47 protein-coding genes and 3 tRNA genes (1 of these 50 running past the window's edge) are annotated in these 57,671 nt (G+C 45.3%); 31 read left to right on the plus strand and 19 right to left on the minus strand.

Features of this window, described 5'->3' with window-relative positions; translation table 11 throughout:
• Nucleotides 1–35: 35 nt before the first annotated feature.
• The 3 genes from RHEIN_RS10650 to RHEIN_RS10660 all read right to left on the minus strand — a co-directional run bounded on the left by RHEIN_RS10650 (nt 36) and on the right by RHEIN_RS10660 (nt 4,996).
• The gene (locus RHEIN_RS10650) at nt 36–863 is read right to left on the minus strand and encodes a 5'-nucleotidase, lipoprotein e(P4) family (protein WP_008898981.1); all 828 of its coding nucleotides are present in this window, start codon (nt 861–863) and stop codon (nt 36–38) included.
• A gap of 55 nt (nt 864–918) precedes the next feature.
• The gene (locus RHEIN_RS10655; RefSeq protein ID WP_237704356.1) at nt 919–3,003 is read right to left on the minus strand and encodes a hypothetical protein; all 2,085 of its coding nucleotides are present in this window, start codon (nt 3,001–3,003) and stop codon (nt 919–921) included.
• Between the two features lie 364 nt (nt 3,004–3,367).
• Entirely contained in the window at nt 3,368–4,996 is a 1,629-nt protein-coding gene (locus RHEIN_RS10660; protein WP_040554999.1) for an electron transfer flavoprotein-ubiquinone oxidoreductase, read from the minus strand.
• 230 nt (nt 4,997–5,226) lie between these two features.
• On the opposite strand from RHEIN_RS10660, the gene RHEIN_RS10665 reads away from it, so the two are divergent.
• The 6 genes from RHEIN_RS10665 (at nt 5,227) to RHEIN_RS10690 (ending at nt 14,278) form a co-directional block, all read left to right on the plus strand.
• The gene (locus RHEIN_RS10665) at nt 5,227–5,976 is read left to right on the plus strand and encodes an electron transfer flavoprotein subunit beta/FixA family protein (protein ID WP_008898984.1); all 750 of its coding nucleotides are present in this window, start codon (nt 5,227–5,229) and stop codon (nt 5,974–5,976) included.
• On the plus strand, nt 5,976–6,902 hold the full coding sequence (locus tag RHEIN_RS10670) for an electron transfer flavoprotein subunit alpha/FixB family protein (RefSeq protein ID WP_008898985.1): 927 nt from the start codon (nt 5,976–5,978) through the stop codon (nt 6,900–6,902). The genes RHEIN_RS10665 and RHEIN_RS10670 overlap by 1 nt, the downstream gene beginning before the upstream one ends.
• Before the next feature lie 188 nt (nt 6,903–7,090).
• Nucleotides 7,091–7,510: a hypothetical protein gene (locus RHEIN_RS10675; protein WP_008898986.1), complete on the plus strand. Its 420-nt coding sequence runs from the start codon at nt 7,091–7,093 to the stop codon at nt 7,508–7,510.
• A gap of 31 nt (nt 7,511–7,541) precedes the next feature.
• Nucleotides 7,542–9,044, plus strand: a complete 1,503-nt coding sequence (locus RHEIN_RS10680; protein WP_008898987.1) for a DNA recombination protein RmuC — start codon at nt 7,542–7,544, stop codon at nt 9,042–9,044.
• 66 nt (nt 9,045–9,110) lie between these two features.
• On the plus strand, nt 9,111–10,295 hold the full coding sequence (locus RHEIN_RS10685) for a class I SAM-dependent methyltransferase (protein WP_008898988.1): 1,185 nt from the start codon (nt 9,111–9,113) through the stop codon (nt 10,293–10,295).
• A gap of 116 nt (nt 10,296–10,411) precedes the next feature.
• A complete protein-coding gene (locus tag RHEIN_RS10690; protein ID WP_083826299.1) occupies nt 10,412–14,278 on the plus strand; it encodes a two-component regulator propeller domain-containing protein in 3,867 nt (1,288 codons plus the stop codon).
• A 406-nt stretch (nt 14,279–14,684) separates the two neighbouring features.
• Here RHEIN_RS10690 and RHEIN_RS10695 read toward each other — a convergent pair.
• The 3 genes from RHEIN_RS10695 to RHEIN_RS10705 form a co-directional block, all read right to left on the minus strand.
• Nucleotides 14,685–14,761, minus strand: a tRNA-Met gene (locus tag RHEIN_RS10695).
• Between the two features lie 73 nt (nt 14,762–14,834).
• A tRNA-Met gene (locus RHEIN_RS10700) sits at nt 14,835–14,911 on the minus strand.
• A gap of 149 nt (nt 14,912–15,060) precedes the next feature.
• Nucleotides 15,061–15,137, minus strand: a tRNA-Met gene (locus RHEIN_RS10705).
• 241 nt (nt 15,138–15,378) lie between these two features.
• Here RHEIN_RS10705 and rlmKL point away from each other — a divergent pair.
• The 5 genes from rlmKL to rmf all read left to right on the plus strand — a co-directional run bounded on the left by rlmKL (nt 15,379) and on the right by rmf (nt 21,872).
• Nucleotides 15,379–17,511: a bifunctional 23S rRNA (guanine(2069)-N(7))-methyltransferase RlmK/23S rRNA (guanine(2445)-N(2))-methyltransferase RlmL gene (gene rlmKL / locus RHEIN_RS10710; protein ID WP_008898990.1), complete on the plus strand. Its 2,133-nt coding sequence runs from the start codon at nt 15,379–15,381 to the stop codon at nt 17,509–17,511.
• Between the two features lie 6 nt (nt 17,512–17,517).
• Nucleotides 17,518–17,757, plus strand: coding sequence for a glutaredoxin family protein (locus tag RHEIN_RS10715; RefSeq protein WP_008898991.1), 240 nt, complete (start codon nt 17,518–17,520; stop codon nt 17,755–17,757).
• Between the two features lie 3 nt (nt 17,758–17,760).
• Complete coding sequence (gene uup / locus RHEIN_RS10720) at nt 17,761–19,671, plus strand: ATP-binding cassette ATPase Uup (RefSeq protein ID WP_008898992.1); 1,911 nt, start codon at nt 17,761–17,763, stop codon at nt 19,669–19,671.
• A 12-nt stretch (nt 19,672–19,683) separates the two neighbouring features.
• Nucleotides 19,684–21,321: a DUF3466 family protein gene (locus tag RHEIN_RS10725; RefSeq protein WP_008898993.1), complete on the plus strand. Its 1,638-nt coding sequence runs from the start codon at nt 19,684–19,686 to the stop codon at nt 21,319–21,321.
• A 368-nt stretch (nt 21,322–21,689) separates the two neighbouring features.
• On the plus strand, nt 21,690–21,872 hold the full coding sequence (gene rmf / locus RHEIN_RS10730) for a ribosome modulation factor (protein WP_008898994.1): 183 nt from the start codon (nt 21,690–21,692) through the stop codon (nt 21,870–21,872).
• A gap of 68 nt (nt 21,873–21,940) precedes the next feature.
• On the opposite strand, the gene RHEIN_RS10735 is transcribed toward rmf, so the two are convergent.
• Nucleotides 21,941–24,358, minus strand: a complete 2,418-nt coding sequence (locus RHEIN_RS10735; RefSeq protein WP_008898995.1) for a TonB-dependent receptor domain-containing protein — start codon at nt 24,356–24,358, stop codon at nt 21,941–21,943.
• A gap of 178 nt (nt 24,359–24,536) precedes the next feature.
• Here RHEIN_RS10735 and RHEIN_RS10740 point away from each other — a divergent pair, with 178 nt between their 5' ends.
• The 5 genes from RHEIN_RS10740 to RHEIN_RS10760 all read left to right on the plus strand — a co-directional run bounded on the left by RHEIN_RS10740 (nt 24,537) and on the right by RHEIN_RS10760 (nt 28,118).
• Nucleotides 24,537–25,184 carry a LysE family translocator gene (locus tag RHEIN_RS10740; protein WP_008898996.1) on the plus strand — a complete coding sequence of 216 codons (648 nt, stop codon included), beginning with the start codon at nt 24,537–24,539 and terminating at the stop codon, nt 25,182–25,184.
• A gap of 35 nt (nt 25,185–25,219) precedes the next feature.
• A complete protein-coding gene (locus RHEIN_RS10745) occupies nt 25,220–25,756 on the plus strand; it encodes a YaeQ family protein (RefSeq protein WP_008898997.1) in 537 nt (178 codons plus the stop codon).
• Between the two features lie 97 nt (nt 25,757–25,853).
• Nucleotides 25,854–26,771, plus strand: coding sequence for an oxygen-dependent tRNA uridine(34) hydroxylase TrhO (trhO, locus tag RHEIN_RS10750; protein WP_008898998.1), 918 nt, complete (start codon nt 25,854–25,856; stop codon nt 26,769–26,771).
• Nucleotides 26,772–26,977: 206 nt separating this feature from the next.
• The gene (locus RHEIN_RS10755; RefSeq protein ID WP_008898999.1) at nt 26,978–27,517 is read left to right on the plus strand and encodes a cytochrome b; all 540 of its coding nucleotides are present in this window, start codon (nt 26,978–26,980) and stop codon (nt 27,515–27,517) included.
• Between the two features lie 25 nt (nt 27,518–27,542).
• On the plus strand, nt 27,543–28,118 hold the full coding sequence (locus tag RHEIN_RS10760; protein ID WP_008899000.1) for a YceI family protein: 576 nt from the start codon (nt 27,543–27,545) through the stop codon (nt 28,116–28,118).
• Nucleotides 28,119–28,166: 48 nt separating this feature from the next.
• Here the strand turns inward: RHEIN_RS10760 and yfaE are convergent, their stop codons facing one another.
• From yfaE to ubiG, 5 genes are all read right to left on the minus strand, one after another.
• Nucleotides 28,167–28,421, minus strand: a complete 255-nt coding sequence (gene yfaE, locus RHEIN_RS10765; protein WP_008899001.1) for a class I ribonucleotide reductase maintenance protein YfaE — start codon at nt 28,419–28,421, stop codon at nt 28,167–28,169.
• 15 nt (nt 28,422–28,436) lie between these two features.
• Nucleotides 28,437–29,567, minus strand: a complete 1,131-nt coding sequence (gene nrdB / locus RHEIN_RS10770; protein ID WP_008899002.1) for a class Ia ribonucleoside-diphosphate reductase subunit beta — start codon at nt 29,565–29,567, stop codon at nt 28,437–28,439.
• A gap of 63 nt (nt 29,568–29,630) precedes the next feature.
• Nucleotides 29,631–31,916 (minus strand): class 1a ribonucleoside-diphosphate reductase subunit alpha, encoded by a 2,286-nt coding sequence (gene nrdA / locus RHEIN_RS10775; RefSeq protein ID WP_008899003.1) that lies wholly within the window; start codon nt 31,914–31,916, stop codon nt 29,631–29,633.
• A 370-nt stretch (nt 31,917–32,286) separates the two neighbouring features.
• Nucleotides 32,287–32,964, minus strand: coding sequence for an HAD-IA family hydrolase (locus RHEIN_RS10780; RefSeq protein ID WP_008899004.1), 678 nt, complete (start codon nt 32,962–32,964; stop codon nt 32,287–32,289).
• Complete coding sequence (gene ubiG, locus RHEIN_RS10785; protein WP_008899005.1) at nt 32,961–33,671, minus strand: bifunctional 2-polyprenyl-6-hydroxyphenol methylase/3-demethylubiquinol 3-O-methyltransferase UbiG; 711 nt, start codon at nt 33,669–33,671, stop codon at nt 32,961–32,963. Before ubiG ends, RHEIN_RS10780 begins: the two co-directional genes overlap by 4 nt.
• Before the next feature lie 177 nt (nt 33,672–33,848).
• Here ubiG and gyrA point away from each other — a divergent pair, with 177 nt between their 5' ends.
• From gyrA to RHEIN_RS10835, 10 genes are all read left to right on the plus strand, one after another.
• Nucleotides 33,849–36,473 carry a DNA topoisomerase (ATP-hydrolyzing) subunit A gene (gene gyrA, locus RHEIN_RS10790; protein WP_008899006.1) on the plus strand — a complete coding sequence of 875 codons (2,625 nt, stop codon included), beginning with the start codon at nt 33,849–33,851 and terminating at the stop codon, nt 36,471–36,473.
• Between the two features lie 373 nt (nt 36,474–36,846).
• Entirely contained in the window at nt 36,847–37,926 is a 1,080-nt protein-coding gene (gene serC / locus RHEIN_RS10795; protein ID WP_008899007.1) for a 3-phosphoserine/phosphohydroxythreonine transaminase, read from the plus strand.
• Complete coding sequence (aroA, locus tag RHEIN_RS10800) at nt 37,926–39,212, plus strand: 3-phosphoshikimate 1-carboxyvinyltransferase (RefSeq protein ID WP_008899008.1); 1,287 nt, start codon at nt 37,926–37,928, stop codon at nt 39,210–39,212. Before serC ends, aroA begins: the two co-directional genes overlap by 1 nt.
• A 115-nt stretch (nt 39,213–39,327) precedes the next feature.
• Nucleotides 39,328–40,008, plus strand: coding sequence for a (d)CMP kinase (cmk, locus tag RHEIN_RS10805; protein ID WP_008899009.1), 681 nt, complete (start codon nt 39,328–39,330; stop codon nt 40,006–40,008).
• A gap of 101 nt (nt 40,009–40,109) precedes the next feature.
• Complete coding sequence (gene rpsA / locus RHEIN_RS10810; protein WP_008899010.1) at nt 40,110–41,786, plus strand: 30S ribosomal protein S1; 1,677 nt, start codon at nt 40,110–40,112, stop codon at nt 41,784–41,786.
• 69 nt (nt 41,787–41,855) lie between these two features.
• Entirely contained in the window at nt 41,856–42,140 is a 285-nt protein-coding gene (gene ihfB / locus RHEIN_RS10815) for an integration host factor subunit beta (protein WP_008899011.1), read from the plus strand.
• Nucleotides 42,141–42,175: 35 nt separating this feature from the next.
• Nucleotides 42,176–42,418, plus strand: a complete 243-nt coding sequence (locus tag RHEIN_RS10820; RefSeq protein ID WP_040555006.1) for a lipopolysaccharide assembly protein LapA domain-containing protein — start codon at nt 42,176–42,178, stop codon at nt 42,416–42,418.
• Between the two features lie 5 nt (nt 42,419–42,423).
• Nucleotides 42,424–43,554 (plus strand): tetratricopeptide repeat protein, encoded by a 1,131-nt coding sequence (locus tag RHEIN_RS10825; RefSeq protein ID WP_008899012.1) that lies wholly within the window; start codon nt 42,424–42,426, stop codon nt 43,552–43,554.
• A 21-nt stretch (nt 43,555–43,575) separates the two neighbouring features.
• A complete protein-coding gene (gene pyrF / locus RHEIN_RS10830) occupies nt 43,576–44,283 on the plus strand; it encodes an orotidine-5'-phosphate decarboxylase (RefSeq protein ID WP_008899013.1) in 708 nt (235 codons plus the stop codon).
• Nucleotides 44,284–44,310: 27 nt separating this feature from the next.
• On the plus strand, nt 44,311–46,023 hold the full coding sequence (locus RHEIN_RS10835; RefSeq protein ID WP_237704357.1) for a potassium/proton antiporter: 1,713 nt from the start codon (nt 44,311–44,313) through the stop codon (nt 46,021–46,023).
• 28 nt (nt 46,024–46,051) lie between these two features.
• Here the strand turns inward: RHEIN_RS10835 and RHEIN_RS10840 are convergent, their stop codons facing one another.
• The 5 genes from RHEIN_RS10840 to RHEIN_RS10860 all read right to left on the minus strand — a co-directional run bounded on the left by RHEIN_RS10840 (nt 46,052) and on the right by RHEIN_RS10860 (nt 50,669).
• A complete protein-coding gene (locus RHEIN_RS10840) occupies nt 46,052–46,588 on the minus strand; it encodes a hypothetical protein (RefSeq protein WP_008899015.1) in 537 nt (178 codons plus the stop codon).
• A gap of 268 nt (nt 46,589–46,856) precedes the next feature.
• Entirely contained in the window at nt 46,857–47,372 is a 516-nt protein-coding gene (locus RHEIN_RS10845; protein WP_040555009.1) for a hypothetical protein, read from the minus strand.
• A 318-nt stretch (nt 47,373–47,690) separates the two neighbouring features.
• Nucleotides 47,691–48,269, minus strand: a complete 579-nt coding sequence (locus tag RHEIN_RS10850) for a hypothetical protein (RefSeq protein ID WP_008899017.1) — start codon at nt 48,267–48,269, stop codon at nt 47,691–47,693.
• Between the two features lie 137 nt (nt 48,270–48,406).
• Nucleotides 48,407–50,095, minus strand: coding sequence for an NAD-dependent malic enzyme (locus tag RHEIN_RS10855; RefSeq protein WP_008899018.1), 1,689 nt, complete (start codon nt 50,093–50,095; stop codon nt 48,407–48,409).
• 145 nt (nt 50,096–50,240) lie between these two features.
• Nucleotides 50,241–50,669 carry an Lrp/AsnC family transcriptional regulator gene (locus RHEIN_RS10860; protein WP_008899019.1) on the minus strand — a complete coding sequence of 143 codons (429 nt, stop codon included), beginning with the start codon at nt 50,667–50,669 and terminating at the stop codon, nt 50,241–50,243.
• Between the two features lie 155 nt (nt 50,670–50,824).
• Here RHEIN_RS10860 and RHEIN_RS10865 point away from each other — a divergent pair, with 155 nt between their 5' ends.
• From RHEIN_RS10865 to RHEIN_RS10880, 4 genes are all read left to right on the plus strand, one after another.
• Nucleotides 50,825–52,030 carry an aspartate aminotransferase family protein gene (locus RHEIN_RS10865; RefSeq protein WP_008899020.1) on the plus strand — a complete coding sequence of 402 codons (1,206 nt, stop codon included), beginning with the start codon at nt 50,825–50,827 and terminating at the stop codon, nt 52,028–52,030.
• 69 nt (nt 52,031–52,099) lie between these two features.
• Nucleotides 52,100–53,131, plus strand: a complete 1,032-nt coding sequence (gene astA, locus RHEIN_RS10870) for an arginine N-succinyltransferase (RefSeq protein ID WP_008899021.1) — start codon at nt 52,100–52,102, stop codon at nt 53,129–53,131.
• A complete protein-coding gene (gene astD, locus RHEIN_RS10875) occupies nt 53,128–54,612 on the plus strand; it encodes a succinylglutamate-semialdehyde dehydrogenase (protein ID WP_008899022.1) in 1,485 nt (494 codons plus the stop codon). Before astA ends, astD begins: the two co-directional genes overlap by 4 nt.
• Nucleotides 54,613–54,696: 84 nt before the next feature.
• On the plus strand, nt 54,697–55,500 hold the full coding sequence (locus RHEIN_RS10880; RefSeq protein ID WP_008899023.1) for a DUF1338 domain-containing protein: 804 nt from the start codon (nt 54,697–54,699) through the stop codon (nt 55,498–55,500).
• A 30-nt stretch (nt 55,501–55,530) separates the two neighbouring features.
• On the opposite strand, the gene RHEIN_RS20425 is transcribed toward RHEIN_RS10880, so the two are convergent.
• Together RHEIN_RS20425 and RHEIN_RS10890 are read right to left on the minus strand one after the other, a co-directional pair.
• Nucleotides 55,531–56,085, minus strand: coding sequence for a dienelactone hydrolase family protein (locus RHEIN_RS20425; protein WP_008899024.1), 555 nt, complete (start codon nt 56,083–56,085; stop codon nt 55,531–55,533).
• Nucleotides 56,086–56,094: 9 nt separating this feature from the next.
• Complete coding sequence (locus RHEIN_RS10890) at nt 56,095–56,961, minus strand: MBL fold metallo-hydrolase (RefSeq protein ID WP_008899025.1); 867 nt, start codon at nt 56,959–56,961, stop codon at nt 56,095–56,097.
• A 205-nt stretch (nt 56,962–57,166) separates the two neighbouring features.
• Between RHEIN_RS10890 and RHEIN_RS10895 the strand changes: the two genes are divergently transcribed.
• A protein-coding gene (locus RHEIN_RS10895; RefSeq protein WP_008899026.1) for a methyl-accepting chemotaxis protein crosses the window boundary here: on the plus strand, nt 57,167–57,671 show its beginning. The gene runs 1,802 nt beyond the window's last position; the window shows 505 of its 2,307 coding nt (coding positions 1–505); the start codon lies at nt 57,167–57,169; the stop codon falls past the right edge of the window.

Below are 57,671 nucleotides of genomic sequence, written 5' to 3' on the forward strand. Positions count from 1 at the left end.
CCTGATGGCCCTTTTTTAAACTGAATGATAAGACACTACTTAGCAGCAGGTACAGACTGCAAATACTGACTGTTTGGCTGCTTTAAAATAGTCTGCCAGGACCCATAAGCTGGGTTGGCTAATACAAACCATTTTGTGCCCCAGTAGTCCTGGTAGGTATCTACCAATGTAGAACGTTGTTCTGGCGTGATGTTTTTCTTCACATCGGGCAGGAAATCGCCAAAATCATCGCCAATCGACATTAAGATACGAAAGTCTTTCGCAGCCAGCAGGCGGCGACTTTCTTTTTCGCTGCTCCAGAGTGGTTGTTCTGACTTTAACCAGATTTGTGAAGCATCAATTTTTTCTATACCTACAGCTTTCAAATTACGCAGCGTATCGGTTCTTTGCGGGCAACTATCATCAGAGCCTTCACGTTTTTCACATTCTCTGTTGCTGATATACAATACTCTGACGCCAGCGGCTTCAGCTTTGTTGACAAAAGATACCGCGCCCGGCACAGCTTTGGCTGAAGCCATAGCGACCCATTGGTCCCAACGTTTTGGATCAAAACCAGCGTTTAACAGCACACTTTGGGCTGCAACGGGGGAGTTATCCAAAATAGTCTCATCAATATCGACAATAATAGCGGGTGGCAGCTGTTGGTAATTTTCTTTCTGGTTCGTCAAAGCAGTCCAGCTTTTATCCGCTATCGCCAAAGGCAGCTGTAAAGTCGCAGCCTGATAGGTCTGGATAGCGCTGGCTTTAAATTCGGCTGAGCTTTGGTACCACAAGGTGGCATTCATATTGTCGTGAGTGTTGGCGTGTAAGGTAAAAGAGCACCACATAAAGCTGCCCAGCAGCAAGGAGTGAGAGAGTTTCATTAAGACTCCGTTATTAAAGATAAAAAAAAGCCCCCGCTAAGCGGAGGCTTGCGACTTAGTTTTTATCCGCGCCGGGCTCAGGTTTAGCACCTTTATCGGACAGGTTATTCAGTGAAATAACCTTAGTTTTACTGATCTTATGACGATAAATCTCACGCAGGTAGTGGATAGACTTTTTCACACTGTCGCGGGATAAACGAATGTCATTAATAGAGACGAACTTGTCTTTATTACGAATCAGCTCCCGGTATTTTTTCTCATACATAGGTTTGATGGCATACCAGTTGGTATCGAGAATTTTTGCCGGATTTTCAAACTCATGCAGCATATCGTCAAGCCGTTGTTCGTCAAAATGATCGTCACGGATAAAGTCCAGCATGGCTTTGTCCAGCGAGTCATTAAAACGATAATCGTCTTTGGCAAAACAACGTTTGATAAAAGACACGATCAAAGTCAGGAAGTCATCACTCAAACAAGGACTCTTAACAATCAAAGTGGTCAGCGAGATATTGGCTGAAGCGCCAATCACCAGCGCGTAACGCTTTAAGGTGGTGTTTGGGAACAGAGTATTTAAATGGCTTTTCAGACGATTTAAATCCATGTACGACAGCTTGTAGTCTTTTGGCAACGAAATAATAGACACCACAGACGAGCAGTTCTTGAAGAAATGCAGATCTTTTAAATCTTTTGGATCGTAACCACTTTTTACATAAGAAGCTAAAGCTTCGCGGTAACGGCCAGATTCGATAGGTAACAAACTGATGCCTTCGATAGCTTGCGTTACTTTATTAAAGTGGGGCAGGTCAATAGAGCGGAAAAACAGGTCATCGATATTCAGTCCACTGTTGCTGTTTTTATCAAACAACTTCAGTTTATCCACTGCAGCAGGAGTACTTGGGATCACAGACTCAGCATAAGCAACAGCCACAGGGCCTGCCAGACTCATAAATAAGTCGTTGGCATCTAAACGTATGGTTTCCCCAATGTCGATACCGGCACGGCGGAAGTAGTTTTCGTCGTAGTCTGTGGTCACAGCCTGAGCTGTTAAGATGTTAAAAATCTGCTGGGAAATATACTGGTTGGCATATTTCTCCATCGCATTGACGTCAATATGCTGAATTTCACCGTCATCGGTTTCTTCGGCGTAACGCATAATATCGTTAGAAATCAGCATCATTGCATTCCAGGGACGGATGCGGTGCATCACGCTGGATTCGGCGCTGTCTTCATTTTCCAGGTTGTACGAGAAATCCCATTCTTCAGCCAGATATTTACACAACAAACGGCCAGAGTTGATATGCAGAGCTTCTGACATTTCAACACCATGGTCTGTGATATTCGGCAGAATACAAATACCGCTGGTGAATATAGGTTCAAACACAAAAGAATGGCCAGCGTTGGCTTCGTTTTCCATTTCTGGTCTGGTATCGAAGGTTTTCGCCATATAAGCATATTGCTGAGCCAAACCAAACTCAGATGCCATACCTGAACCTGTACCGCCGCCAGCACTGAAAATATAGAAATACAGACGGGATTGGTTGGCTTTGATACCACAGGAGTCAATCAGGTAAGAGTGAATGAATTTCCAGTCCGGGTTGGAAAACTTCTGTGTGTCTTTGTTCAGAATGATTTTCGCTAAATACTGACCCAAAATAGGAGCGTTACCTGCACCACCAGCATGGACTTCAGATAAGTCCATAATTTTCATTTTATTATAGTCTTGCAGGAAATTGGATTTTTCACCTTTATGAGAGAAACGAATACGACCTTCAATATCTTTATCCAGGTCACCCAGCATCACCAGAGGCTCAATCAAAAACACTGGTTTCACCTGATGGGACTTATCCAGATTCAAGCCTTTTTTGATCCAGCGTACAGGGCGGTATTCGGTTTCTTTTTGCTGACGTTCTTCAATATTAAATTCGTTCATATAGAAGCTGCGGGCATTATAGACCAGAGAGGCCACGTCCAGAGCTATATTAGAGCCACACCGGCCTAAGCCAATTAAACAAACCGAAGGAAACTGTTGCTGTCTTCTGTTAACGTCTTCGCCGTCTGAGGCTGGAATTGGGAAAACACTATTTCGCAAGGCATCCAGATTGGACAGGATCCGACTCAGGTCGCGTTCAGTGAAATACATGTAGCGGCCAGAACCAAAATTCAGGTCTGCTTCAGTTTCAGTGGCGGAGAATGGACGCACTGTTAAATTTACATCGTCTTTACCAGCGCCGCTTTTTATCACTTTTGTACTCATGGATAACCTTCCAAGCTGTTTTTATTGTTCTGAGCTACTTTCGATCTGAGTCATAAACATAGACTTAGCTGTCTATTATTACAATTGGCATGAAGTACAGTACAGCAAAATTATCGAAGAGAATTGAACTTTTTGATAATCAGGAAAATAAAACTGAAAAATATCGCATTATTCACACAAGGGTATGAAATAAATGGGATCAGAAACTGTCGATTTTAGTTTTTTGCTTCTGATCCCATCCCCCTGACTTTTACATATTCGGATAATTTGGACCACCAGCACCTTCTGGCGTCACCCAGGTGATGTTCTGGCGTGGGTCTTTAATATCGCAGGTTTTACAGTGAATGCAGTTTTGCGCATTGATCTGTAATCGAGGCTGCTGGTTGTCCTGAACTATTTCGTAAACACCGGCAGGGCAATAACGCTGCGCTGGTTCGTCATACAAAGCTAAATTGACCTGAACAGGAATTGAATCATCGGCCAGTTTTAAATGGCAAGGCTGATCTTCTTCATGGTTAGTGTTGGATAAATACACAGAAGATAAACGGTCAAAGCTCAATTGATTGTCTGGTTTGGCGTACTGAATTTTTGGGACTTCACTGGCCGGTCTTAATGTCAGATGATCAAAAGTGTCATCTTTTAAAGTGAAGGGCAGTTTACCGGCGAAGATGTTCTGATCCAGGGTATTAAAAGCTCCGCCCCAGAACGAACCAAATTTATGCATGGCAGGGCCAAAGTTACGGCTTCTGAACAGCTCATCAAATAACCAGCTTTGCTCAAAATGTTCTGCAAATTCAGTTAAGTCTGCACCGGCTTTATCTTGCTGCAGTGCCCCGAAAATAGTTTCAGCGGCCAGCATGCCTGATTTCATCGCGGTGTGGTTGCCTTTGATTTTGGCAAAATTCAGCGTGCCAGCATCACAACCAACCAATACACCACCAGGGAAGGTCATTTTAGGCAAGCTGTTCAGGCCACCTTTAGCTATAGCACGGGCGCCATAAGACACACGTTTACCGCCTTGCAGATACTGTTTAATGACAGGGTGCTGTTTATAACGCTGAAACTCCTCAAAAGGGCTCAGGTGAGGGTTGCTGTAATTCAAATCAACAATAAGGCCAACCACAATTTGCTGGCTTTCGGCATGGTACAAATAACCGCCGCCGCTGGTCTCTTGTTGCAATGGCCAGCCAGCACTGTGAACCACTAAACCTTGCTGATGTTGCTCTGCCGGTACGTCCCAGATTTCTTTAAAACCCAGGGCGTAATGCTGAGGAGAGCGGCCTTTATCCAGTTCAAAACGGGAGATCAGCTCTTTACCTAAATGGCCACGGCAACCTTCAGCGAAGACGGTGTATTTACCACGAAGCTCCATGGCAGGCACGTAGCTGTCTTTATGACTGCCGTCATGAGCAACACCCATCTCGCCTGTAACCACACCTTTGACGATATCGTTTTCAATCAGCAGCTCTGCAGCGGTAAAACCAGGGAATATCTCAACACCAAGCTGTTCAGCCTGAGTGGCTAACCAGCGGCATAGATTACCAATAGACACAATGTAATTGCCTTCATTGTGCATGGTTTTTGGCACCAGAAAATTCGGCAGCTTTTGCGCATTTTTCTCATCTTTTAACAGATAAATATGGTCATGCGTAACCGAAGCTGTCACTGGCGCATTCATTTTTTGCCAGTCAGGGAATAATTCATTTAAAGCTCGGGGTTCAAACACAGCGCCGGATAAAATATGGGCGCCCACTTCAGAGCCTTTTTCAACAACACATAGACTTATTTCAGTGCCTGCTGTTTTGGCTTGTTGAGCTAAGCGGATAGCAGTCGACAAACCCGCAGGGCCTGCCCCAACTATTACTACATCAAATTCCATCGACTCACGTTCAACCACAACAACCTCAACTTATCCATCTTTTTGTCTGGCTTTTCGCCTTGTTCTGCTGATGGATGATTAACTTGACATAAAATTTATAACTTCTGCTGTTTGCTAGGGTATTTCAGGTTGACGTTAACGTCAACAGTAAGTAGATTGATGACCTGGAAAGAATCAGCTTTACCTTAACGTCAACTTAGTGCTGAGTATAGCGGCCGAATGGGGTTTTTATGAAGATTTTAGTACCGGTCAAACGGGTCATAGATTACAACGTCAAAGTACGGGTAAAGGCCGATCAAAGCGGTGTGGATTTAGCCAATGTGAAAATGGCACTCAATCCGTTTTGTGAAATTGCAGTGGAAGAAGCGGTACGTTTAAAAGAAGCAGGTATTGCCACTGAAGTAGTGGTGGTGTCTATTGGGCCTGCTGCAGTGCAGGAACAACTGCGAACTGCTTTAGCCTTAGGTGCTGATCGCGCGTTGCAGATTGAGACCGAATTGAGTTTAGATTCGCTGCAAGTAGCGAAATTATTAAGCAAAGTAGTGGCTGATGAGCAGCCGCAACTGGTGATTTTAGGTAAACAAGCCATAGACTCAGACAATAACCAGACAGGCCAGATGTTGGCTGCATTAACTGGTATGGGTCAGGGCACTTTTGCGTCAAAAGTAGTAGTGGCGGATGGCAAAGTAAAAGTCACCCGCGAAATAGACGGTGGTTTACAGCAAGTAGAGCTGAGCTTACCTGCTGTAGTTTCGACAGACTTGCGTTTAAACGAGCCACGCTATGCTTCATTGCCTAACATTATGAAGGCTAAGAAAAAGCCTTTGGATGTCAAAGCGGCAGACAGCTATGGTGTGAACTTAAGCTCTAACGTCACAACGCTGAAAGTCACAGCTCCGGCATCCCGTCAGGCTGGTGTCATTGTCAGTTCTGTGGATGAGTTAGTAGCCAAATTAAAACAAGAAGCGAAGGTGATCTGATGAGCATATTAGTGATAGCGGAACACAATAATCAGAGCCTGAAGGCGGATACTCATAAAGCAGTGAAAGCAGCCAGCCAGATTGGCGGTGATATTCATCTGTTAGTGGCTGGCTTTCATTCTGCTGCTGCGGCTGCTGAAGCTGCGACTTTACAAGGTGTGACTAAGGTATTGCATGCTGATGCGCCAGTGTACCAACATCAACTGGCAGAAAACATCAGCTTGCTGGTGACTGAACTGGCGAAGGATTACCAGCATGTAGTAGCCAGTGCGACCACCAACGGCAAAAACTTTTTACCACGTGTCGCAGCTTTATTAGACGTCGCACAAATTTCCGATGTGATTGCTATTGAAAGTGCCGATACTTTTGTTCGTCCTGTGTATGCAGGTAACGCTATTGCAACAGTAAAAAGCAGCGACGCTATTAAAGTGCTGACTGTGCGTTCTGCGGCTTTTGATGCGGTAGATACTGGCAATAACGCAACCATTGAAGCTATCAATCTAGCAAAAGATGCGGGTGTATCGGCTTTTGTCAGTGAAGAGCTGACGAAATCAGAGCGTCCTGAATTGACGGCAGCCAAAGTCATCATCTCTGGTGGTCGTGGTATGCAAAATGGTGAAAACTTTGCGCTGTTAAACGGCATTGCCGACAAGCTGAATGCGGCTATTGGTGCTTCTCGTGCTGCAGTGGATGCTGGTTTTGTACCTAACGATATGCAAGTAGGCCAGACAGGTAAAATTGTTGCGCCAGATTTGTATATAGCAGTGGGTATTTCTGGTGCTATCCAGCATTTAGCTGGTATGAAAGATTCCAAAGTGATAGTGGCCATCAATAAAGACCCTGAAGCGCCCATTTTCCAGGTGGCGGATTACGGTCTGGTAGGCGATTTATTCGCAATTCTGCCTGAGCTGGAAGCGAAAATTTAACCTCTATAATCTTTTGATCGGTTTAAAGGGGGCCAGCTTTGGCCCTCTTTACCCAAGTTAATAAATTGCTTACAAATTTCTTCAGTAACTCTCTTGTTCCCTTTGATTTGGATCTCTAAGATAGGCGGCTAATGCGCCGTTTCGGGCTTTTCGCCACTTGGGTGATCACGCTGTTCAGGAGATGAAAAATGAAAAAAACGTTAACTCTGGCTGTTTTAGTGTTGTCACTTACAGGCTGCGTTACTGTGCCAGCCACTACAGAAAATCTGGTCACCCAGCTTGATGGTCCTTTGGCACAGCTTCAGCTCGACACCCGCCAGTTGCAGTTAAGACTGGAACGGTTAACAGAAAACAAAGAATGCCAGCAAGACAATCAGTGTAAAGTCATAGGGGTTGGCGCTCGTCCTTGCGGTGGACCGGATCAATATCTGATTTACTCGACGCTGCATACAGATGAAAAAATGTTAAGCTACACCAACGATCGTTATCAAAAGCTAAAAAAGCAACAAAATGAAAAGCTTGGAATGATGTCGACTTGCCAGATGCTGATGCCGCCTGCGAGCTCCTGTGTCGCACAAAAGTGCAGTTTAGGGCAGCCAGCCAGCTGATTTTTGTTACCCCTATGATGTAGAGAGAACCATGACCACAGAAGCTTTGTTCGGTTTAACCAGCGTTTTAGCTGTGGTTTTGCTTTGTTGCGTCTGGGCTTTGATCCTATTCCGCAGCAAAGCGGTTCAATTGCAACACCAACTTGGGGTGCAACAAACCACAAATCAGCTTCAGACTCAGCAAAGCCAGCATGATCAGCAGCTGTTACAACAGACTCAACTGCAATTGCAGCAGGTTCAGGACGATTTTAAAGATCTAAGTTACCAGCAACAAAAGTATGCGGCCGAATTAGCCCGCAGCCAAAGCCAATATCAGCAGGTATCACAGCTCTGGACCGAGTTAAAGCAGCAACATCAGGCGCAGCAGCAGGATTATATGCAACTGCAGCGTGACCACAGTGCCTTACAAATCAGTTTAAAAGAAAAACAACAGCATTTTGTTGAGCAACAGGCGTTGTTGCAAAACAGCAAACAGCAGCTCAGTCTCGAATTTCAGCAGTTGGCCCAACAAATTTTTGAAGACAAGTCGGTGCGTTTCCAGGCCTCCAATCAGGAAGCATTAAACAGCTTACTGAATCCGTTCCGCCTACAATTAGATGCCTTTAAAAGTAAAGTGGAAGATATTCACCTCAAAGACAGTCAGCAGCAGGCTTTACTGAATCACGAGTTACAGCATTTAAAAATTTTGAATCAACAAATCACCGAAGAAGCGCATCAGTTGGCTGTGGCCCTAAAAGGCCAGAAAAAAACGCAAGGCAATTGGGGCGAACTGGTATTGGAAAATGTACTGGAACGTTCAGGCTTAAGAGCGGGGCAGGATTACCAGCGTGAATTTTCGGTGACCCAGGAAGATGGCTCTAAATTGCGACCTGATTTGGTGGTGTTTTTACCCCAGGGTAAACATTTGATTATCGACGCCAAAGTGTCTTTAAATGCCTACAGCCGTTATATCAACTCAGAGGATGATCTGGAACGTCAACTCGCGTTGCAGGAGCATGTTGCTGCCATGGCCGCTCGTATTAAAGAATTATCCGATCGTAATTATCACAAGTTACCTGGTCTGAATTCACCGGATTTGGTGTTTATGTTTGTGCCCATAGAGTCGGCCTTTGTCGAAGCCTTAAAAGCCGATGAAAGCTTATTCCAGCAAGCGCTGAATCAGAATGTCTTAGTGGCGACACCTACCACTTTATTGACCAGCCTCAATATTGTCAGGCAGTTATGGCGTTATGAAGAGCAACATAAACACACGGCAGAACTGGCGAAACGCGCTGATGCGGTCTTTAACAAATTACGCACCTTTCTGACGACCTTTTTAAGAGTCAAAGAGAGCTTAAACAGAGCCCAGGAAGCTTATGAAACGGCCGAAAGTCAGCTGTACAAGGGCAGAGCGAATCTGGTGAAACAGGTCAACGAGTTTAAAGATTTAACGCCTGCTATTCAGGCCGAGCTTCCCGAGTATTTTGTGGAGAAATCTCAGATTGAATTTGATGCTGAAACTCAGGCTGAGACAAAAACGCCCACTGCATCCTAAACAAGGCTGGAGTGGGTTTACCTCAAGGGTATATACTAACGGCCTTTTTGACTGCAGAGAATTTCAGTGAGTACTTCAGATTTCAGCGCCTTTATCCAACTCCTAAAACAAAAGCTTGAGAGCAACAGCTGGCAAAAACTGCTGCTAAGCGGTTATCAGGGTGAGGATACGACTCTGGTGCGGATTGAAGTACGGCCTGTCTCGCTGAAAAATGTCGCGCATTTAAGCTTTTTATACCGACATAAAACCCGTGATATCACTAAAAACTTTGTGCTCAGTGAAGGGCTTGAGCTGATCCAAAATCTTTTAGGCTCGGAGTTTAAAGCTGCCCATTTCACAGCTTCCGACAGCGAAACTCAATTGAGTGTCAGTAAAAAAGGCAAAGTGTTAAGCAGCACTAAGGTCATCAAACAAGCCGCAGCTAGCCCGGCAGCCTTAAAGCATGACAAAGAGAAGCAGCGCTTCCTGACGCTGGACCGGCCTTTTTTACAGCAACTTGGTGTCACAGACGCGCAGCATAAGCTGGTTCCTGCCATGTCGCGTAAATGGAAGCAGATTAATAAGTTTGTCGAAGTCTTTGACCGAGCCTTAGAGCAAACGACTTTAAAACAAAAACCTGCAGTGCATATTGCCGATTTTGGCTCTGGTAAAGCCTATCTGACTTTTGCTGTACATGATTACCTGACGCACCAGTTGGGGCTTGATGCCAAAGTGACTGGGGTTGAACTTCGCCAGGAACTGGTCGATTTATGCAATGCTGTCGCCTGTGATTTGAATTTACAGGGCATTGGTTTTGAGCAGGGGGATGTTAAACATTTTCAGGCCAAAGGCATAGATGTCATGATAGCCCTGCACGCCTGTGATATAGCCACAGATCACGCTATTCATATGGGCATTCGCACAGGTGCTTCGATGATTATGTGTTCGCCTTGTTGCCATAAACAGCTACGGCCACAACTGATCAGCCCCCCTTTGTTACAACCCATGCTGAAACACGGCATTCATTTAGGTGAACAGGCTGAAATGCTGACCGATAGCCTGCGCGCTTTGCTGCTGGAGGCTTATGGTTATGAAACTCAGGTGTTTGAATTCATATCCCTGGAGCACACCAGTAAAAATAAGATGATTCTGGCAGTAAAAAGCCAGAAACCAAAAAATCGCAAAGAGCTGCTTTCCCAGGTTCAACAGATCAAAAGCTTTTACGGCATACAGCAGCATTGCCTGGAAGAGTTGTTAATGCAGTCAGACTAGTTCAGCACATCAAGGCAAGGTTTTACTCTGGAACAGAGTTTAGGTTAACTCAGTACCAAGCCGTTTAAATCCATTGGCTTGCTCAAATTGTGAAAGCGGTAAATACTGAATAAACAATGCGATATAGCTGGGGAAAAACTGTGGTAAAAGGCCTTTGGTCCTTGTTGCTGGGGTTTGTATTGCTGATGGCCAATGTTGCCTGTGCATCTGAGCAGGTGCGTCAGGTCTACAGTAGGTTTATTTCACTGGAACAGAACCAGGCTCATATTTCCTCTACTGCATTGGCACAAGATCATGCCGGTCAAATCTGGCTTGGTACTCAGCATGGCCTCTATCGGCTGAATGGGTCTGAAGTGACCCTGTTCAGAGCTGATGCGACTGATCCTGATTCATTATCAGCAGACTGGATCAGCAGTTTATTGGTCGATCAACAAGGAACGCTGTGGATTGGCACCCGTTATGCGGGTGTGAACAAATTTAATCCATCGTCAGAAAGCTTTAGCAGGGTGCCATTACCAGCAACTATCAACAATGGCTCCAGTGAAATTTCAGTGCTGTATCAGGATCCAAAGCGCAAGCTTTGGGTTGGCAGCTACGGTGCTGGTTTATTTTTATTGGATCCACAACAACTAAGTCTGACAGCTCAAACTTTACCTGCTCATGTGGATGGTGTCTCCAGTATCCATATCAATGATTTATTGATGACAACAGACGGCGTTTTGTATTTGGCTTCAGGTGATGCACCTCTGCGGACTTTGTCCGGAACAGGAGGGGGCCTTATTGCCTGGGATCCGGAGCAAAATTCAGCTCGTGGCTGGCATAAAGTTAAGAACGGGCAAGCGGCCGGTTCTATTAATAGACTTTACCTGAAAAGTCCTCAACACCTGATGCTGGCCAGTTTTAGTGGCGGTTTGTTGCAGCTTGATCTTAGTTCTGGTGAGCTTTCGATCCCTGTGCAACCTACAACATTGCGACAGGCTCAGTTAACCGACATGCTCAAAGATGAAGCTGGCGGCTTATGGTTGGGTAGTTACAATGCAGGATTGTGGTATCAACAGGATAGGGGGAGTGATTGGCTGCAATTCCAGCATCAGGGCCAATTCAGTGGGGGCTTACCAGGTAACAGTATTTACGCGCTGATGCTGGATAAGCAAGGCACGGTCTGGACTGTTAATCAGCTGCGTGTTGCTGGTATCAGTCGCTTTGCCCGTCATATACGCACTTTACCCACAGCAACGGATCAGCCGCAACTGTTGCCCGCCAGCGATATATTAGGTATTGATGTGGTCAATGGCAGCACTGTCTGGCTGGCAAATCGACAAGGGGGATTATTAAAATTTGATCCTCAACAAGCCCAACTCGAAGCTATCCCTATGCCAGACGGTAACCCGGATTTCAGCGCACGACAGGTTCGATGGGCTCCGCAGTTGGACCTTGTCTGGACGGGCTCAGAGCTGGGGCTTTGGCAATTTAAACCCAAAACACAAGAGTGGCAACCTGTCCCTTTGCTTAGCGATACACAGACACAACCTGTGATTAAATCATTGTATCTGGATCGCGAACAGCAGCTGTGGGTTGGCACTCGGGGCCATGGTGTATTTATCGTCAGTGCCGATGGTCAGCAAATCACTCCACTGAACAGATACAGCACACCTGGTTTGCCAGTGGATGACATTAATCTGGTGTATCAGGACAGCTTTGGTCTGATCTGGATTGGCAGTGCCGATCAAGGTTTGTTTATTTATGACCAGCAGAATGGAAGGCTGCAACAATGGCAACAAAAGGATGCCAGCCAACATGGTCTGCAATTTAATGGCATTCAGTTGGTGGTCGAAGAAAATGAACATTTATGGATCCATGCAGGCAACTTACGTCATAGGGTATTGCGCTCTGAAAATACGCCGGCGCAGATTGAAGGCTTTAAACCTTATCTGACAGCAGCGGATGATGATGCAGAATTACGCTCGGCTCAGTTATTTCGCTTATTGTATCGTCAGCATTTTTTGCCGGAGCAGAAAAGTTACCTGAATCTGGATGAACGCCTTGGTGTGCAAAGCGTGACATGGATAGGTTCATGGGCTGAGCATCAGGGCTGGTTATTTCGTGGCGGTAAAGAAGGGCTGGATTTCTACCAGATCGATCAATTACCTCAGCAATGGCCTTTAAACAGCTTAAAACTGACCAGCCTGAGTTTATTCAACCAGATTGTGCCACCAGCCAGAGCTGAAACTCAGTCTTTGTTACCTGTGGTGTTATCCGCACTGGATCAACTGACGTTAGATTATCAGCAGGATATGTTCAGCCTGCATTTTTCTGTGCCTGAGTTTGTGCAGCCAGAAAAGCTGCGTTACCGTTATCAACTTAATGGCTTCGACCGGGATTGGATCCAGGCCAGCCAGCCTGTTGCTACATACACCCGCCTGCCTCCAGGCAGCTATGTCTGGCAAGCGGAAGCCAGTATGGGGGATGGCCCCTGGCAGACTCAAACCTCATTAGCTATTGAGGTATTACCACCATGGTGGATGACATGGTGGTTCAGAACTGCGCTGGTCGCTCTGGTCCTGTTTAGCAGCTTCTCCTGGTACCAGCAAAAAATGAAAAGGCAACTGGAAATGAGACGCCAGTTGGAGCTTCAGGTCAGCTTGCGTACAGAGGAACTGAGCCAAAAAACCAGTCAGTTACAAGAAAAACATCAGGCGTTAAGGCGTTCTTATCAGGACATTACGTTATTACAACAAATTAGCCGGGAGATCACGGCGTCGCTGGATTTGAAGCAGGTATTGACCCGCTGCCATTCGCATTTATCGCATATGCTGGATGCCCATGTGCTGCTCATCGGTATCTATCGCGAGACAGAACACAAACTCGACTTTGCTTTCTGGATGGAAAACAACCAACTGGCGCCCCGGTTTGATGTGGATTTGGCGCAGGCGAATACACCAGCTGTGATTTGTTTTAACAGTCAGCGTGAAATAATTATTCGGGAGGCTGCTGAATTTCTTATACATCTGCCTGAAATTCCCCGACCGCTCTACGGCGCTATGACCAAATCCGTCTTGTATTTTCCACTGACAGTCAGTGGCAAAGCTGTTGGTGTTTTTTCTGTGCAAAGCTTAGAAGATAACGCTTACTCTGATTCTCAGATTGAACTGCTACGCACTTTAGCCAGTTATGTCGCCATCTCAGTGGCCAATGCTGACTCCTTTGAGCAGTTGCAATTGACCCAGCAGCAATTGATCACTCAGGAAAAAATGGCCGGACTTGGCTCACTGGTCGCTGGCGTTGCTCATGAAATTAATACGCCCCTGGGTATTTGTGTTACTGCGTCCAGTCATTTACAAGCTGAGCTCGACACAGTTCAGCAAGCTGTTGATCAAAAAGTGCTACAGCAAAGCCAATTTCAGCGGTTCCTGCAGCATTTGCGTGAAGGTCTGAAAATTCTGCAGGTTAATACGGGCAGAGCAGCAGATTTGGTGCAGAGTTTTAAAAAAGTATCGGTGGATCAATCCAATGTCAGTCTGCGTGAATTTAATCTCGCTACTTATTTGCAGGATGTTTTGCTGACCTTAAAACCACAATTACATAAAGCAGGCTGTGTGCTTGACGCTCAGTGCGAACCCAATCTTGTGCTTTATACCGATCCCGGCGCAATAGCTCAGATTATTACCAATCTGGTGATGAATGCACTGATCCATGGTGTAAAAGACAGACCAGATCCCAGAATTCAACTCAGTTTTATTCAGGAGGGCCGAACCTTGTTGATGAAATTCAGTGACAACGGCAAAGGTTTGGATCAGCGAGCTTTGCAGCATCTGTTTGAACCTTTTTATACAACCAACCGCAATAACGGTGGCACAGGACTGGGAGCACATATTGTCTATAACCTGGTCACTGTCAGTTTAAAAGGTCATATCGAAGTGCAAAGCGAACCAGAGCAGGGGCTGCATTACAAAATTACTTTTCCGGTGCGAAGGGATAGTTAATGCTATGGATATAAAGAGCAACCCGACGAGCTACCAGGTTGTTCCATCTTTTAAACCCTAAATTTTTGATACAAAAAAACCGACTGAAAAGTCGGTCTTAAAGTTGGTTGCGGGAGCCCCGATCTTTGTGAAGAGCGAGCTGATGACCTTCGCCCGGGGTTATAAAGAGGAGACCGACGAGCTACCAGGTTGCTCCATCTTTTTAAGCCCCAAATTTTAGATACAAAAAACCAGCATTAAGCTGGCTTTAAAGTTGGTTGCGGGAGCCCTGATCTTTGTGAAGATCGAACCGACGACCTTCGCCCGGGGTTATAAAGAGGAGACCGACGAGATATCAGGCTGCTCCATTGCTTTAATCTCTGAATTTCAGACACAAAAAAACCGACTATGAAGTCGGTCTTAAAGTTGGTTGCGGGAGCCGGATTTGAACCGACGACCTTCGGGTTATGAGCCCGACGAGCTACCAGGCTGCTCCATCCCGCGTCAGTATCTTAACACCGAGCAGAGTGTGTTAAGTGGGGTACTACTTTTTTACATTACTTAAGAAAACTTAAGTTGGTTGCGGGAGCCGGATTTGAACCGACGACCTTCGGGTTATGAGCCCGACGAGCTACCAGGCTGCTCCATCCCGCGTCCGTATCTTAACATCGAGCAGTGTATGTTAAGTCTTATAATGCAATCACGAATTGGTTGCGGGAGCCGGATTTGAACCGACGCCCTTCGCCACGGCGTTATAAAGAGGAGCCCAAGGGCTAATTTACTTTACAACGCCTATCACGAATTGGTTGCGGGAGCCGGATTTGAACCGACGACCTTCGGGTTATGAGCCCGACGAGCTACCAGGCTGCTCCATCCCGCGTCCGTGTTTGCGGGGCGCATAGTAGAGCTTTTGACATAGCAGCGCAAGGCTTAATATCAGTAAATTCCAAAGAAGCGAACTGACTGCGCAATTATTAAACGCATAGGTCTTTAAGTAGGCGATAGTGGCTGTTTCTGATGTAGCAGCAACGCAAATCTTTGTTTCTGAGCTGAAAAACATCCCAATGCTTTCGAAAGCGCTTCTGTTATAATGTGCGCCATTTTATTGCAGGGCAGATCATATGTTGGAATTCTGGGCCTTAACATCTAAAGGTGTTGAAGAGCTGTTGGCGGACGAAATCCGTCGTTATCAAGGCGAAATCATTAAATTAGGCATGGGCGTGGTTCGCTTTAAAGCAGAGCTTAAAGATGCGTATCAGCTGTGCTTATGGTCGCGTCTGGCGACCCGTATTATGCGCCTGGAACAATCCATCGAAATTGATGCCAATTCCGACTTGTATCAGGTTGCCATGCGTATTAACTGGCCTTCCTTAATGCGGATGGAACAAAGCTTTGCGGTTGAATGTGTCGGCAAACACCCCACCATAGACAATACCCAATTTGGTGGCATGCGCGTGAAAGATGCCATAGTGGATCAGTTCCGCGAGCGTTACGATGCGCGCCCTAATGTGGATCGTCTGGATCCGGACGTACGCTTTCAGGTGCGTTTAGAACGTCAGTTTTTCCATTTCTTCCAGGATTTCTCTGGCCCTTCGTTGCATCAGCGTGGTTATCGTAAAGAGCAGGGCGAAGCGCCTTTAAAAGAACATTTAGCAGCGGCTTTATTATTGCGCTCTGGCTGGAAGGCTGATCAGCCTTTATATGACCCATTTTGTGGTAGCGGTACTTTATTAATAGAAGCAGTGCTGATGGCCCGTCAGTTGGCCCCAGGTTTAAAGCGGGAGAAGTTTGCGTTTGAACAATGGGGCGATCACCAGCCTGAACTCTGGCAGCAGCTGCGCGCAGAAGCTTTAGGATCACGTCAGGCTATAGCTGAAGGTGTTACTTTTGTCGGTAGCGATACTGATGAGCGCACCTTACAAAAAGCCCGTCAGAACGCCGCCCGAGCTGGTGTGGCTGATTTTATTGAATTTATAACCCAGGATGCGACACAAATTCAGTCGGCCGTGTGTGAAGGCAAAGGCGTTATTATTACCAACCCGCCATACGGTGAGCGTTTAGGTGATTTGCCAAGCCTTATTCCTATTTATGCTGAATTCTCTTTAGGCCTGAAAAAACACTATCAGGGCTGGCGTTTAGCCATTATCACTTCAAGCCCGGATTTATTGCGTGCACTGAAGTTATCAAAAGCCAAAAGCTATAAGTTCACTAACGGTCCTTTAGACTGTGAATTTACCATGTTTGATTTGACCGAACAGCAAGTGCAGGTCAATGCCAACAGTCAAAGTGCCGCTTTGTTTTATGCGGAAAGTGAATCTTTTGGCAATCGTCTGAAGAAAAACGTCAAGCAGCTGGAGAAGTGGGCTAAACGCGAAAACATTAGCTGTTATCGTATGTACGACGCCGATATTCCTGAATACAACGTCGCAGTCGACTGGTATGACGGCGAAGTGGTGATCCATGAATACGCCGCACCTTCTAATGTTGATGAACAAATTGCGCAAAAACGTTTATTTGATGTGGTAAATCTGGTGCCTAAAGTGCTGGGTATCAGTAGCGACAAACTGGTGCTGAAAGTTCGTGAAAAACAAAAAGGTAAAGATCAATACCAGGCGCTGGCCAAAGCCGGTCAGTACAAACAAGTGACAGAATATGGCGCTAAGTTTTTAGTGAACCTGCGTGATTATCTGGATACCGGTTTGTTTTTAGATCACCGCGTTACTCGTTTAGCGATTCAACAGCAAGCGAAAGGCAAAAAAGTATTGAATTTATTTGCCTACACTGGGACTGCTTCTGTGCATGCCGCTTTAGGTGGCGCTTTGTCAGTCACTACAGTGGATATGTCAAATACCTATCTGGACTGGGCAAAACGCAATTTCCTTATTAATGGTCTGGATGGCAAAGCCTATCAGTTTGTGCAGGATAACTGTCTGGATTGGCTGAAAGGCTGTAAAAACCAGTTTGATTTAATCTTTGTTGACCCGCCGACCTTTTCGAATTCGAAACGGATGGAAGATACCTGGGATGTGCAACGTGACCACGTTAAGTTACTGACTATGGTAGGGCGTTGTCTGGCGCCTAATGGCAAAGTGATATTTTCCAACAATAAAAGACGCTTTAAAATCGACAAAGCAGAGCTGGAAGAAGCGGGGTGGATCATCAAAGATATTTCAGCCCAGAGTTTACCGGAAGACTTTAAACGTAACCCCAATATTCACGTCTGCTTTGAGCTATTCAAGCGGGTTGAAGAGTAAGTTTTCATGATCATGCGGCTTTACAGCACCTGGGGTTGCCATTTGTGCGAACAGGCTGAGCAGCTTCTGCTGCAGGCTGGTGTCGCAGGTGCTGTTGAAATTATAGATATAGTGGACGAACCGGCGGCTTTTGAGCGCTATCGTGTGCATATTCCGGTGTTAAAAGTGAATGAACAGGAACTGTTCTGGCCCTTTGAACTTGAACAGATACAACAACTGCTGCGTCAGCAGTCGTCAGGATTATAAAGAGTGGAATTATTACGTTTTCAGCAAGCCAGCCTTGCTTTTGGTACACACCCCATTTTAGATAAAGTGGATTTCAGTTTATTTGCTGGCGAACGCGTCTGTTTGGTTGGTCGCAACGGGGCTGGTAAATCCTCCTTCTTAAAAATATTGACCGGTCATCAAAATCTGGATGATGGCCAGGTCGTCCGGCAGAATAATCTAATTATCAGCCGCTTAGAGCAAGACCCTCCAGCTCGTGTTGATATTAAAGTGGCTGATTTTATTCGTGAAGGCGCGGGTGATTTAGCGGAAAAACTGCAGCGTTTTTATCATCTGGCCGATCATTTCTCTGACGCGACCGAAGCTGAACAACGTGAATTTGGCACCTTGCAGGCCGAACTCGATACCCGTCATGGCTGGCAGTTAGAAAGCCGTATTGAAGAGCTGTGTTTGCAGTTTGAAATGGACCCAAATACCACTTTGGCTTCCTTATCAGGGGGTTGGTTACGTAAAGCTGCTTTGGCAAAAGCTCTGGTGTCACAGCCTACCGTATTACTGCTGGATGAACCGACGAACCACTTAGATGTGGCCGCTATCCAATGGCTTGAGCAGTTCTTTATGAACTTCAAAGGCGCCATTATTTTTATCTCGCACGACAGGGCCTTTATCCGGGCCTTGGCCAGCCGCATTATCGATTTGGACCGTGGTGAACTGACTTCGCATCCAGGTAACTACGCCGAGTACCTTGAGCGTAAGCAAAAACTGCTGGAAGTTGAGCAGCAACATAATGCCTTGTTTGACAGAAAACTGGCAGAAGAAGAAGTGTGGATCCGCCAAGGCATTAAAGCCCGTCGTACCCGTAACGAAGGCCGTGTTCGGGCGTTAAAAGAACTGCGTAATGAACGCGCGGCCCGGGTTGAACAAATGGGCAAGGTTGAATTTGCCATTGAGCAGTCGCAAAAATCCGGCAAACTGGTGTTTGAGACTAAAGATGTCAACGTCAGCTTTAAAGGCGAAACCGTCCTTAAAGACATCAACATTTTAGTGATGCGTGGTGATCGTATTGCTTTGGTCGGGCCAAACGGTGTGGGTAAATCGACTTTAATCAAAACGTTGCTTGGCGAATACAATGCCGACAGCGGTGAGATTAAACGCGGTACTAATCTTGAAGTGGCCTATTTTGACCAGCACCGTATTCAATTGGATTTAAATGCCACGGTGCAGGATAACGTCGCTGATGGTAAGCAGGAAATTATCCAAAACGGCCAAACCCGTCATGTACTGAGCTACCTGCAGGACTTCTTATTTGCACCGGCTCGCGCCAGAACACCGGTTCGGGCTTTGTCAGGTGGCGAGAAAAATCGCCTATTGCTGGCGCGTTTATTCGCTAAACCAAGTAACTTACTGATCCTCGATGAGCCGACCAACGATCTGGATGTAGAGACGCTTGAGCTGTTAGAGGATATTCTGCAGCAGTATCAAGGCACTGTGCTTCTGGTCAGCCACGACCGAGAATTCGTTAATAATACAGTCACCAGTTCGCTGTATTTCGCCGGTCAGGGCAAGGTGGTGGACATAGCGGGTGACTATGAAGACGTGGTTGCCTACCAAAAACGGCAGCAAAATAATGTAAAAGCTGTTGAAACAGTGCAAAAAAGTGTAAAACCTGTCGAAGAAAAGCCTGTTGAGCTTTCATCCACAAGCAGTAAGAAGTTATCATACAAAGAGAAACGAGAACTGGAACTATTGCCCGCTTTAATCGAGACACTTGATGCAGAATTAAGTGCCTTGCAGCAGCAAGTCAATGATCCACAATTTTTCCGGCAAAATGCCGATTACACCCAAAAAGCGTTGAACCAATTGCATGATGCCGAGTCGAAGCTCGCGCACGCCTATGAGCGTTGGGAACAATTAGAAGCATTAAATCAGCAGTAACAGGGGACCTGAATGAGATTATCGCCCGTAGTATTAGCCTTATTACCCGGCCTGGCCGCCAGCTCAGCTTATGCCGCTGTTTATCAGGTTCAGGAGCTGGCAGAGATCAACACAGTCCGCTCACAGTTTGGCGCTGCGTTGAATGACAATGGTGATGCTGTAGGTTCTGGGTCATTTATCTACAATTTCCCTGTCGATATCAGCGCTATTGATTTTGAAAATGCCAGTTTGGTTGCAGCCTTAACGGCCGAACAAATAGAACAAATCAAACAGGGTAATATCAGCGCGTCTTCGCAGGCTGTTTTAATCAATTATTTGGGCGCTAATATCGATAACTACGAAATTCAACGATATACAGATGTCATGGCGTTTGATTTGGTCACTGGTGAGCAGGTGAAAATCCGCGAACAAGCAACAACACCAACCAGCAGGGAATACCTCTACGATATCAATAATAGTGGTAATGCCATTGGTGTCTCGACAGCGACATTCACCCAGCAAAGTTTTACACCGGAAGCCACAGAAGATGAGCCTTCTCCAGAGACCGTAAACTTGTGGTTGCCTGAGCCTGCTTACTTAAAGTCTTATGTAGTAAACGGCAATAGCGTCACTGCATTACCTATTCCTTATGAAAACTTCGGTGGCGGTTTTTCTTCGGCTATAAAAATAAGCGAAGACAACTATATAGCTGGCTCAGGTAGTGTTTCCATGATGGAAAGCACCGAAGAGACTATTGAAACCGTTTGCACCGGAAAAACCAGACCTGTTAGCCTTTGTTATGACCAATATAAAGCGGGTTATATAGAACGAGCTTTAGTCTGGAAAATGAACGAGGCCGGGCAAATTTCAGCACCTGTCCAATATGGGGTTTTAGGGCCAATTATAGAAAATACGGCAGAAAATTTTTACGTTAGCCGGGCTTTGTCTGTCAACGATGATGGTGTAGCTGTTGGCTACTCTAGTTATACCGATGAGGAGCGCAGGGTCAGCACCAGACACGCCACAGTCTTTCATGAAGGTGAAGTGTCAGAAGTTATAGACCCGGTGGAATGGAACTCGAGCTTGGCAACTGATATTAATAATCAAAATATTATTGTCGGTTCTGCAAGCACCACCTTTAATGGCTTACCAACCAACAGGTTGTTTGTATTTGATTACAATACAAAAACACTAACTTACCCCAATGGTTTTTTTAATAGCTCTGATACCAACCCTATGGCTATTAACGAAAATAACATGGTGGTAGGTTCTGCGGATATTTTACCTACTGATGGTACAACAAGACGTAAGGTAGCCTTTTTGTATGATATCGAAAACGACAGTTTCACTGATTTAAATACCTTGTTGCCTTGTGATTCAGCTTTTACTTTGGTTGAAGCTAAAGATATCAACAATAATAATGAAATCATTGCCAATGCTGTGGTTTCTGTTGAACAACGTGATGTCAAAGGGGATGTGGTAAAAGACAGCGCAGGTAATCCAGTGATGGAGAACGTATCCAGAGCTGTAAAACTGATGCCTGTTCCCAACGGCACTATAGAAAGCTGTCAGATAGAAGACGACGAGACCTATGAGCGTCAAGGCGGTTCATCCACTTGGTTTAGTTTGCTGTTGTTACCACTGCTGTTGCTAAGAAGACGCTTAAGCTAGTTGATAATGACTAAGCATTGTTAAAAACAAACCCGCGAAAGCGGGTTTGTTTTATCTGATATCATCGTACTTCTATTTTCGGCCATTTCCCGTGCTGGTTTTGGAAAGGTTGATGGCTGCAGGATCACTGTTATTCACAGCTTCAGCCACCGAAAGTGGACATCATGAGCGATGTGAGTAAATAGTTACCCCAGCAATTCAAAAAAAATAAATTATTTTGTCATCAAATCTTAAATAACTTCAGGTTCTTAGTTAATGTCAATAGGGGGAGGCCAAGTTTATTAGTGGAACCTTTTTGGCATCTCGACTATCTATTAAGGTGCAACGTAAGTTGTTTGCTTATTTATCAGATCGAGGAAGATTGCCTTATGAAAAGACAGAAAAGAGATCGTTTAGAACGTGCTCATGCTCAAGGTTATCGCGCCGCTGTCACAGGTCGCTCAAAAGAGATTTGTCCTTATCAGAATTTAGACACCAGGTCGCAATGGCTCGGAGGGTACCGGGAAGCGATGGAAGACAAAGGGACTGGCTTGTTTGCCAGAGGTCAATAACCAACGAATTCAGATAACAAGGCCCCGATAATCGGGGCCTTGTGCATTTTGTGTTTTAAACTATGAAATCAGAAGCGGGCTTTTACACCTAAAGTGAAAGAACGACCTGGCAGAGGAGCATCTTCCTTGATAAAGGAACTATGCACAAAACCCAGTTCATCCGTCAGATTGTTCACTTTGGCAAAAGCAGTCAGATCCAGATCATTTAAATTAAAGTAGTAACTAAAGCCCAAGTCGAGAATTTGATAAGAGCCTGTTGCACTTTCACTTGCAGCAACACGGTTTTGTTTCATGTAATGAGTCCAGTCTATATTGGCTGACCAGTCCTCTGCTGAATAGCTGTAACCTGTGCCTACTTTCACTGGTGGGATACGGGGTAAATCACCGCCGTTATCAAGCTTTGCCCGCACTGAGTCAATAAAAAACTCTAACTGTTGTTCTGCGCTCAGTTGATAAGCCATAGCGAACTCTGCACCATATAAAGTGGCGTCCTGCTGCTGGTAATGGAAGATAGAGAATTCGCCATCTTCAGCATGATCGTGTTCTTCGTCATGATCGTCGTGGTCATCATGGTCGTGATCATGGTCTTCATCAGCATGGGAGTGCAGGTCGGCCATGGTTAAACCTGAATCTTTCATATACAGGTAGTTATTTACTTTGTTGTAGAACAGGTTGTAAGTGAAAGTAAAATCACCCTCATACTTGCGTAACGTCAGATCGATGTTGTTCGCCACTTCTTTTTTGAACTTGATGTCAGACTCTGAAATCTCTCCGTCCTGATCCAGGCTGTAGGCTAAACCTAATTCGTAGGTACGGGTTGCGATATGGGCACCGTTCGAATACAGCTCGGCAGCGCTTGGCGCCCGTTCAGAACGGCTGATGGATAATGCCGCATTGTGACCAGGCTGGAAGTTCCAGACTAAGCCAGCTGACAGACTAGACGCAGTAAAAGCATGTTTTACGTCCTCAGCATGGTGTTCGTCAGCCTCTTCTTCTTCATCGTGGTGATGTTCAAATTCAATGCCAGTGGCTTTGTAATCGACGTGCTCAATACGGCCGCCTATCTGAGCAGTGAAATCGCCAAAACTGCGCTCCTCCAACACAAATAAAGCGTGGGAATCAGTTTTTGTATCTGGTGTGAAGGCTTCTTCACCTATAGCCTGATAATCGCTTTGTTGCAGGTGATAACCAAAAACACCATGCCAGCCTGCTATCGTTTCATGTTCAGCAGTAAAGCGGCTCTCAAAACTGTCATTCTTAAAGGTGGTGCCGATAGCGTCTTCTTCTATCTCGTGATGCTGATAGCGGGTCAGGGCGCCGCTAAAGGACAAGGTTTCAATACCATTAAAAGGTTTGTACAGCTCGCCAGCCAGGCCATATCTGTCTTGCTTCACTTTGGCAAACACAGCTTCTTCTGTATGTTCATCGTGGTCGTGGTCATCATCATGCTCGTCGTGATCGTCGTGTTCTTCATGATGATGGTGATGACCAGGAATACCATATTCACTGTCGATATGACCTATGGAAAAGCCAATCAATCCTTTATCTGTAATCCAGCTTAAACCACCATTCACTGCCGAATTATTCATCCAGGAGTTTGCCAGTTGGTCTGAGCTTTCTCCTTCATCATTAATAAAATCCGGCACATCATAGTTATCGGTTTTACGCTTAAAGCCATCCAGGTGCCAGGCGACTTGCTCCTGACCTCCATCATGAGTCATGGCCGCAGTTTTTTCATCAGCACCTGAGCTGTAGCGCGTTTCAATTTGGGTGCTGGCATGACGCAACTGCCGTGGCAGTCTGTTGTCGACCACGTTCACTACACCACCTACAGCGCCACTGCCGTACAACAAAGTAGAAGGGCCGCGCAACACTTCAATTTGCTCGGTGGTGATGGCATCAGCACTGATGGCATGATCCGGGCCAATACGGGATACGTCTGCAGAATCAAGGCCGTTACTTAAAATTCGTACTCGTGGGCCATCCAAACCACGTAAAATCGGACTGGAGGCAACAGGGCCGTAATAGTTGCTGTGTACACCAGGCATCGACTTTAAGGTTTCACCTATAGTCGGTGCTGTTTTACGACTAAGTTCTTCACCTGATAAGACAGAAACAGGATTAGCCATTTCCAAATCGTATTGATGCAAGCCGGAAGCTGAGACCACAATACGTTCCACACCACCAGACTGCAGTTGTACTTTAAGTTCGTTGTTGTTTGACAAGGTAACAAACTGATCGCCATAACCTTTGGCTGAGATATGTAGTTCGGCGTCAACCGGGGCCTGGATGGTAAAGCGGCCGTTTTTGTCGGCATAAACATATTGCTGACGGCCATGCACATGTACACGAGCCTGTTCTATAGCTTTGCCGTCACTATCCAGCACAAGGCCGTTCACTGTGATGTTTTGTGCTACAGCCTGGGCTGAAAATGCAGAAGCAACCAGCATTGCAACAGGAGTGAGTTGAAAAAGAGAAGGGCGCATTGGAAAACCTATTACCGTAGTTAGTGGTTGTGATGTTATAACATTTTTGCGGATTAACGATTCAGACGCAAGTACTTTTGTGATGAAGTAACATTAATTTAAGATTTAGCTTCGACACTCTGAAATCTCATGTTTTAATATCGACATAATAATGTTCGAGTAATCAAAAGGATAAGCTATGGAGTTCTGGCCAGAATTTTTACTGATCGCTTCAGTTCATTTAGTGGCGGTAGCAAGCCCTGGCCCCGATTTCGCCATAGTGTTACGTTATGCTGTGCGCTACGGCCGTACTATTGCGCTCTCTGCCAGTATGGGTATAGGGGCAGCTATCCTTTTGCACGTGTGTTATTCACTGCTTGGTTTAGGCTTATTGATTAAAACGACGCCATGGTTGTTTACGCTGTTTAGTGTCCTGTCTGCTGCCTACCTTGCTTATATAGGCTGGCAGGCGATCCGTAGTGGTGCAGCAACACAACAGGCAGAAGAGCAGGTTGAAGCTATATCCGATGCTCCTTCACTGCTCAAAGCTTTTACTTCAGGTTTTGTCACTAATGGTTTAAACCCCAAAGCCACCTTGTTCTTTTTGTCCTTGTTTGCCGTCATTATTTCGCCAGTTACATCACTTTCTTACAAAGTGATCTATGGTCTCTATATGGCCGTCGCTACAGCGGCCTGGTTTGCATTTTTATCTGTGATCCTAACTCGCGAAAAAGTAAGGGCTTTTTTGCTGCTAAAAGGCTATTGGTTTGACCGGTTAATGGGAGCTGTATTACTGGCACTGGCTATGCATCTGATTTACGGTGCAATTCAATCTCAGCTACACTAAACAGAGGTTGTTGCCGATACCAACGAGGTGTCTGTATGCAAGTGATGAGCAAAGTGATACGGCTGGATCTGAACTATGCGTCAGAGGCCAGTCATTTTTATCAAAAACGAACCTGTTATATAGCTCCTTATAAAACTGAGCTGGCGGAACACTTTGCCCGTCGTATTCTGGCTTATCTGTCGTTTTTTGAATCCTCCCCTGAACTGGCCAAAACAGAAAGCGCAGGCAAAAGCCCGGACTTATTTGTCAGCGACAATGCTCATCATATTAAGTTGTGGTGCAATGTCGACTTACTCAGTGAAAAACATATGCAACGTGCCAGCCATCAGGCCGATCAGGTTATTTTGTTTTTGGATGAGGCTGAGCAGAAAAAGATTAAAAGCCAATACAAACAGCATTTTAAAAACGTACGCTTTCATAGTTTGAGTCATCAACACCAGTTGGAGTTTTGTGCCATGCTCAAAGGCCATATGCATTTGGATCTATGGCGGGAAGACGACAAACTACTGATCACAGATGGTGAACATACCTTCGAACTTGAACTCTTCTCAGCGGCACAATGGCAACATTAAAGCCCTCAACTTGTCATTTCATTTCCAGTCGTTATAATGCACGCCCGTAATTTTGCCCCGGATTTACGGTCCGGCTTTGCAGAAGGTGAATAAGAAAATGTACGTTGTTGCTGCTTTATATAAATTCGTTGCTTTACCTGATTATGTTGCTTTGCGTGACAACCTTTACCAACACTTGGTACTGAACAAAGTCAAAGGCACTTTGTTACTGGCCGAAGAAGGTATTAATGGCACTATTTGTGGTCCACGTGAAGGCATAGACGCAATGCTGCAGTGGTTTGCTGCCGACAGCCGTTTTGAGGGCATGTCTTACAAAGAATCTTTTGCCGATGAACAGGCGTTTTATCGCACTAAGGTGAAACTGAAAAAAGAGATAGTCACCATGGGCGTGGAAGGGATAAACCCAGCTCATATAGTCGGCACTTATGTTAAAGGTGAAGCCTGGAATCAGCTGATTTCAGACCCTGACACCATAGTTATCGATACCCGCAACGATTACGAAGTCGCTATCGGCACTTTTAAAAACGCAGTCAATCCCAACACCACCAGCTTCCGCGAGTTTCCAGACTGGGCTGAGCAAAATCTGGATAAAACTAAGCACAAAAAAGTGGCGATGTTTTGTACCGGTGGTATTCGCTGTGAAAAATCTACAGCTTTTCTAAAAGAGCAGGGCTTTGAAGAGGTGTACCACCTGGATGGCGGCATTCTGAAATATCTGGAAGAAGTACCAGAACCAGAAAGTTTGTGGCAAGGTGAATGTTTTGTATTTGATCAGCGTGTTGCGGTGAAACATGGTCTGGAACAAGGCAGTTACGATCAGTGCTACGCTTGTCGTATGCCGTTGTCGCAGGACGAAATGAAATCGCCCCTTTATGTGCAAGGTTTAAGTTGCCCGCATTGCCATGACAAAATTACTGAAGAGCAGAAAGCATCTTTTGCCGAACGTCAGAAGCAAATAGCTCTGGCGAAAGAGCGGGGTGAACAACACATCCGCGACGGCAAAGTGGAATTCTAAGTCCTTTCATCTTTAAAAAGAGCCTTCACGGCTCTTTTTTCATGTTATGCCCCGAAACATATCTGCCTGGTCTCCATCGTTTGAGTTCAGACGACACTTGCATTTAATTTAATGACTTTTCTATTAAATAGAACGAAATGCGCTTAATTTTGGTATTTTAAACCATCTTCTGGAAAGATATGCTATGTCTATTAAGAGAGGAAGTTATGGCAACAGAAAATAAAGGCTACTGCTGGACCAGTATTGTATTGCACTGGCTGGTGGCTGTGATGGTGATTGGACTTTTCGCCTCAGGCTTTTGGATGGTGGATTTAAGCTACTACAGCAGTTGGTACAAAACTGCGCCTTTCTGGCACAAAAGTGTTGGGGTATTGTTGTTGGCTCTGATGCTGTATCGCTTAGTCTTTCGCCTTGTGAAAGGAACTGCTGCGCCTTTGACGAGCCACAGTAAGGCTATACAGCGCGCCAGTCATCTGACCCATCTGACTTTATATGGCCTGGTCTTTTTGATTATCTGTAGCGGTTATCTGATTTCTACTGCGGATGGCCGCCCTATAGACGTATTTGGTTGGTTTGATTTGCCATCAGCCGGTGAATTGTTTGCCGAACAGGCAGATAGAGCTGGCCTGGTCCATAAGTTTGCAGCTTACGGTTTAATTGCTTTAGTTCTTTTGCATGCAATGGCCGCTTTTAAACACCACTTTTTTGATAAAGACGACACGCTAAAACGAATGCTTAAACCTTAAGACTTTACTACGAAAGGAGATTGGAATGAAAAAATTACTAATTGCCGGGTTGTTGACATCGATGTTGGCAGCACCAGCACTGCAAGCCGCAGACTACGAAATTGATACCCAGGGTGCGCACGCATTTATTCAATTTAAAATAAGCCACTTAGGTTACAGCTGGTTATATGGTCGTTTTAATACCTTTGAAGGTACATTCAGCTATGACGCGGCAAAGTTAACAGATTCTAAAATTCAGTTAGAAATTGATACAAAAAGTATTGATTCTAACCATGCTGAGCGCGACAAACATTTACGCAGCCCTGATTTCCTGAACGTGGACAAACATGGCAAAGCCACTTTTGTCAGCACTAAAATAGTACCAAAAGAAGGTGCTGATTTTGATGTTGTAGGTAATTTCACGTTAAATGGTGTGACCAAAGAAATTGTGATCAAAGCCACCAAGCTGGGTGAAGGTTCTGATCCATGGGGTGGCTACCGTGCAGGTTTTGCCGGCACTACCAGCATCGAATTAGAAGACTTTGCCATTAAAAATATCCTTGGCCCGGCATCTGCTACTGTGCATCTGGATCTGACAGTGGAAGGCATTAAAAAGTCTTAATGCTGAATTGAGATGCTAAAAAAATTGCCCTGATGTATTTTTTGATACTCAGGGCAATTCTATTTCTATATCTGTGATGGGAATACTGCAGCAAGGCAAAATTTCGCCTTTACGGACAAAAGCCAGCGGCTCATTAATGTAGCTGACTGAACCTGACAGTAATTTACAACGACAAGCGCCACAATAACCTTCACGGCATTGGTAATTCACTTGTTGTTTTTGTGCTTCAAGCGCATCAAGCAGGGTGCGTTGCTCTGGCCCAAACTCCAGGCTGAGCACGTCCTTCACCACCACTTTTACCATGTCAGTGGTCGCAGATCAGAGATCAAAATCACCGAAGTCAGCGCCATCCATTTCGTTGTCGATTTGACCCACTAAATAGGAGCTGATTTCTGATTCCTGTGGTGCCACCTGTACATTGTCAGACACTAACCAAGCGTTGATCCATGGAATAGGGTTCTGTGTGGTGCTGAAAATTGGCTTTAAGCCCACAGCCTGCATTCTGTTGTTGGTAATGTACTCAACGTACTGGCATAAAATATCTTTGTTTAAGCCAATCATTGAACCATCTTTAAACAAGAACTCAGCCCAGTCTTTTTCCTGCTCAGCGGCTTTACGGAATATAGCGTACGCTTCTTCTTCACATTCTTTGGCAATAATAGCCATTTCAGGGTCGTCTTCACCTGCAGCCATAATATTCAGCATATGCTGAGTACCGGTTAGATGCAGTGCTTCATCGCGGGCAATCAGCTTGATAATCTTGGCATTGCCTTCCATCAATTCACGTTCGGCAAAGGCAAAGCTACAAGCGAAGCTAACGTAGAAACGAATAGCCTCCAGCACGTTCACCGATAAAATACAGATATATAGCTTACGTTTCAGGTCATGCAGGCTGATGGTATGAGTTTCACCGTTGACTTCATGAGTGCCAACACCACATAAGTGATACAGGCTAACAGCATTGATTAAATCATCGTAGTAACGAGTGACGTCATCCGCGCGTTCAACAATACGTTCATTCAGTAATATATCGTCAAACACCTTGTGAGGTTCGTTGGTGATATTACGTACTATATGGGTGTAACTGCGGCTGTGAATAGTTTCACTGAATGCCCAGGTTTCAATCCAGGTTTCCAGCTCAGGCAAGGACACTATAGGTAACAAGGCGACATTTGGTGAACGGCCTTGCACTGAGTCCAGCAGAGTTTGGTATTTTAAATTGCTGAGAAATATATGCTTTTCATGTTCAGGTAACTGTTGAAAGTCGATTCTGTCTTTACTGACATCCACCTCTTCAGGGCGCCAGAAAAAGCTCAGCTGCTTTTCAATCAGTTTTTCAAAAATGCCATATTTCTGTTGATCATAACGGGATACGTTCACCGGATTGCCAAAAAACATTGGCTCTTTCATTTGATCGTTATTCGTACGGCTAAAGGTGGTGTAACTCATCAGCAATATCCAGTTTATTATTTGTTATGCATACAAAAAGAGGGCTGCAATGCAGCCCCAGACTTAAATTTTACAGGCGCCACCGGCACAACCATCGTCTTCCGGCGTCGCTTTGATGTCTTCCTGGATATCGGAAGCGCCATCACGGGTGTTGTGGTAGTACATGGTTTTCACACCCAGCTTATAAGCCGTCAGCAAATCTTTTAATAAAATTTTCATTGGCACTTTGCCGCCTTCGAACTTGCCCGGATCGTAGTTGGTATTGGCAGAAATAGTTTGATCAACAAACTTCTGCATAATAGCCACCAGACTGATGTATCCGTCGTTATTTGGCATATCCCATAACAATTCGTATTGGTTTTTCAGGCGATCATATTCAGGCACAACCTGCTTTAAAATACCGTCTTTACTTGCCTTTATACTGATATGGCCACGAGGTGGTTCAATACCATTAGTCGCATTTGAAATTTGCGAAGAAGTTTCTGATGGCATCAGTGCAGATAAAGTCGAGTTACGTAAACCGTGTTGCACTACATCTTTACGCAGCTGATCCCAGTCGTAATGTAAAGGTTCAGCACACACCTTATCCAAATCCTTTTTATAGGTGTCAATAGGCATAATGCCTTCTGAATACGTGGTCTCGTTAAATTTAGGGCAAGGGCCAAATTCCTGCGCCAATTTGTTAGATGCTTTCATCAGGTAATACTGAATAGCTTCAAAAGTACGGTGTGTTAAACCATTGGCTGAACCATCAGAGTATTTCACGCCATTTTTCGCCAGGTAATAGGCGTAGTTAATAACGCCTATACCTAAAGTGCGGCGATTCATACTGGCGTGGTAAGCGGCGAGGATAGGGTAGTCCTGATAGTCCAGTAAGCTATCTAAGGCCCTTACTGCCAGTTCTGCCAATTCTTCCAGTTCATCTAAATGCTCAATAGCGCCTAAGTTAAAGGCGGACAGAGTACAAAGGGCAATTTCACCATTTGGATCGTTGATGTCATTCAGTGGCTTGGTTGGCAACGCAATTTCTAAACAGAGGTTGCTTTGGCGTACAGAAGCAAACTTTGGATTAAACGGGCTGTGCGTGTTGCAATGGTCCACGTTCTGTAAGTAGATACGACCTGTGCTGGCGCGTTCCTGCATAAAGAGGGTAAATAGTTCGACTGCTTTGATACGCTTTTTACGGATAGAAGCATCCGCTTCGTATTGAACATAGAGGGCTTCAAACTTTTCCTGATCTTCAAAAAATGCATCATATAAACCCGGTACGTCAGAAGGACTGAACAGGGTGATCATTTCATCTTTAATCAGACGTGTGTACATCAGGCGGTTAAACTGCACACCGTAATCTAAGTGACGTACGCGGTTCTCTTCCACACCACGGTTGTTTTTCAGAACCAGCAAAGATTCCACTTCTAAATGCCACAAAGGGTAAAACAGCGTGGCTGCACCACCACGAACACCGCCCTGAGAGCAACTTTTTACAGCCGTCTGGAAATGTTTGTAGAAGGGGATACAACCAGTATGGAAGGCTTCACCGTTACGGATTGGGCTGCCTAAAGCACGAATACGGCCGGCGTTAATACCAATACCAGCACGTTGACTGACGTATTTAACAATAGCGCTGCTGGTGGCATTGATAGAATCTAAGCTGTCACCACATTCAATCAGCACACAAGAGCTGAACTGGCGGGTTGGGGTACGCACACCAGACATAATAGGTGTAGGTAATGAAATCTTGAACATAGACACTGCATCGTAAAAACGGCGCACGTAACTTAAACGGGTGTCTTTTGGATAATTAGCAAACAAACAAGCCGCGACCAGCATATAAAGGAACTGGGCGCTTTCGTAAATCTGGCCTGTGACCCGATTTTGCACCAGGTATTTACCTTCCAGCTGTTTTACCGCAGCATAGCTGAAATCCAAATCGCGGCTGTGTACAATAAAACTATCCAGCTGTTCTAATTCTTCTTTACTGTAGTCTGCCAGAATATGGGCGTCATAACGCTTTTCTTCCACCATTTTGACCACATGGTCATACAACTTTGGCGGTTCAAACTGACCATAGGCTTTTTTACGTAAATGGAATACGGCCAAACGCGCAGCCATATATTGATAATCCGGCGTCTCTTTGGAGATTAAATCGGCAGCGGCTTTGATGATGGTTTCGTGAATGTCGGCGGTTTTGATACCGTCGTAAAACTGAATATGAGAACGTAACTCAACCTGAGACACTGATACGTTTTGTAAGCGCTCAGCAGCCCAATCAATCACACGGTGAATTTTGTCTAAGTCTAATGGTTCGCGCAGACCATCTCTTTTGGTTACGTATAATGTTTGAGTCATATTTTTCCGCCGAAAATTCCATCTCAATTGTTATTATTGTGTGCACAGAATTTCTCCTGCGCAGCGAATTCACCCGCTTTTGGCTTCATTAGGTCAAACTCAGTCGAGCGACACAACATCTAGGGGTGAAAGGAGAACGGATCACAAGATAGAGTGGATCAATAGCAATTGCAACCCCTGCTGCCGGGCGAAAAAAGCAGCATGTTAGTGTCCGCTAACGTGCGAAATCGGCTTTTAAAAACCTCTGCAGGGAAGCAATAGTTTTTCAGTAAAAAATCTATTTTGTCTGTTCGGTTAAATTTTAAGTGATTCACAAAATCACCTGCAAAGAGGTGATTTTTAATTGACCAAAAATATGAAAAAACTGAACTCAGTCGAGGTGTCGGATCAGGTCTGTGAAAAGAGAAATATGTAAATCTGCGCCCCAAAGTTCAGTTTTATCATCTGGTCCAACATAACCAAAATCGCACATCACGGTTTGCATGCCAGCACGACGTCCAGCTTCTATGTCGCGCTCTGCATCTCCTATATACCAACACTGGTTTGCAGGGACCTGCATATAGTGAGCAGTCATCCATAACGGGGTTGGATCAGGTTTACGTTGTGCCAGACTGTCACCCCCCAGTAATAAGCGGCTTTGTAATAAGGCAGGTAACTGACGTTGTACTTTGGCGGCGAGCTTATAAGGTTTATTCGTCACTATAGCCCAGGGAATGTTTCGTACCTGCAAAGCAGCAAATAACTCTTCAGCGCCCGGAAACAAGCAACTGTGCACACCGCTGTGCTCGTGATAATAATCCAGCAGACTCTGGCGAGCTTTGCCAAAATCAATTTCTTTTATAGCTTCACCAAAACCCAGCTGCAGCAAACCTTTGGCACCATGAGAGGCCATAGGCCGGTACTCGTCATAGCTTTTTTCAGCTATACCATGCTCTCGCAAAACAAAATTCAGTGCTGCGCCTAAATCCTGCGCGGTATCAACCAGGGTGCCATCTAAATCAAATAAGACGGCAGCCGGTTTTTTAAGTTGAATGAGTTGTTGGGTCATAGTGGTTTTTTCGCTACCACAAAATAATTCACATCCAGCCCAGGGCCTGTGCGGAACGACTGATTAATAGGGTTGTAATGCAAACCTGTTGCATCCACCACTTGTAAACCCGCATCGTCAATAAAACGCATTAAATCAGAAGGGCGGATAAACTTCTCAAACTCATGAGTGCCTTTGGGGACCAGCTTCAGTACCTGTTCAGCACCGACAATAGCCATCAGGTAGGCTTTCCAGGTTTTATTCAACGTAGAAAACACCAGCGTTGCACCGGGTTTGGCTAAGTCAGCACAAGCCTTCACCACGGATCCTGGCTCTGGCACATGCTCCAGCATCTCCATGCACGTCACCAAATCAAAGGCGCCTTGATTGGCTGCGGCAAAGTCTTCCGCAGTGCTTTGTTGGTACTGAACTGAAACTGCAGATTCCAGCGCATGCAATTTAGCCACTGTTAAAGCTTCATCTGCCATATCAATACCTGTGACATCTGCACCAGCTTTAGCCATAGATTCGGCCAGAATGCCACCACCACAGCCAACGTCTACAGTTTTTTTACCAAATAAGCCTTGCACCTGATCGCTGATAAAGGCCAGACGGCAAGGGTTCAGTTGGTGTAACGGCTTAAATTCACCGGACGGATCCCACCAGCGAGAGGCGATTTCATTAAACTTGGCAATTTCGGCCGGATCAACATTGGAAGAGGGGTTCATAAGCGTATCCATTTAAAATTTTGCCTATTATAAAGCCTTGATCTGTTTGAGCAATGCTGTACAAAGCACAACAGAACTGGCAAGGTATTTTTTCTGTGGTAGAATCCGCCTTTGTCCCGCGACCCATTACAGTAAAAAACGCGGGTATCTTGTTGATTTAAGGGAAAAAAGCTTTTTATGACAAATTTGGCCAAAGAAATTGTTCCCATTAATATCGAAGAAGAATTAAAGAATTCTTATCTCGATTATGCAATGAGCGTTATTGTGGGACGTGCCTTACCGGACGTAAGGGACGGTTTAAAGCCAGTTCACCGTCGCGTTTTGTTTGCGATGAAAGAGTTAGGCAATGACTGGAATAAAGCCTACAAAAAATCTGCCCGTGTCGTTGGTGACGTCATAGGTAAATACCATCCACACGGTGACAGCGCTGTTTACGACACTATAGTTCGTATGGCTCAGCCGTTCTCCTTACGTTATATGCTGGTCGACGGCCAGGGTAACTTCGGTTCAGTAGACGGTGACTCAGCAGCAGCGATGCGTTATACCGAAGTACGTATGTCGCGTATCGCAGGCGAATTATTAGCCGACCTGGATAAAGAGACAGTCGACTTTGTGCCTAACTACGACGGCACTGAAATGATCCCGGCTGTATTACCGACTAAAATTCCTAACCTGCTGGTCAACGGCTCGTCGGGTATTGCGGTGGGTATGGCGACCAATATTCCGCCACACAATTTAAATGAAGTCATTGATGCCTGTCTGGCATTGATTGCTAATCCGGATATCAGCATTCCTGAACTGATGGAACTGATGCCAGGACCAGATTTCCCGACAGCCGCTATTATCAATGGCCGTCGTGGTATTGAAGAAGCCTACCGCACCGGTCGTGGCAAGGTATATATCCGCGCCAGAACTCATATCGAAACCGATGAAAAAACCGGTCGCGAGACTATAGTTGTTGATGAAATTCCTTATCAGGTCAACAAGGCCCGTCTGATTGAGAAAATCGCCGAGCTGGTCAAAGAAAAACGCATCGAAGGCATTTCAGCATTACGTGATGAGTCTGATAAAGACGGTATGCGTATTGTTATTGAAGTGAAACGTGGCGAATCATCAGACGTACTGATCAACCACTTGTATACCCAAACTCAGATGCAAACTGTGTTTGGTATCAACATGGTTGCCCTGGATCAGGGCCAACCGAAGTTGATGGGCTTAAAGCATATGCTGCAATGTTTTGTGTTGCACCGCCGCGAAGTGGTGACACGCAGAACAGTCTATGACTTACGTAAAGCCCGTGACCGCGCTCATATCTTAGAAGGCTTGGCTATTGCTCTTGCCAACATTGATGAAATTATTGATTTAATCAAAAACTCATCAAGCCCGGCCGATGCTAAACAAGGTTTAGTGGCTCGTGGCTGGCAGTTAGGTGATGTCAGCGCCATGTTAGAACGTGCCGGTGAAAACGCAGCCCGTCCTGAATGGCTGGAAGAACATTTTGGTATTCGTGATGGCGAGTATTTCCTGACTGAACAACAGGCTCAGGCAATCTTAGATTTACGTTTACACAAACTGACGGGTCTGGAACATGAAAAGATTCTGGACGAGTACAAAGAGTTATTACTGCTGATTGCTGAGCTATTACACATTCTGGGAAGCCCGGAGCGTTTAATGGAAGTGATCTGTGAAGAGTTAGAAGCTGCGAAAGCCCAATATGGTGATGCCCGTCGTACTGAAATTCAGGACAACGCGATGGATATCAACATGGAAGACTTGATCACTGAAGAAGACGTAGTCGTGACTCTGTCACATTTAGGTTATGCCAAGTATCAGGCTCTGTCTGACTATGAAGCTCAGCGTCGTGGTGGTCGTGGTAAAGCGGCAACTACAGTAAAAGATGAAGACTTTGTCGACCAGTTGCTGATCGCCAGCACCCACGATACGATTTTGTGTTTCTCTAACCGTGGTCGTCTGTACTGGATGAAGGTGTATCAATTACCGCTGGCTTCGCGTCAGGCCCGTGGTAAGCCAATAGTTAACTTACTGCCATTGGAAGAAAACGAACGGATCACCGCAATTCTGCCGGTTCGTGAATACGAAGAAGGCAAGTATGTGTTTATGGCGACTGCCAACGGTACTGTGAAGAAAACCTCACTGACTGAATACTCTCGTCCACGCAGCAACGGCATTATTGCCGTGAACCTGAACGAAGGCGATCAGTTGATTGGTGTGGATATCACAGACGGCAACAGCCAGATCATGTTGTTCTCGGACGACGGCAAAGTAGTGCGCTTTAAAGAAGATCAGGTGCGTCCAATGGGCCGTGGAGCTACAGGTGTTCGTGGTATCCGTTTACGCGAAAACGGCTCTGTGGTGTCATTGATTGTTCCGAAGAGCGAAGGCGCTATTCTGACTGTGACTGAAAACGGCTACGGTAAACGTACCGCATTGCAGGAATACCCAGAGAAGAGCCGTGCTACTCAAGGCGTAGTCTCTATTAAAGTCTCCGAACGTAATGGTCTGGTAGTTGGTGCAGTACAAGTGAACGCGCTGGATGAAATAATGCTGATTTCTGACAAAGGCACACTGGTACGGACCCGCGTCAGCGAAGTATCACAAGTAGGCCGTAACACTGCTGGTGTTATTTTGATCCGCACCATCGAAGGTGAAAAAGTAGTAGGTGTACAACGCATCGACGAAATTCAGGATCAGGAAGAAGTAGCAGCCGCAGAAGCGGAAGCTGCAGCATTAGCCGCACAAAATCCGACAGAGGATACTGTAGCGGACGGCGAAGAAGAGTAAGACTGTTAAGAAGGGGCCAGATCACATTATTCAAAAAATAATGTGATCTGGCCCCTTTTTTATTTCTGTCTTTTGCAAAGTGCGCTAAAGTAGCGGCTGTTTAGAAAGAGCCGTCCAGACGTCAGGATTATTCGTTGATAGCACTTTTAGATACCCAAGTATCTTGAAGTTGCGGGGAGGCGACAAACCAGTGAGACCCCCAGGAGCATAGTCAACCTATGTGACTGGGGCGAGATGGTGCAGTTAACAAAGCTGCAGCTTCAAGTAAGACGGGTATAACCCAAGGCCACAATAACAAAGATCATCCCAAGATGACCAAAGCCGTTTTCTAATTTGTTTTTCATTCGATAAAGCGTTGTAACAGGAGCAAGAGATGACCACCTATAACTTTTGTGCTGGCCCGGCTATGTTGCCGGTGGAAGTGATGCAACAGGCACAGGAAGAGTTGATCAACTGGCATGGTCGCGGCTGCTCCATTATGGAGATGAGTCACAGAGGCAAAGATTTTATGCAGGTTGCGGCTCAGGCAGAGCAGGACCTGCGCGATTTATTGTGCATACCGGCCAACTACAAAGTACTGTTTATGCACGGTGGTGGTCGCGGTCAGTTTTCTGCTGTGCCACTGAATTTAGCCAAGACTGGTGTCAGTGCAGATTATATTGTCTCAGGCGTCTGGTCTAAGGCGGCTGTTGAAGAAGCTGAAAAGTTTACTGCCTTAAACCCTCAGGCGATTCAGTTTAAGCAAGATGGTCTTCGCACTTTAATACCTGCATCCGACTGGCAGTTAAATGATAACGCCAGCTTCGTGCATTTTTGCCCGAACGAAACTGTGGATGGCATGGAGTTTATCGACTTACCCAATACCAAAGCGCCTTTAGTGGCTGATCTGTCATCCACTATTTTATCGCGGCATATTGATGTCAGCCGTTATGGCGTGATTTACGCAGGTGCGCAGAAGAATATTGGGCCTTCAGGCTTAACGCTAGCCATAGTGCGTGAAGACTTGTTACCCGCCAAAGGCAGCAGCATTCCGAGCGTTTTAGATTATCGTTTGGCCGCTGACAACGACAGTATGTTTAATACACCTCCTACTTATGCCTGGTATCTGGCTGGTTTAGTCTTCCAGTGGCTGAAGCGTCAGGGTGGTGTTGAGGCGATGCAGCTACGCAACAGACTCAAAGCCGAAACCTTGTATGGCTATATCGACCAAAGCGATTTTTATCGTAACGATGTGGCGCCACAGTTCCGCTCATCAATGAACGTGCCGTTTTTATTGGGTGACGAAGCGCTGAATGATTTATTTGTCAGCAAAGCCGAAACCAATGGTTTATTAGCGTTAAAAGGCCATCGTATGGTGGGTGGTATGCGCGCCAGTATCTACAACGCCATGCCATTAGAAGGCGTACAAACTTTAGTAACCTTTATGAAAGAATTTGAGCGGGTGCACGGCTGATGAAAACTTTAACCTTAGAGCCTATCGCTAAAGTGGAAGGCGTGGTGCATTTACCTGGTTCAAAAAGTATTTCCAACCGTGCTTTATTACTGGCCGCTTTAGCCAAAGGCACAACCCGTATCACCAATTTGCTCGATAGCGACGACGTCAGCCATATGCTCAATGCTTTAACAGCGCTTGGCGTACAGTTTTCATTATCTGCGGATAAAACAGTGTGCGAGATCACTGGTGTAGCGGGCGTATTTCAGCATAAAGAACCTCTTGAGCTGTTTTTAGGTAATGCTGGTACAGCGATGCGCCCCTTAACTGCAGCTTTGGCTGTATCCAATGTCGATGTCACCCTAACAGGTGAGCCACGGATGTACGAACGTCCTATTGGTCATCTGGTAGATGCCTTGCTGCAATGGAATGCCGATATTGAGTATCTGCAACACAAAGACTATCCGCCACTGCGTATTCGCGGTAAAGCGCTGGCTGGTGGAAAAATCAGTATTGATGGTTCTGTCTCCAGTCAGTTTTTAACTGCAGTGTTGATGGCGGCACCTTTATTGTCGGGTGATAGTGAAATTATCATTAGCGGCGAACTGGTGTCTAAACCTTATATTGATATTACGCTGGCCTTGATGGCGCGCTTTGGCGTCTCTGTGGAGAACCAGAACTATCAAAGTTTTGTAGTTAAAGGCAATCAGCAGTATCAGTCACCAGGTGATTTTCTGGTGGAAGGAGATGCGTCTTCTGCGTCTTATTTCCTTGCAGCTGCGGCTATTAAAGGCGGTACGATAAAAGTCACAGGTATTGGCAAAAATGCAGTGCAGGGTGATATTCACTTTGCCGATGCTTTAGAAGCCATGGGAGCGACAGTAGACTGGGGGTATGATTATATCTCGGTCACGCGTAACCAGCTAAAAGGCATAGACCGTGATTACAACGCTATTCCTGACGCTGCTATGACCATTGCAACTACGGCTTTGTTCGCTGAAGGGCCAACGGCTATCCGCAATGTCTACAACTGGCGCGTCAAGGAAACAGACCGCTTGGCGGCTATGGCGACTGAACTGCGTAAAGTAGGTGCTGAAGTAGAAGAAGGTGAAGATTACATTTTAATCACTCCACCAACGACACTGAAACATGCCAGCATAGCGACTTACAACGATCACCGTATGGCTATGTGTTTCTCTTTGGTTGCATTAAGTAACACTGCGGTAACCATTGAAGACCCGGATTGTACCCGTAAAACATTTCCTCAATACTTTGAAGTGTTTAGCACACTCAGCACTTTAGCTTGAGAAATAACGCGTAACCTAACTGGTTACGCGATCCCCTTGATTAAACCGCGCTTTTTGTCATTTATTTCTGTATAATGCCGCATCTTTTTGTGTGTTCGACTGTTTTGGAGGCAGAATGCAACAAGCGCCGGTAATTACCATTGATGGACCAGGTGGCTCAGGGAAAGGCACTATTTGCCGTTTAGTTTCCCAAAAACTGGGCTGGCATCTGCTGGATAGCGGAGCGATTTATCGTGTTTTAGCTTTGGCTGCTATCCATCATCAAATAGACTCTTCCGACGAAGAAGCATTACAACCTCTGGCTGCTCACCTTGACGTACAGTTTACTTGTGACGAGCAAGGTAATACCCGAATTACGCTCGAAGGTGAAAATGTGACTCATACTATACGTACTGAAGAAGTAGGTTCAGTGGCATCCAAGATTGCCTCTTTACCTCGGGTACGTGAAGCGTTGTTACGTCGTCAACGTGCCTTTAAAGAGGCGCCGGGCTTAGTGGCTGATGGCCGTGATATGGGAACTGTAGTATTCCCACAGGCAGAAGTTAAAATCTTTTTAACAGCCGATGCGTCAGAGCGCGCCAGACGGCGTTATTTAGAGTTGAAAGAAAAGGGCCATGATGTTAACATCGGCGACCTTTTGAGCGAAATACAGGCCCGTGACGAACGGGATATGAATCGCGCCGTAGCGCCATTAAAGCCTGCAGACGATGCATACATGCTGGATTCGACCAATAAATCCATTGAACAAGTGTTGGACGAGGTTCTCAACGTCTGTAAAAAGTTGAACCAGGCCTAGACCTTCACGTTGGACAGCTTGTCGCAAGGAAGATGACAAGTTAACTTAGCAACCCCATGACACAGGACTGTGCGTGGAGCACTTAAACTGAAAAAGTGAATATGACTGAAAATTTTGCACTACTGTTTGAGGAAAGCCTCAAGACTATCGAAACTCGCCCTGGTTCTATCGTTAAAGGAACCATCGTTGCTATCCATAAAGACGTAGTACTGGTTGACGCCGGTCTGAAATCTGAAGCAGCAATCCCGGTTGAACAATTCAAAAACCTGGCTGGCGAGATTGAAGTGAGCGTTGGTGACATCATCGACGTAGCTCTGGACGCGGTAGAAGACGGTTTCGGTGAAACCTTATTATCTCGCGAAAAAGCTAAACGCCATGAATCCTGGGTTCGCCTGGAAAAAGCTTGTGAAGATAAAGTTACTGTTATCGGTATCATCACTGGCAAAGTTAAAGGCGGTTTCACTGTCGAAGTGGATGGTATCCGTGCATTCCTGCCTGGTTCATTAGTTGACGTGCGTCCGGTACGTGACACATTACACTTAGAACACAAAGAACTTGAGTTCAAAGTAATCAAATTGGATCAGAAGCGTAACAACGTGGTTGTATCACGTCGTGCTGTGATCGAATCTGAAAGCAGTGCTGAGCGCGATACACTGTTACAAAACTTAGAAGAAGGCATGGAAGTTAAAGGTATCGTTAAGAACCTGACTGACTACGGTGCATTCGTAGATTTAGGTGGCGTAGACGGTTTACTGCACATCACTGACATGGCTTGGAAACGTGTTAAACACCCAAGCGAAATCGTCAATGTTGGCGACGAAATCCCAGTTAAGGTTCTGAAGTTTGACCGTGAGAAACAACGTGTTTCTTTAGGTCTGAAGCAAATGGGTGAAGATCCATGGGCCGCTATCGCTTCACGTTACCCAGAAGGTGCTCGCATCACTGGTCGCGTAACTAACCTGACTGATTACGGCTGCTTCGTAGAAATCGAAGAAGGCGTTGAAGGTTTAGTACACGTTTCAGAAATGGACTGGACTAACAAAAACATCCACCCATCTAAAGTTGTTAACTTAGGTGACTCAGTGGAAGTTATGGTTCTGGAAATCGACGAAGAACGTCGTCGTATTTCTTTAGGTCTGAAACAATGTAAAGCCAACCCATGGGAAGAGTTCGCGAAGGGCTTCAACAAGGGTGACCGCGTATCTGGTAAGATCAAGTCAATCACTGACTTCGGTATCTTCATCGGTTTAGACGGTGGCATCGACGGTTTAGTACACCTGTCAGACATCAGCTGGAATTCAACTGGCGAAGACGCTGTACGTGAATTCAAGAAAGGCGACGAAGTACACGCAGTTGTGTTACAAGTTGACCCAGAGCGCGAGCGTATCTCTTTAGGCATCAAGCAATTAGACGAAGACCCGTTCAACGGCTACCTTGCTGATAACAAAAAAGGTGCTATCGTTAAAGGCAACGTAACTGCAGTTGACGCGAAAGGCGCCACTGTAATGCTGGAAGGTGGTGTTGAAGGTTACGTTCGCGTATCTGACATCGCTCGTGAGCGTATCGAAGACGCTACTACAGTATTAAAAGTTGGTGAAGAAGTAGAAGCTCGCCTGATGGGTGTTGACCGCAAAAACCGCGTAATCAGCCTGTCAATCAAAGCGAAATTCGAAGCTGAAGAAAAAGAAGCTATGGACACTATCAAAAAGCAGGATGATACTGATTTTGGTGGTAACGCTATGGCCGAAGCATTCAAAGCTGCTCAAAAAGCTGACTAATTGATGCTTGTATAGAAGGACTGGAGCATAAGCTCCGGTCCTTCATTCTACTGATACAGCGGAGGGTCCATGACCAAATCTGAATTGATCGAAAAACTGTCTACTGATTTTTCTCATGTCCAGGTGAAAGACATCGAATCTTCAGTCAAAGAAATTCTGGAACAAATGGCCACCTCACTGGCGAATAACGAGCGTATCGAAATTCGTGGTTTTGGTAGTTTTTCTCTGCATTACCGCGCACCTCGTGTAGGTCGCAATCCAAAAACCGGCGATAAAGTGGAATTAGATGGCAAATACGTGCCTCATTTCAAACCGGGTAAAGAATTACGTGACCGGGTGAAAACTAACACCTGATCTCTTTTCAGCTAAAAAACGGGGTTGACGGAGTTTTGACCAGATTTTTTTATGTTGTCTTTATTATTGCCCTGATTACATTCGGGCTTATTCTGGGTTCCCTCAATCAGCAAATTGCTGAATTTAATTATCTTATTGCAAAAACAGAACTCAGAGTGGTGGACATTGCCGCTCTGTTTTTAGTTGCTGGTTTTCTGCTTGGCCTGAGTGTGTCTATGGCCTTTATCCTGAAGGCAAAAACCAAAGGTTGGTTTGCTAAATCTTCTGATAAAACCTGATCCCTATGCTGGAACTGTTATTTCTGTTGCTTCCTGTCGCCGCCGCTTATGGCTGGTTTATGGGGCGAAACAGCGAAAAACAAAAAGAGCTTAAGGGCAGGGCTTCTGTCACTAAAAACTTATCCTCTGGTTTAAATTTCCTGCTGACTGATCAGGAAGACAAAGCTATTGAGCAATTACTGCAATTGCTTGATGTTGAAGCCGCTACTATTGATACCTATCTGGCATTAGCCAACCTGTTCCGTCGCCGTGGTGACTGGGATAAAGCCATTCGTATTCATGAAAAATTACATCAGTTAAAACTGCCAAAACAACAGGCACAAAAAATACAATTTGAGCTGGCCAAAGATTACTTCAGCGCCGGTTTATACGACAGGGCTGAACCTTTACTCAGTGCTCTGGTTCAGGCTGAAAGCATTCGCGAAGCTGTTTTAAAACAACTCTTTAGTTTATTTACTGCGACTCACGAATGGCAAAAAGCCATGGATTTCCGTGCAGTGGTAGAACAAACGGATTCCCGGTCACTTCGTATTGGTGTGGCAAATTTCAGTTGTGAAGCCTGGCGTAAAGAACCTGCGGCAAGTGATGCGTATCGGCAGTTGATCCAACGTTATCCAATCTCCTTGCGGCCCAAATACGAACTGGCAAAAAAACTCATTGCAGAAGAAGAGTTTACCGAAGCACGTGAGCTGTTGCTGGCCATATTGCAACAAAGACCTCAATGGGCTGCTGAGCTATTACCTTTAGTGCAACAAACGACACCGGAGCCAGCAGCGTGGCAAACACTTCTGACGGAACTGAGTCGCAAGCATAAAAACATTAGCGCTACCGCTGAGTTGGCACAGTTTTATGCGGATGATCAGAACCTGCTGCAGGCAGAGAATTTACTGACTGATAAGCTCAGACAGCAGCCGAATATCCGCTTATTTTTAAAATTTATTCAAATTAGACGATTACAAAACCCATCTGAGCCACATTTGGCTGAAATAGAACAAATGGTCCAGGCTTATCTGGATACTAAGGTGCTGTATCATTGCCGCAATTGTGGTTTTAAAACCAAACAACCTTATTGGCTTTGTCCGTCTTGCCAGCAGTGGGAAACGGTAGAACCAATGACCGGCATAGACGGTCGCTGATCTTACAATAAAGAGAATTCCATGAATAACACCAGTCCTATAGTGGTCGCCTTAGACTTTGAGCAAAAATCCGCAGCACTGAATTTAGTCAGCCAACTTGATCCGGCTTTGTGTCGCTTAAAAGTAGGCAAAGAGATGTTTACTCACTTTGGTCCTGACTTTGTCAAAGAGCTGCATCAGCGTAAATTTGATGTGTTTTTAGACCTTAAATTTCACGATATTCCAAATACTGTGGCTAAAGCGGTGAAAGCGTCAGCAGATTTAGGCGTGTGGATGGTAAATGTGCATGCCTCTGGCGGCAGCCGTATGATGATTGCAGCCCGTGAAGCTTTGGAGAGCTTTGGCAAAGAAAAGCCTCTGTTGATTGCTGTGACTGTATTAACCAGCATGGAGCAAAGTGATTTAACGGAACTGGGTATCAATTTAACGCCACAACAGCAGGTAGTCAGGCTGGCAGGGCTGGCTGATAAGTCAGGTCTGGATGGAGTGGTTTGTTCTGCACAAGAAGCAGTTGAATTAAAACAGCAATTTGGTCTGGAATTTTGTCTGGTCACACCAGGTATTCGACCATCATTTGCTGCAGCTGATGATCAAAAAAGGGTAATGACACCTGCTGAAGCTGTAAAGGCTGGTGTAGACTATATGGTGATAGGGCGCCCAATTACCAAAGCTGCCGATCCGTTATCCGCGTTACAGCAAATTTATCGGGAGATTTACCCCGCGCATTAAGAAAAAAGGAGCTTTTGTTTGGATGCAGTGAATTTAACAATCCTGGTTGCAGGGGCTCTGTTTTTCTCCAGTATAGTTGCCACACTGATCTCGGCGCGCTTAGGCGCGCCTTTATTATTGATTTTCCTTGTGATCGGTATGTTGGCTGGTGAAGACGGATTGCTGGGTATCAAATTTGGCGATCCGGATATCGCGTTACTAATTGGCTCCATCGCCCTTGTTATTATCCTGTTTGACGGCGGAATGCGTACGCATCCAGACAGAGTACGTGTGGTTTTGGCTCCTTCAGCCGTATTAGCTACTCTAGGCGTAGTGCTGACCTGCGGAATTCTGGGTGTTGCAGCTTCTTATTTGTTTGATTTAACCTTGCTCGAAGGCCTGTTGTTAGGCGCTATATTAAGCTCGACAGACGCGGCGGCCGTATTTTCTATCTTCCAGTCTGCCGGTTTAAATATTAAAGAGCGGGTGGCATCAACACTGGAAATAGAGTCGGGTAGCAACGATCCTATGGCAGTAATGCTGACTTTTACTCTGGTTGGCGTTTTAGCAGGCCACAGTGAACTGAATTGGTCTTTATCCACAGTGTTCTTTCAGCAGGCCATAGTAGGCGCGGCCGTGGGCTATGGAGCAGGGCGCTTCTTTGTTTTGTTGTGCCGAAAACTGCCATTAAGCGCTGCTTTTTTCCCTTTACTGGCCGTCTCTTACGCTTTGCTGATTTTTGGTTTAACCAACCAGTTTGGCGGCAGTGGTTTTCTGGCTGTGTATCTGATGGGCTTTTTAATAGGCAATGCCCGTTTACCACAAATTCAGCAAATATTGCGTATGCACGACGGTTTAGCCTGGCTTAGTCAAATCATTATGTTTCTGATGCTTGGCTTACTGGTAACGCCAAGCAAACTGATGGAACACGCCATTCCGGCTTTACTACTGGCATTGGTGATGATTTTTATCGCCCGGCCAATAGCTGTGTTTTTAAGCCTGGTGCCTTTTCATTTTCCAAAGAAAGACCAGTTGTTTATCAGTTGGGTAGGTCTTCGTGGCGCTGTGCCTATTATTCTGGCTTTATTCCCATGGCTGGCAGGAGTACCGAACAAAGACTTGTACTTTAACGTGGCGTTTTTCGTGGTGATTGTATCGTTACTTATTCAAGGCTGGTCTATAGCGCCGGTAGCACGTTGGCTGAAGCTTGAGGTACCACCAGAACCAGGTCCGGATCACTCCATGACGCTCGACAGTGTAGACAGCAACGATCTGCTACAAGTGCTGTCCTTTAAAGTGGGTAAAGGTTCACCTATTATAGACAGTGACTGGCAACAACTGAATATGTCGCCTGATGTCAGCTATTTAGGTGTACTACGCAAAGGTGAATGGCTTAACGCTGAGCGAAGTCCAAGCTTCCAGCTCAATGATATGCTGTTGGTTTTGAGCAAAGCCAAAGACGTAAAAGCGGTCAGTGACAAAGTGTCCACCAGTGCAGAGCAAACCACCTTGGATAAATTGGACTTCTTTGGAGACTTTATACTCAACGGTGAAATTACCTTAAAAGAGCTGGATGCGTTTTATAGTATTCAATTCGCAGATCACCAGGACCCAACACAGACATTGTCAGAATATATCTCAGAGAAGTTTCACAGACGTGTCGTGGTTGGTGATCAGGTTCAGCTGGATCAATTGGTCCTGACCGTACGACAAATCGACGAGCAGGACCAAATATTACAAGTGGGTATTAAGTCAGCCTGAAAACTGACTTTATCTATGTTAGAACAAATTACTCATCTTTATATACGCGGACTTTTACCTGACCGCTGGTGTCTGTGATCTTGTTGCAGCGATGAACCCGAAGGTTTGAACCTGTTCTTTCTTGTTGCATTCTGCAGGAAACAAATTGTGCCTGGGAGCCGTATTTAGCTTTGTATTCTTCAGTTTTCTGCTCGACCGCTTTTTTCTGCTCAGCAGTCAGATTTGCTGTTAAGGCTTCATAGTTGCTTTTCCACTTGGTTTCACGTTGTTCTAAAGCTACCCCAAGCCAAACCAAACCTTCAAAAACATTCTCATCTGTACCCAGTCCATCTATCAAATAGCTTCCAACGATGTTCTGAGCGTATTTATCGCCGTATTTTGCATACTTCAACAGGGTAGGAAAAGCTTCGGCGTATTCACGCACTTTCACGTGGTGAAGCGCTTTGTGAAGTTCTGTCTCGTACTCAGTACCTGAGATATTGATCACATCAGAGCTTGATGCAGCAGCATAAGACGAACTAAAAGCTAGTGTCGCGGATAAAAATGCGTAAATTACTGGTTTCATGATTCACTTCCTTATTGATAACTGAGGTTTATCATAGAGCAGATAAAAACAGACTTCCGCAATATTTTATGACAAATTGTAAACAATTATGTATTGCTGTTAACCACCTGACAGTTTACCTACAGGTAACTACAATTGACAGACTAAAAAAACAGACTACAGAACAGTGATGTTGTCGCATCATCCCAATAGTTGATTTCACCTAATTGTCTTTTAGCATCATGAGCTTAGTGTCGAAAGTCCCTTTTATTGAAAGAAAAATCAATAGCTATTTTTTTGGAATGGTATAGGTTTTTGAGAAAGAACTGGGCTTATCCTTACGAGGTGTGCCCTGAAATCGAGGTATAAACTTAAAGTGCTGCAAACGAATACCTGTATGAACGAATAGATCTCTGGGCGGACGAACTGCAGAAATAGCCTGAGCTACGACCGTGGGTAACTGTTGTTCAAATTCCTTACCCATAGTGCAGGAAAAAACCTGTAAATTAAGTAACTTTCTTTTCACCACATCATGATTAAAGCTCACAGTACAAGACTTTCCTCTGTGGTATTCATACAGCCGTACACGACGATGGATTTCATTTTGAAGAGAAGTGTTATAGACCTGCATAGCGTTAAAGTTTTTGGCCTCAACAGATTTCTTGTCTGGATTAGCCTGATGTTCATAAAGCTTTTTAGAAACTGGTTTATTGGGTTCAACAACGTAGTGTTGAGCGAATAACTGAAAGGTCGACAAAGCAATAAAAAATAGGAGTGAGCGATACACGTCTAGAGTTCCTTTCATTGATACATGCATCACCAATTTACAATCTAAGGCAATAGCAGTGCAACACGAGTTTGAAGTCTGCAAAGTACTTAATATACTAAATTTAACATAATAATAATTATGCGCCACTTGAAATAATGGAAGTGGAGTGGATATATCTATATTTATCAATAATATACCTCGATCTTGCACAATGATTGTTCTGCTGCTGATATGCAATTACTTCCGATATAAACCTTTATTTGCAGCTTTAAACTCGTTAATTAGAACAGGTCCCTAAACTAAACAGGAAAACCATACAGATCAACCTGTATGGTTTTCAAATCAAGATGAATATTAATTACGTGAAATTAGTTTAATACCGCCATCGTAACATTCAGTTGTTTTGCCCGAATCCGATATCACCTGGATATGATCAAAACCACCGGCTGGCGCTGACATCTCAAGCAAGTCGGTAAAATCATCGGCTATATCGCTGATTTCATCACCTTTTTGCTCTAAAGCTGCGAAATGTGGTCTGTGGCGTTCTGTGATTTCCTGGATCTTTTCGGCTAATTTGTGCTGCTCGGCCATTTTGACTTTATCTATGCGAATACTGTGTTCATCTTCCTGATGGACAAGATCTGCAAGCTCAGCCATACGTTCGCTGTGTTGCTCCATTTCAATCTCAAAGGCTTTCAAAGGTAAATGCAACTCTTGCATTTGTTGCTCAACAGCTTCTAAGCGTTGGTAAGCCGCGAATTCATCGTTGGTCATAGCGCGTTGCTGTATAACTTTGCAGTTTTTAATAAAGGCAATTTGTTGAGGTGCAGCAGCAAGGTTTGTTGTATCGGTTTCAGCCTGAACTGTACAGCCAACAGTGATTGCTATGGCAACAGATAACAGTGTGCAGGTAAAGGTTTTTTGGTATTTCATGACAGGCTCCAGTGGTTCTCTTATGACTAAGTCGGAGCAGCATTAAAAATAGTTGGACGGGAAAAACAAAAAAGTTGGTTTAATCGATAACTCATTGATTAAACCAACTTTTTATTTAGATCTTTTGAGCTGAAAACTTAGTTACCACTGACTCGCTTGTATTGGCGGTATTCTGGTGTCCAGAAATTACGCTCAATTTTCTGCAGTAATTCTTCGTCGCTGATTTCCAGCGCCAAACCTTGTTTTTGCGCCACTTTTGCTACTTCAAACGCGATTTTTTTACTCAGCTCAGACAATTCAGACAAGGCTGGCAGCAAGGTTCCCTGCCCTGTGTTGGCCAGCGGAGATGCTGCAGCTAAGGTTTCACTGGCGATACGCAACATATCATCACTGATACGGCTGGATTTGACGGCCACTACACCTAAACCAATGCCTGGGAAGATGTAAGAGTTATTGCACTGCGCAACATGATAAGTCTGGCCTTTATGAGTCACAGGCTTAAACGGACTACCAGTGGCAATAATCACTTTACCATCAGTCCATTTGATCACTTGTTCTGGTGTCGCTTCTACTTGTTTTGAAGGGTTGCTCAACGGGAAAATAATAGGCAGTTCACAGTGCTTTTTCATCGCAGTGATCACTTGTTCGGTGAACAAACCAGGCTGGCCCGACACGCCTATTAATACATCAGGTTTAGCGCAGTTCATCACATCTAATAAAGATGCGTATTCGCCACTGTATGCCCAGTCCGCTAAGTTGGATTTTTGCTGCACCAAAGCTTGCTGAAAGTCACGTAAGTCGGGCATGCCATCCGTGAGTAAACCAAAACGGTCCACCATATAGACCTGGCTGCGTGCTGTGGCGTCATCCAAACCTTCAGTTTTCATTTGACTGATCACTTGTTCTGCAATACCACAACCGGCAGAACCTGCACCAACAAACACCACTCGTTGTGACGACAGTTTCACGCCTTTACTGCGACAGGCCGCCAACAAAGAACCAACTGTTACTGCTGCAGTGCCCTGAATATCATCGTTAAAGCAGCAATACTCATCACGGTAACGTTTTAATATTGGCATAGCGTTTGGCTGAGCGAAGTCTTCAAACTGGACCAAAGCTTCTGGCCAACGGCGTTTTACTGCTTTCATAAACTGATCAATAAAGGCGTCATATTCTTCGCCGGTAATGCGTTTATGTTTAGACCCCATATAAACCGGGTCATTGAGCAGTTTTTCGTTGTTGGTGCCTACATCCAGCATTACAGGTAAGGTATAAGCCGGGCTGATACCGCCACAGGCTGTATACAAAGACAACTTACCGATAGAAATGCCCATACCGCCTACGCCCTGGTCACCTAAGCCCAGTACACGTTCGCCGTCTGTCACTACTATTACTTTGACTTTTTTCTTGGTGACGCTACGCAGTATGTCATCCATATGCTCGCGTTCGCTGTAGGAGACAAAAATACCACGGGCGCTGCGATAGATAGCAGAGAAACGCTCACAGGCATCCCCTACTGTTGGCGTATAAATCACCGGGATCATTTCTTCCAGATGTTCTTTCACCAGTCGGTAAAACAGCGTTTCGTTTTTATCGTGAATGGCGCGCAGATAAATATGCTTGTTGATAGGCTCAGCAAAGCTTGAATATTGCATATAAGCACGAGCCAGTTGCTGCTCAATAGTTTCGTAACGTGGAGGTAATAAACCAATCAGGTTAAAAGCAATACGTTCTTCTTTAGTAAAGGCGCTGCCTTTATTTAATAATGGGGTTTCTAATAAAGCCGGACCTGCGTAGGAGGTATAAAGAGGTTGTTTTGTACTCATGGGGATCTCTCAAAATTAGCCTGCTGGCTCAAATTGCTGCCGATCATAACAGGTCTGACTGAGGCAGCAACCTCACTTCAGGTAAAGTGTTGTTAAATGACGATCATTTCACGCTGGTCAGACCTGATATAGGCCATTTTCAGCCTTATCTTTTGAATTTAGTCTCCAAAATCACCGAAGAGTTGGTACGCTCTACTCCATCCAGATTGCCAATTTCATCCAGAATATGACTCAATTGCTCAGTAGTTTGAGCCTGGACTACAGCTATTAAGTCATATTCTCCGCTGATGGCATATAACTCGGAAATCTGGCTGATTTGTTTTAACTCTATATTGGTTTTTGTCGTCAGTTTTTGCCGCACTTTAATAGCCACATGAGCTGAGACTAACTGGCTTAAAAATGCACTGCCATATTCCAGTACATAACCTTTTACCACCCCGCTTTGTTCAAGCCTGTGCAGGCGGTTTTGTACAGTGCTGCGCGACACATTTAGTGCTCTGGCTAAATCAGAAATACTGGCTCTGGCGTTACGCCGTAACATACCCAGTAACTTTTCGTCGTCTAAACTTATCACTTTGCTCAATCACCTTGTCAAAATACCAGAATTAACTGCAATATTGTTAATAATGCTACTGCATATTGGTAAGTCTGGCCAATATAATAAATAAAATTCCTTAAGTTACCCTGTCCTTCCGGGTGATCCACAAAAAGTATAAAGGCAGAACAACAATGCAAGTCAGCAGATCCTTATTCGATGAAGTTATGGTTCCTAACTACGCACCCTCAGCGGTGATCCCGGTCAAAGGTTTAGGTTCAAAAGTATGGGATCAGACAGGTCGTGAGTTTATTGACTTCGCAGGCGGCATAGCGGTGAACTGTTTAGGCCATTGCCATCCCGCTTTGGTCAGCGCACTGAAAGACCAAGCTGATAAGTTATGGCATTTATCTAATGTGATGACCAATGAGCCAGCCCTAATTCTTGCGCAAAAGCTGGTGAACGCTACCTTCGCTGAAAAAGTCTATTTTGCCAACTCAGGCGCTGAAGCCAACGAAGCAGCCTTAAAGCTGGCGCGTCGCTGGGCTAAAAATGAAGTGGGTGAACACAAAACCCAAATTATTGCCTTTAAACAAGGTTTCCACGGCCGTACTTTCTTTACCGTGACAGTGGGCGGCCAGCCAGCGTATTCGGATGGTTTTGGTCCTAAACCTGCTGATATAGTGCATGCCGAATACAACAATCTGGCAAGCTTAGAAGCACTGATTTCCGACAATACCTGTGCTGTGATGTTAGAACCTCTGCAAGGTGAAGGCGGTATTATCAGCCCAACAGTTGAGTTTATTCAGGGTGTGGCCGCTTTATGTAAAAAACACAATGCGCTGATGATTTTTGATGAAGTGCAATCAGGTGTAGGTCGTACCGGCGAGTTGTATGCCTACATGGGTTTAGGTGTAGTACCAGACATTCTGACCACAGCCAAGGCGTTAGGTGGCGGTTTCCCTATAGGGGCTATGCTGACGACCACCGCTATTGCTAAGCATTTAGTGGTTGGCACCCATGGCTCTACTTATGGCGGTAATCCGCTGGCCTGTGCTGTAGGTATCGCTGCTTTTGATACAGTGAATACGCCTGAAGTACTAAATGGCGTGAAACACCGCGAGCAGTTATTCCGCGACGGTTTAAATGCTATTAACGCTAAATACGATGTATTCAGTGAAATTCGTGGTCAAGGCCTGCTGATTGGTGCTGCACTGAATGACAAGTACCAGGGCAAAGCCCGTGACTTTATGCTGGCTGCTGCCGACGAAGGTTTAATGATGTTAGTGGCGGGTTACAGCGTTCTTCGTATGACTCCGTCCTTGGTTATTCCGGAAGCGGACATTGCCGAAGGTTTAAAACGTTTTGAAAAAGCTGTCGCGAAGATGGTTCAGGCCTAAAGCCATTGAAGGGAGTTCGTTGAGCTCCCTTATCTTATTAAGCAGCTACAACGCAGGAATACTGAATTTATGTTGTTGATCCGTCCTATCCGACAATCGGATTACCCTGTCCTGATGCAAATTGCCGTTGAATCAGGTGCTGGTTTTACCTCTTTGCCGGTCAATGAGCAAAAACTGCAGGCCAAAATTGCCCGTTCAGAGCAAAGCTTTGCAACAGCCGTTGAGACTATGGGCGATCAGGGGTATGTATTTGTGCTGGAAGATACCAGCACGGGCGAAATTGTAGGCACTTCAGGCATTGAAGCTTCGGTTGGCCTGGAAAATCCCTTGTACCATTTTCATAAAAGCACAGTAGTGCACCACTCCAAAGAGCTGGATGTATTTAAACAAGTTGAAGTTCTGACCATGTGTAATGATTACACTGGTGTCTCTGAAATTTGTACTTTGTTTTTACGTGAGCCTTACCGTCAGGGGTTAAACGGCCGCTTTTTATCCAAAGTACGTTTTTTGTTTATGGCTGAACACCCCAAACGCTTTTCGAAAATGGTGATTGCCGAAATGCGTGGCGTGGCCGACGATTCTGGCCTGCCACCATTCTGGAAATGGCTGCAGTCCTATTTTTTCAGCATCGACTTCCCTACGGCTGACTATATGATTGGTGTCGGCAACAAAGGTTTTATCGCCGATCTGATGCCACGTCACCCTATTTACGTCAGCTTACTGCCAGAGTCTGCGCAGCAAGTGATAGGTGAAGTGCATGAAAATACCAAACCTGCGTTAGCACTGCTGGAAAACGAAGGTTTTTTCCACCGTGGTTATGTCGATTTATTTGACGGTGGCCCGACGGTTGAGTGTCAGCTCAAACAAATTAAATCTGTGCGCAACAGTCATAAAATTAAAGTGCTGGTGGCGCCTGTTGAAGGTAACGCAACCCTTGCTGTTTGTAATACTCAAACCGCTAATTTCCGCGCTGTATTTAGCAAAAATGCAGCACTGAATGACAATCACGAACTGGTGATTAGTCCTGACTTAGCAGAAGCTCTGATGGTCAGCAATGGCGATTTTGTGCGTTACCTCTCCTTAGAAAAGGCAGTGAAATGATAGAACTTACTACAAAAGCTGCAGTGCAGTTTATCGAAGGCCAATGGCAAGCTGGTTTTGGCCTCGCTTTTCAGTCTGTAAATCCTGCTACAGGCCAGGTGATTTGGCAAGGCAATGGCGCAGATGAAGCTCAGGTGCATCAGGCTCTGAAAGCAGCACGTCAGGCATTTTATGGCTGGTCGACTCTTTCACTGGTACAACGTTTGATTGTGATCGAAAAATTTGCCGCCTTACTGCAAGAAAATACTGAGACCATGGCTCGCACTATTGCCGAAGAAACTGGCAAAGCCTTGTGGGAAAGCCGTACTGAAGTCGCAGCTATGATTGGCAAAATTGCGATATCCAAACGCGCCCACGAAGAGCGTACCGGCACAGTTGAAAACCCTATGCCAGGCGCCAAGGCTTTTATCCGCCATAAGCCCCATGGTGTAGTTGCGGTATTTGGTCCTTATAACTTCCCTGGCCATTTGCCTAATGGTCATATAGTTCCTGCGCTCATTGCCGGTAACGTTGTGGTGTTTAAGCCATCAGAGTTAACACCAAAAGTAGCTGAATACACAGTGCAGTTATGGCAACAAGCGGGTTTACCTGCAGGCGTACTGACTTTATTGCAGGGCGAAGTGGCAACCGGCAAAGCTTTGGCTGCTCATCCACAGCTGGATGGTTTGTTTTTCACCGGCAGCTCTGGTACAGGTCATTATTTGCATCAGCAATTTGCCGGTCAGCCAGGTAAAATTCTGGCACTGGAAATGGGCGGTAATAATCCGCTGATTATCAAAGATGTGGCCAATGTAAAAGCTGCTGTGCATGACATTATTCAGTCTGCTTTTATCAGTTCAGGTCAGCGCTGCACCTGTGCCCGCCGTTTGTTTGTGCCAAATACGGCCAATGGTGATGCCATTTTGTCTGAATTGGTTGCAGCAACAAAAAACATTCGGGTCGCCGACCCTTTTGCCACAGAGCAACCTTTTTACGGCGCTATGATTTCTGCCAAAGCAGCGGAAGGCATGGCGAAAGCTCAAAAACAGCTGGTGGCTATGGGCGCAAAAGTTTTGGTTGAGCTCACTTTACCTGAAGCTCATGGCGCTTATGCCACACCTGGTATTCTGGATGTGACAGATGTTGTGGGTATTCCTGATGAAGAGCATTTTGGTCCACTGTTAAAAGTCTATCGTTACGATGATTTTGAACAGGCCATTGCTGAAGCGAATAACAGCAAATATGGTTTATCTGCCGGCTTACTGGCTGATTCAGCTGAAGATTATCAGTTGTTTTTCCAGCGCATTCGTGCAGGCATAGTCAACTGGAATAAACCTATTACCGGCGCATCCAGCGCAGCACCTTTTGGTGGTATAGGCGCCAGTGGCAACCACAGAGCCAGTGCTTATTATGCAGCTGATTATTGTGCTTACCCTGTGTCTTCAGTTGAAGCTGAACAGGTGATATTGCCAGCCACTTTAAGTCCGGGTTTAGTGCTGTAAAGCTGAACCAGATCAAAACAATAAGCCGGTAAAGTGGCTACACTTGCCGGCGTAAACACCATAATCAACAGAGCAGGACCCGTTATGCATACTGATGTGAAAGAACTGTTTAACCAACTCTGGGCAAATTACCTGGAAGTGACTCCTTCTGCGAAAAAAATTCACGCCATTTTAGGCTCATCGCAACAGGATGACGTGATTAACGATCACATCGCACTTCGCACTTTTAATATCGAAAAAGTAAGTCTGGAAAAGCTGGCAGCCCACCTGTTAGCTTTAGGTTATACCGAAGGTGGCGAATACCACTTTGAAGCAAAAAAGCTATATGCCAAACACTTTGAGCATACAGATCCAACCTTGCCAAAAGTGTTTATTTCCGAGCTGCTGTTAGAAAAATGCTCTGAAGAGCTGCAAAGCATAGTGCGCAAACTGGTTGATCAAATTCCAGAATCTGCAGTGACCGCAGATAACTTCCTGTATTCAGGCCGTCACTGGACTATTGATCAGCAAAGCTATGAAACTCTATTGGCAGAAAGTGAATACGCGGCCTGGATGTCAGTCTGGGGTTACCGTGCTAACCACTTCACCGTCAGTGTCAATGCACTGAACAACTATGAAACTTTAGAATCGGTGAATCAGGCATTAAAAGATGCAGGCTTCCCGTTAAACACCTCTGGTGGTGAAATCAAAGGCACTCCAGAAGTCTTGCTGGAACAGTCTTCAACTTTAGCAGACGAAGCACCGGTTCAGTTTACGGATGGCACTCGCAATATCCCTAGTTGCTTCTACGAATTTGCCCGTCGTTACCCTATGGCCAATGGCCAGCTGTACGGTGGTTTTGTTGCAGCTTCTGCGGATAAAATTTTCGAAAGTACCAACGTTCGTTAATCACCGAAGGTGATCAATACGGCGTGAAGACTAAAGGCTGGACAGAAATCCGGCCTTTATTTTTTTCCAATAGATCTGCGCCGCTTCAGCCTGATAACCTCTGGACAAAACATTCATAAAACCATGAGGATAAGGAACAAAGCTTTGTTTTAGGTTTATTTTACCTGCAAGAGCATCCATCAGTTCCAACACAGAAAAATGCGATTCTTCAGCAAATATTAGCTCTGTTGGATAAAGCGGCTGAAGATGCGTCATCTGACGGATTTGCCCGCCATAAAAACCAACACAAGCTTTGACTGTCAGATGTTCAAGCGCCAGATTCGCCCAGCATGCAGCAGCTCCGGCGCTAAAACCCACTAAGAATACCGGCTCCGTTTGTGCTTTAAGCACCTCGCCCACCTTATTGCAGTACGTCTCTATGCCGCCATGATCCAGAAAATACTGATAGGCCTCTTTGTCATCAGCGAACACAGGAGACTGATGATCATAAGGCTGTACGCAAAGATAATCCGAACCTAGCTGGTCAAACTGCAAAAGCACTTCAGGCTGGGCACCAAAGATATCAGTCGTTATCACCAGTTGCATCTATTGTCCTTAGCGAAACAAATTAACCGGAAGTTTTAAATACACAGTGCCATTGTCTTCCGCTGCCGGGAATTGCCCTGCCCGCACATTTACCTGCACCGAAGGTAATATCAGCTTTGGCATACTCAGAGTTTTGTCTCTGGTCGCACGCATAGCGACAAAATCCTGCTGACTGGTGCCTTGTTTTAGGTGGATGTTCTGCTTCTTTTGCGCTGCTACTGTGGTCTCACAGACAAAGTCTTCCCGGCCTGGCGCTTTGTAGTCGTGGCATAAAAACATTCGGGTTTGATCTGGCAATTGATACAACTTTTGCACTGATTGATACAAAGTGGCTGCATCGCCCCCCGGAAAGTCACAACGTGCTGAACCATAGTCCGGCATAAATAAGGTATCGCCGACAAAAACTGCATCACCAATACAATAACTGACACAAGCAGGCGTATGACCCGGGGTATGGACTACGGAGCAGTTTAGGGTTCCCAACATAAAGTTTTCACCATCGGCAAATAGTTTGTCAAAAGCTGAACCGTCCGTTTTCAGATCCTTGAGGTTAAACACCTGGCCAAAGAGTTGCTGCACTTCGGTAATGCGTGAGCCTATTGCAATACGGCCCCCCAGCTGTTGTTTCAGAAAAGGCGCAGCAGATAAGTGATCGGCATGCACATGAGTTTCCAAGAGCCATTGCACCGTCAGGTTATGTGCTTTCACCTTAGCAATGATTTGCTGTGCAAAGCCCGTGCTGGTGCTACCCGACGCTGCGTCAAACTCTAATACCGGATCGATAACCGCAGCTTCTTTACTTAAAGGATCCCAAACCAAATAACTGTAAGTAAAGCTTTGAGGCTCAAAAAAAGCATGGACAACAGGCTGTTGCATAGGTCACTACTCTATATGGACTGGCCAGAATTTGGCTTATCTTAGCAAAGCTTTTTTATTCCATAAAGATATAAGATTATTCCTTAAAATTTATGCAATGAGCATTAAATAGCCATCTACACATCCAACTAAGGTTTTGTCATAATTTTGCAATCCCCCTTCTCTACTCTGCCTGTGCCTGAAACTTAGCGGAGATAGAAGTCGTATGAATATCGCCAGAAAATTAACCCTCGGAGCCGGTGTCCTGACGGTCATGGCTGTGATTTTGTCGGCCAGTACCAGCGGTTTATTAGCCTTAAAAGACAGTTCAGATGCAGTGCAGCAAAGTGCAGAGCAACAATTTCAGGCCCTGGCAGCAAGCAGACATACCATGCTGCTCACCCAACTCGATGGCCAACAGCAATTACTCAATGCATTGGCGAATAACCGCCTGACACAAGAAGCTATTTATAGTTTTAAGAATCCTTTTGTGTCCTACCGTTATGAAGTGTCAGCCCCTAATCTGGATGGCTTGAAACAACAGATGGCGGACTGGTACAACACGAAATACCAGCCCTACTTTCAGGCGCAAACTCAAGGCTTGTCGGTCAATACCAGCGCCTGGCTGGAAAAATCCAAATTTGAAACTTTATTGCTGCAAAAATTTTATGTTGCGGAGAACCCACAGCCTTTGGGTAAACAGCAGTTGCTGGAGGATCGCAGTGATGGTT

Source organism: Rheinheimera sp. A13L (assembly GCF_000217935.1).
Classification (GTDB): Bacteria; Pseudomonadota; Gammaproteobacteria; order Enterobacterales; family Alteromonadaceae; genus Pararheinheimera.

Bases quoted from the DNA above. Each gene is read 5' to 3' on its own strand.
- RHEIN_RS10650 (WP_008898981.1), bottom strand. From the start codon at position 863: ATGAAACTCTCTCACTCCTTGCTGCTGGGCAGCTTTATGTGGTGCTCT.
- RHEIN_RS10655 (WP_237704356.1), bottom strand. From the start codon at position 3,003: ATGTATTTCACTGAACGCGACCTGAGTCGGATCCTGTCCAATCTGGAT.
- RHEIN_RS10660 (WP_040554999.1), bottom strand. From the start codon at position 4,996: ATGGAATTTGATGTAGTAATAGTTGGGGCAGGCCCTGCGGGTTTGTCG.
- RHEIN_RS10665 (WP_008898984.1), top strand. From the start codon at position 5,227: ATGAAGATTTTAGTACCGGTCAAACGGGTCATAGATTACAACGTCAAA.
- RHEIN_RS10670 (WP_008898985.1), top strand. From the start codon at position 5,976: ATGAGCATATTAGTGATAGCGGAACACAATAATCAGAGCCTGAAGGCG.
- RHEIN_RS10675 (WP_008898986.1), top strand. From the start codon at position 7,091: ATGAAAAAAACGTTAACTCTGGCTGTTTTAGTGTTGTCACTTACAGGC.
- RHEIN_RS10680 (WP_008898987.1), top strand. From the start codon at position 7,542: ATGACCACAGAAGCTTTGTTCGGTTTAACCAGCGTTTTAGCTGTGGTT.
- RHEIN_RS10690 (WP_083826299.1), top strand. From the start codon at position 10,412: ATGCGATATAGCTGGGGAAAAACTGTGGTAAAAGGCCTTTGGTCCTTG.
- rlmKL (WP_008898990.1), top strand. From the start codon at position 15,379: ATGTTGGAATTCTGGGCCTTAACATCTAAAGGTGTTGAAGAGCTGTTG.
- RHEIN_RS10715 (WP_008898991.1), top strand. From the start codon at position 17,518: ATGATCATGCGGCTTTACAGCACCTGGGGTTGCCATTTGTGCGAACAG.
- RHEIN_RS10725 (WP_008898993.1), top strand. From the start codon at position 19,684: ATGAGATTATCGCCCGTAGTATTAGCCTTATTACCCGGCCTGGCCGCC.
- rmf (WP_008898994.1), top strand. From the start codon at position 21,690: ATGAAAAGACAGAAAAGAGATCGTTTAGAACGTGCTCATGCTCAAGGT.
- RHEIN_RS10735 (WP_008898995.1), bottom strand. From the start codon at position 24,358: ATGCGCCCTTCTCTTTTTCAACTCACTCCTGTTGCAATGCTGGTTGCT.
- RHEIN_RS10740 (WP_008898996.1), top strand. From the start codon at position 24,537: ATGGAGTTCTGGCCAGAATTTTTACTGATCGCTTCAGTTCATTTAGTG.
- RHEIN_RS10745 (WP_008898997.1), top strand. From the start codon at position 25,220: ATGCAAGTGATGAGCAAAGTGATACGGCTGGATCTGAACTATGCGTCA.
- trhO (WP_008898998.1), top strand. From the start codon at position 25,854: ATGTACGTTGTTGCTGCTTTATATAAATTCGTTGCTTTACCTGATTAT.
- RHEIN_RS10755 (WP_008898999.1), top strand. From the start codon at position 26,978: ATGGCAACAGAAAATAAAGGCTACTGCTGGACCAGTATTGTATTGCAC.
- RHEIN_RS10760 (WP_008899000.1), top strand. From the start codon at position 27,543: ATGAAAAAATTACTAATTGCCGGGTTGTTGACATCGATGTTGGCAGCA.
- yfaE (WP_008899001.1), bottom strand. From the start codon at position 28,421: ATGGTAAAAGTGGTGGTGAAGGACGTGCTCAGCCTGGAGTTTGGGCCA.
- nrdB (WP_008899002.1), bottom strand. From the start codon at position 29,567: ATGAGTTACACCACCTTTAGCCGTACGAATAACGATCAAATGAAAGAG.
- nrdA (WP_008899003.1), bottom strand. From the start codon at position 31,916: ATGACTCAAACATTATACGTAACCAAAAGAGATGGTCTGCGCGAACCA.
- RHEIN_RS10780 (WP_008899004.1), bottom strand. From the start codon at position 32,964: ATGACCCAACAACTCATTCAACTTAAAAAACCGGCTGCCGTCTTATTT.
- ubiG (WP_008899005.1), bottom strand. From the start codon at position 33,671: ATGAACCCCTCTTCCAATGTTGATCCGGCCGAAATTGCCAAGTTTAAT.
- gyrA (WP_008899006.1), top strand. From the start codon at position 33,849: ATGACAAATTTGGCCAAAGAAATTGTTCCCATTAATATCGAAGAAGAA.
- serC (WP_008899007.1), top strand. From the start codon at position 36,847: ATGACCACCTATAACTTTTGTGCTGGCCCGGCTATGTTGCCGGTGGAA.
- aroA (WP_008899008.1), top strand. From the start codon at position 37,926: ATGAAAACTTTAACCTTAGAGCCTATCGCTAAAGTGGAAGGCGTGGTG.
- cmk (WP_008899009.1), top strand. From the start codon at position 39,328: ATGCAACAAGCGCCGGTAATTACCATTGATGGACCAGGTGGCTCAGGG.
- rpsA (WP_008899010.1), top strand. From the start codon at position 40,110: ATGACTGAAAATTTTGCACTACTGTTTGAGGAAAGCCTCAAGACTATC.
- ihfB (WP_008899011.1), top strand. From the start codon at position 41,856: ATGACCAAATCTGAATTGATCGAAAAACTGTCTACTGATTTTTCTCAT.
- RHEIN_RS10825 (WP_008899012.1), top strand. From the start codon at position 42,424: ATGCTGGAACTGTTATTTCTGTTGCTTCCTGTCGCCGCCGCTTATGGC.
- pyrF (WP_008899013.1), top strand. From the start codon at position 43,576: ATGAATAACACCAGTCCTATAGTGGTCGCCTTAGACTTTGAGCAAAAA.
- RHEIN_RS10840 (WP_008899015.1), bottom strand. From the start codon at position 46,588: ATGAAACCAGTAATTTACGCATTTTTATCCGCGACACTAGCTTTTAGT.
- RHEIN_RS10845 (WP_040555009.1), bottom strand. From the start codon at position 47,372: ATGAAAGGAACTCTAGACGTGTATCGCTCACTCCTATTTTTTATTGCT.
- RHEIN_RS10850 (WP_008899017.1), bottom strand. From the start codon at position 48,269: ATGAAATACCAAAAAACCTTTACCTGCACACTGTTATCTGTTGCCATA.
- RHEIN_RS10855 (WP_008899018.1), bottom strand. From the start codon at position 50,095: ATGAGTACAAAACAACCTCTTTATACCTCCTACGCAGGTCCGGCTTTA.
- RHEIN_RS10865 (WP_008899020.1), top strand. From the start codon at position 50,825: ATGCAAGTCAGCAGATCCTTATTCGATGAAGTTATGGTTCCTAACTAC.
- astA (WP_008899021.1), top strand. From the start codon at position 52,100: ATGTTGTTGATCCGTCCTATCCGACAATCGGATTACCCTGTCCTGATG.
- astD (WP_008899022.1), top strand. From the start codon at position 53,128: ATGATAGAACTTACTACAAAAGCTGCAGTGCAGTTTATCGAAGGCCAA.
- RHEIN_RS10880 (WP_008899023.1), top strand. From the start codon at position 54,697: ATGCATACTGATGTGAAAGAACTGTTTAACCAACTCTGGGCAAATTAC.
- RHEIN_RS20425 (WP_008899024.1), bottom strand. From the start codon at position 56,085: ATGCAACTGGTGATAACGACTGATATCTTTGGTGCCCAGCCTGAAGTG.
- RHEIN_RS10890 (WP_008899025.1), bottom strand. From the start codon at position 56,961: ATGCAACAGCCTGTTGTCCATGCTTTTTTTGAGCCTCAAAGCTTTACT.